Here is a 57,191-nt window from a genome sequence, read left to right as displayed (position 1 = left end):
TCTGCAGCCGCTTTATAGTTATTGTTATGTTCAATTGTCCATCGGACAATCTGCCTCTTTTCATCAAAGGTTACTTTTCGTCCCATTTTTCTGACTCGCTTTCTCGTTGTCTGATTAACTCAGAGTTTGTCATTATTGTAACTGATAACCCATTGATGTAGTTGAGAAATATTTCTAATTTGATACTGCTGGAGAATTGCTTGATTAGTATACTTGCCAGAAAGATAAGCTTTTACAGCAGTTAACTTAGTCTCTAATGAGTACTTCTGATTATGCTTAGGTCTAATTAATCCCGCCAATCCAGCGAGTAGGAATTGCTTAATCCACTTACTCATGTTTGCTGGTCGGACACCATGGTAATCGGAGTACACCGTTAAACCATAATCCGATTTCTGATAATCATGAAGTAATTTAAGCTTTTCAATAGTTGAATAACTTACAATGCAAAACACCCCCTAGGATTCACACTTTTATTATTTAAAGTGTCAACCCTAAGGGGTATTGTACGAATACATCTAGTTTAATTTTAATATAATTACTATCCAAATTCATCTTTAGAAATTAAAAAAGACACCTGCTAAATCATAACGACTTAGTAGGTGTCTGCTGTATTGGGCTAGCTGGATTCGAACCAGCGCATGACGGTACCAAAAACCGTTGCCTTACCGCTTGGCTATAGCCCAATAAAGTGACCCGTGCGGGATTTGAACCCACGATACCAGCGTGAAAGGCTGGTGTCTTAACCACTTGACTAACGGGTCATACTATAACACAGCACAAATAATAATATCAAGTCTTTCTCTAAATTACAAGCATCTTTTTAAATTTATTTGCTTTTCAAATAACTTAAGAAATAAGTAAGAGTTGTCACACAATAATCTTCATTTTTATGGGATATTCTTAGGTTAATCGAAAATAACATTTAACTAGGAGGTTATTATGAAAAAACAATCATTCAAGAAACAACTCACTCATTTGCTAGCAGTTACTGTCTTAACCGCCAGTTCTCTAGGTGGTATCACTCTCATTGCAAGCCCAACCGTTTCTGCCGCTACCGTCTCAACCAGTAAAATTAAACTTAACGAAAAGGATGCCGTGAAAAAGTTCCACAAACAGTTTAAAAATACCAAGGTTGATGAGATTCAATTAGAAACTAAGGGGAATAAGTTTGTCTACGAAATTTCAGGTACTGATAATCAAAAAGAATATTCTACCGATATTGACGCAAAGTCTGGTAAAGTTACCAATACCAAGTCAGAGACGTTAGAAAACGGTGAGCAAAAAACTAACCTTGATTTAGATAAGGCTATTAGTCGGAAGCAAGCCAATAAGATCGCTGAAAAGGCCGCTAAAAAAGGCCAAGGGCAAGCCTGGACTCTTGAAAACGACAACGGCACCCCAGTATGGGACGTTGAAGTTGTGAACGGTCAAAAGTCAACTGAAGTTAAGGTTAACGCCCAAAACAAGAAAGTGATTAGCGTCGAAGCTGATGACTAATAAGTTTGGGACTAACCTTATTATTCCACATCAAATACTCTCTCCTTAAAAGGATAAAGTAAAAGACGCTCAGAAAATCTTTGACATGTCTCCTTAAGTTGAGAAATTATTAAAATGATAACAATAATAATTTAACTGGCTAAAATTTTTACCTAAAGCATTCTAAAGAGGTTGGAAAATAATTGATTTTCGAGTTTAAACAATTTGATTATGGAAAGTTATGTGTCGTAATTGGAGTCTTAGAGGTTACCTAAGACCGATTATATTGACCTTATTATTCCAGACTAGTCTAATCAGCTGCCGACAATTGTAATTGGTAGTAATTAATAAAGGCTTGAACACTTGCGCTACAATTTTTTGGATAAGCTAGTCCTACTCGAAAGCATTGATTAATTGTTGAGGGTAAATTAATAATTTTTAATTTTTTTATTTTCGAATCTTGAAAATATGTTGAAGATGGTAAGAGCATATACGAATCGATAGTTTTTAAAGTCATTAAAGCTGCTTGAACACCATTGAATAGTAGTTTTTCCTTATATGGAAGGTATCGCTGAACTTTTTTGCGAGCAATCGAAAAAGGATTTGAAGGAGTTAACTTAACTTCTAGCAATGTCTTATCAATTAGATCTTCTGGACTAATTGTATTTTCATTTTTGTTACGAGTGTTACTAGATACATAAACATTAAAGTTTAACTTTTCTTGTGGGACCCAGTTAAAGTTCATTGCGTCTTGTTGGAGAATATTACCAATATCAATTTGATGGTTCTTTAATGCATCTAGCATTGAATTTTCTTGTCTGTAAGAATTAATTATGATGTTAATGTTAGGAAAAGCTAGATTGAATTGGTTAATACCTCGTTTTGCATGTACATGTAGGAGGTAGGCTGCCGACATTTCTTTTAATATATTTTTAGCAATAGGAATAAGTTGTTCCGCTTCGGGCGTTAGGATCAGTTGGTGATAATTACGAATAAATAACTTATATCCCAATTGCTCTTCTAAATTTTTGATGGTCTTACTAATAGCTGGTTGACTAATAAACAGTTCTCTACTTGCTTTAGTGAAGCTTCTATCCTTTGCAGTAACTAGAAAACACTTTAATTGATTATGGTCCATTTATATCCCACTATAACTCTTTGTTATAGTGTAACATGACAAAGTGCTAGTTTACTTCCAAATAAGGGAAATAGAAAATAATAAGTGTAAATATTACTAACTTAGGGGGTAACGAATATGTTAAGAAAATCCGTCTATTGGCCCAAAGCAAAAGTGGCAAGTTATCATGAAGAAGAATTTGATTCATCTCTAAATGATGATGAGGTTCTTATTGCCAACCATTATTCACTTATTAGCCAAAGTAGCGAAAAAGAATGGCTAGCAAGTGACCGTTCGCATAGTGTTTTAGGAACAACCTTCCCATTAATCCCAGGTTATAGCGTTGCCGGCTACGTTTTTAAAGTCGGAGGAAAAGTAACTAATGTTAAATTAGGGGATAAGGTTATTGCTTCTCCAGAAACTGGACTCGGTGGTCACGCAAATTGGGTCATAACCAAAAGTAGAAATGTGTTTAAAGTAGCCAATAAAGTTAATTTAGATGACGCCGTTTTCTTTAATTTAGATGCTACAGGAATCTATTCTATTCACCGTGCACAACTTCAGCTGGGACAATCAATTGCAATTATTGGAGTCGGCGTGGTTGGCAAGGCAGCCCTTCAAACAGCAAAAGCAAGTGGCGCCTATCCAATTATTGCAATTGACCCTCGAAAAGAAAATCGACAATTTGCGCTTAGTCATGGTGCTGACTATGCTTTTGCCCCAGATGATCAAGCAATTCGAGAATTACTTATAAACTTAGATGACCATGGAGTCGACGTTGCACTTGACTGCTCCGGAAGTTTAGCAGGCATTAATGCAAGCCTTGATTATGCGCGTCCATTTGGTAAGGCAGTCTGGTGTTCTGGTACTCAAAGCTCACAAATGATAGACTATGGTAAGGTTTTCGTTAAAGAGCTTACAGTACTTGGCGCATTTATTGGTGATCAAAAATTAATTCAGCAATGTTACAGGGAATTTTTATTAATGTTAGAGAATCATCAGCTAGCTATTCCTGAGCATAATCAAATGATTTATGAACCAACCGATGAAAATATTAAGAACCTATATGGCCGCGTTCTAGCAGGAGAAAATCTGGGAACACCGATTTTCAAGTGGCGCAAAGACAATGAAAAGTTCTAAATGGCCACTATGAATCCATTAAATAAAAGTCTAGAATTACGATAACTCACCGTTTCTCTAGACTTTTTTACTATATAAAGGCGAAATCATGTCTTAGTAGTTTGATATTCTAATTTTGCTTACCCTTTGCTTTATTCTCCAAATTAGCTAATCACTAGTTTGGAGTTTTTCTTATGCATTATTTTATCAAGTATTGAACGGAATACGCTCAAATAGTCTTTAATTAATAAATATCAGAAAGGGGAAAGTTAAATTTATGGATATTCCAACCCACCTACAGCGATTCAATGCTCTTGTTCAAGCACAAACGACTGTCATTTCGGCACTATCTTACTTATTAGGTTGTGCCTTTACCTATTTTTATTATGATCACTTTAATACTGGCGATGCTGTTCCCCTCTTTATTGCGGCCATCTGTTTCTACCTTGCCGTTAACGATCATAACCAATACACCGATTACAGGAGGTTCTATGACAGTAGCTCAGTTTCGGAGAATAATATTATTGCCAAATTTAAAATTAGTCTTTCTTGGACCCGATTAATTATATTGGCAGTCTTGTTCTCATTTCAGCAGTAATTGGGATTTAAATTTATAACAGTTTCCAATTCGATCCCTTCTTCTAGCTGAAGGACCTTATTGTTACTCTGCTAGCAATCCTTGTAATTAGTAATGTCATGCTTGGAAATACTATTTATGACCAAGGATGAAAATATTCAAATCAGCAAACATACCCTTGTCTACTACATCGGTCGTTCTACAGCCATGAATGTTCTAATCGACTGCTACGTTCTTAGTTATATTATGATTGTCGTTGGGGTTGTCCTTCATTACTTACCAGCACTAACCCTGTTAAGTCTCGTTACCCCCCCCATCGTTTATCAACGAATTAAAGTTTTCGTTCAACATCCCAATAAAATGACAACACTCTTTAACATTCTGATTAGCCTTCAATTAATCTCAGTTAGTGAAATTCTTTTCATAATTGTCGGCATTATCATTAAAGTCATATAAGGAATACTTAAAGGTCCCCTGATAAAAGTTTATCAGGAGACCTTATTCTTTTATAATAACTTCTTCAATTCAGCTAATGCTTGATCATAGTCGGGTTCATCAGTCAATTCTTTAACGATTTGACGGTATGCTACTTTGCCATCCTTATCCAGGATCCAAACGGAACGAGCCAGGACCCCTTCATCCGGGATCAGCAACTTAGATTCGTAACCAAAGGATTCCTCCCTGTCAGATACCAGCTGCATATTTTGTACACCCTCAGCCGCACACCACTTTTGTTGTTCTTCAATGGTATTAGTTGAGATCGTTAGGAAGTTAACATCCGGGAATTGATCCATTGTTGAGTTAAACTTCTTTGTTTGAATACTACATACTGGAGTATTGATGTTAGGAACAACACTTAATAACGTTACCTTCCCAAGTAATTGCCGAGTCTTGATCTTGTCATGGTTCTTATCAAAAACCTTAAAGTGTGGAAACTCATCACCAACTTCTGGGGGATTACCAACTAGTTGTCGCGGTTCACCATTAATTGTGATTTCCATTGTTCATCTACTCCTTACTTCTTTTAGTTGAACCTAGTATAACTAAATTCGGCTAAAGATTCATTTATTTTAGCTCTCCAATTTTCCCTGTCGCTTTCGAACTAAACGAATTCCAATCCCAATAATAAATCCAGCAACAGCAAACGGAATCCACGAGAAGCCCAGCGAAAATAGCGGAAAATATTGGTGAGCAAATGAAATCATTGTTTGAGCGATTGGTGTCTTTTTCAATCCCATTGGTAAATTATTTACCAAATCAAAAACAGCTGGAATAAAAGTTAACCCCGTCGTGACTCGATAAACAATTGGGTCAGTCTTAAATAGCGGTGACGTTATTCCCAAAATCGTTAACGTAATCGCCAAGGGATAAAGGAATACCAATACCGGAGCAGACCAGGCAATAATATTATCTAGCCCTAAGTTAGCTACTAGAAATGAGAAAAGGCAATTAAACAGCAAGAACACCCTGTATGAAATCCGCGGAAATAATCGGTGAAGGTCCTCCGAAAAGGCAGCTGCGAGTCCCATTGCCGTTGTTAGACACGTTACGGAGGTCAGGGTCGCCAAAAGTGCATCCCCGATAAAGCCCATATAGTAGTGGGCAACCTGCGCTAGTGTCGTTCCCCCGTTATCCGCAACTTTAAACTGATGAAGACTGGTTGCCCCAAGCCAAATTAGACAAATGTAGATTACGGCAATTCCCATAATCCCAATTGTCCCGCTCTTGGCCGTGATCCATGAAATTTTCTTCGTATCCGTAATCCCTAATTCCTTAATTGCACTAATTATTGCAACCCCAAATGCAAGGCATCCTAAAATATCCATTGTGTTATATCCTTGGAGAAAGCCGCTTGCGAATGCATGATTCGCATATTCTGCCATAACCGGTGTCGTCTGGGTGTTTCCCATCGGGCTGATAAAAGCAAGGAAGAAGATAATAAACAAAAGAACTAAGAAAACTGGGTTAAGAATTTTCCCAATCAAATCCGTAATTTTAGCCTCAGTAACGGTCAAGCCAAAAACAATTGCAAAAAAGATTCCCGTATAAATCAATAATCCAACAACATTACCACTTGCAGAAATGTGGGAAGCAAAACCAATTGTATACGGAACGGTAGCAGTCCGGGGCATCGCAAATAGCGGCCCTAGAGTTGCCTGAACTAGGATAAGAAAGATTAGCGCATAGTAGTGCCCATTAGGTCGTGCCAGGTCATAGATACCGTTAGAGCGGGTGATGCTAATCGCTAATAACGCCATTAACGGTAACAAAACACCAGAAATTAGGAAGCCACTACTCGCACCTAACCAGTGAGCCCCCGCTAATTGACCTAAATGGACCGGAAAGATTAAGTTTCCCGCACCGAATAAAACACCAAAAATTAAGGACGCAATGACGATTGTTTGCCGCCCCGTGATCTTCGTTTCTGTCATTTTTTATTTCCCCCAAAATAAATCACTCTTAATCATTAACGATTGAAAAAAGCGTCCTTTAAGCATTAATGCTTAAAGGACGCCAGAGCGTGTTACCACCTTTAATTTACAATTATTATCACTAATAATGTCTCATTCCGTACATAAATACGCTGACGCTGTAACGGGCGCTCCCGATCAGGACTTCACTTCGTCGCCCTGACCACTCATAGGTTACCTTCACCTAAAACCAGTCATCCCCGCTTGCACTCATTCAGGGTCGCTAATACTGACCAGTAAAAGGTTACTCTCCTACTCATTGTGTTTTTAACCGTTAACTACCGGTTATTAATATACAGAAGCCGTTCCTGTTCGTCAATCCTTTAGTTGAAAAATCCTTGAATCCAGTTCACAAAGCGTTCCCACCAAGATTGAGCCTGTTGCTGGGCAGCTTTACCATCCTTTGAATTTAAGAACTGCTTTGCTTTATTCATCATATCGCCCGTGGAATTCTTAACATTGTTGATCGTATCAGTAACGTGAGAACTATAATCCTTGCTTGAACTGATTGGTGCATTATTGAATTGGACCAACGCATTAATAATCGTGGTTGTGTGGTTCTTGGTTTCGTTGTAAATATTTTGCTTCTTTAGGTTTTGATTTAGGATATTTTCAATTTGAACCTGGGTTGGCTGCTCCCCTTGCCGCTTTTGCTTATTAATTTGTTTAGTTGTGTCACCAACCGCAGCCATTAACTTTCCCGGATAACTACTATCGTTCTTGTTGGCATCAATTGCATCATTAGTGGCACTTAACATCTGGTTGGCTGATTGGGTATTTTGATTGTTTAAGTTAATTCCATCCTCACTCAGCGCCTTGTATACTCCCGTAAGTGCTGATTCTCCAGATACCGGACGATTAGCCGAGACTGTAATTGTCACATCCGTTACTCCGGCCATTTGCGCTACCATCGCATATTGCTGAGCGGTCACCTTGGTAATATTACTCTGACCATTAAATTTCTTAACGTTCACTTTTACTCCAGATCCAGGATCGGTTGGCACAATTGATACTGAACTAACCATTGCTGCGTTAGTTGTCGAATCGTTAGCGTTAATATACTTTTGGTAATCGCTAGCGGTAGCTGTAAGCGTTGTGAAATCATTGTTAACACCCAGAATATTACTCAGCTCATCCTTATCCGCAGCCCCCGCACCATAAACAACATATGACTTATTCAATGTATGCGTTTGGGTAGAAGAAGTAGAACTGGTTCTTGTTGCTACCTGGCCATCCGCATGAACAATAACCTGGGAAACAGGAGTCGCTGCTAAGGCCATTGTTAACGTCGATGTTAATAGAATTGTTGATAATTTTTTTGAACGCATTGTTATTCTCCTATTAGGCAAAGCTAGGAATTAACTCGCCCTCTTTAATATTTCAAAGATAGTAGGTAGAACTAAACAAGCTAGTTCGATCCCCTTTTCTTACTTCAATTAGGATAAAAAAACTGTCCTAAAAATACTAGTCTTTCACCAGAATCTTTAGAACAGTTTATGAATTTTTACTTTTTCTAATTCAACTAGGTTGGTACTGCGCTTTAATTTGCCCAGTAATGCTTCCACTCCTGGTTGACGTTATACCGAGTTGTGGCAGTTCCAGTCCAAGAAGGCACCTTAACAACACCATCGATCTTGCTCTTTGGTACGAATCCCCAATAACGACCATCATTAGAAACGCTCCGGTGATCACCAAGAACAAAATATTGACCTTTTGGCACCTTTGTTGCACCACTATCTCGTAGCCAGTTATTTTGAACTGAGATACTCTTTAGTGTCCAATTACCGGTCCCAGAAGTCCGTTGGGTATTGTTAATGTAATTTTGGTTAACTTTTCGTCCGTTAACATAAATATTACCATTTGCGGAACGAACAGTATCACCAGGAACACCAATTACTCGCTTAACATAGTCTGTCTTGGTAGCTACTTGCGGATCTACTCCGTTAGCATCAAAGACAATGACACTCCCACGATGGATCTTTGCGGTTTTTAAACAGAAAACCCGTTCATTATTTTGTAAGTTAGGCAACATTGACGGCCCATCAACCCGCACAATTTGGAATAAGAATTGTTTGATCAGCAAGGCGATTAACAACCCAATCACAATTGGGATTACCCAGCTCATCGTTTGACGAAATGCTTTCATTACCTATTATCCCTCGATTTCAAAATCATTATCAAGCTAAGAAAAGTTTACCATAAAAGTAATTATCATACTCAACTATTTATCATACTCTTTCATTAGCTTTTGTGACAATTGATAATCGCCAACATAAGGAATATCTCGTCCCTTTTCGTGCATGAATTGTTCTCGACCCTTAGCAGCCATAAACATTGCATCGCCAGGTTTGGCCATCTCAAATGCCTGCTTAATTGCTGCCACCCGATCAACATTAATAATTACCTTAACGTTTGGGTTAGTAATATGCTCCTTGATCGCTTCATCAATGTGATGCGGATCTTCAAAGAAGTTATCTTCGCTCGTTAAAATTGCAACATCAGCATATTCAGAAAGTGCCCGACCAATATCTTTTCGGCGTGATTCTGCTTTACCACCAGCAGCACCGATCACAACGATCAACCGGCCATTAGGATACTCATGCTTCATAAACTTAAAGCTTTCGGATAAACTCAAGTAATTATGAGCGTAATCAACACAGGCAACCATTCCGGCATCATTCTTCAAAAATTCCATTCGACCTGGGACCTTAGTTTCCTTCAATCCCTGAGCAAAATCACTAGTATCATCCTTAAGTTGCGCACTCACCGTAATTGCGGCTAACGCGTTACTGTAGTTAAAGTGTCCCGGAATCATGACGCGGAATTCACCAGTAACTTCAGGCAAGTTATCATTATGCGTTGATACGTCAAAGTAACCATGGTCCTTGCCATGATAACGATAGTCTGCATCGCTTTCGTCACTACCGAATGTAATCAACTTTTTCCCTAATTCATGGGCTTTTTGAGCTAGTAATTCGTAATAGTCCATATCCCGATTCAAAATCACGGTATCACTATTCACGATAATCTGACTCTTGCACCACAAATAATCGTCAAAGGTTGGGTGTTCCACAGGACTAATGTGATCTGGAGAAATATTCAAGAAAACCCCGATATTAAAGTGAAGGCCATAAACCCGGGACTTCTTATATGCTTGGCTAGAAACTTCCATTGCCAAGTACTTCATCCCGTTATCAACAGCTTCTTTCATCATTCGAAAAAGATCCAATGATTCTGGCGTGGTTAGGTGAGCTTCAATAAAGTTTTTACCATCTACACATTCATCAATCGATGAGAATTGTCCCACTACCGGACCAAACTCGTGAGCCAAAATATGACGAGTAAAGTAAACCGAAGTGGTCTTCCCCTTAGTCCCCGTGAAGCCGATTAATTCAAGTTTTTCATCAGGACAACCATAGAAATGACGAGCAACCACTGCCATCGCCTTCTGAACATCAGTAACAATAATTTGTGGCGTTGATTGCGCTTCTTGATCTAACTTGTCAGTATAAACAAGCTCTGAGATCGCTACAGTTGCCCCTTCCTTAATGGCACTTGCCAAATATTCAGGATTAAACTTTAACCCCTTACAGAAAAACAGGGTGCCATCACTGACTTTCCGCGAGTCATAGGATAGGTCGGTAACTTCAGCGCGAGCCGCTTTTTCTGGCACGGTATAATACCAGTCACCGTCAATAATGATTTCCTTATAAAGACCATTTTCTTTGAGTAAATCAGTGATTTCCTTTAGTGTGAGCATTTATTCAGCCACCTCGTCAAGTTTCTTAACTTCTTCAGGGATAAAGTCGTCGATAAAGTATTGCTTGTACCATACCAAGAAGGTGTAAATAGTCCAGATCTTCCGTCGACCATCAATCTTGTCGTTAAAGTTATCATCAAGCAACTTCAAAATCTTATCTTGATCAAAGAATTCCTTAACAAAGTCTTGTTCAAAGAGTTCACGAACTTCTTCGTAGTACTTCTTTTCTCGTAACCATGCCCGAACCGGAACTGGGAAGCCCATCTTTGGCCGCGTTGCCCATTCTTCTGGAAGGTGACGGTTAGCGGCCATCCGGAAGGCCCACTTGGTTCCGTGACGGTTGAAGAGGTACTTGGTTGGTGTATGACCAGCAACCCGCATTACTTCACGATCCAGTAACGGTACCCGAAGTTCGAGTGAGTTAGCCATACTCATCTTATCCGCCTTCAAACAAATGTCACCAGGCATAAACTTGTGAATATCAAGGTATTGTTTCTTGGCAACTTCATCAATATCCTTGTCTTCAACATTCTTTAGAATTGGATCGATGATGTCATCAATCGTTGGTCCGCAATTATACTTCTCTTGAAGAACATCAGCTGCTTCTTCTGGCGAGAAAATGTAGGCTTGACCGATAAACTTGGATTCACGAACTGGAGCTAATGCCCGGAACATGTGTAATTGACCGTGGAAGTGCTTGCCATCAAGCCACTTAGCAATCTTGTACCGCTTTTCTTGAGGCAATTCACGAAGCTTGTCAGTAAACCACCGAATCAGCATTGAATTAGAGTTAAATCCGTAATCGATGTAACCCGCGAATAATTCATCAGCCCCTTCACCAGAAAGCATCGCCTTGTAGCCATTTTCCTTGGCAAGGCGAGTTAAGAAGTACAACGGAATAACTGATGGATTTGAATCAGGTTCATCCAGGTAGTACTGAATTAATGGGAATGTATGGAAAGCTTCCTCGTTTGTCAGCTTAGCATCGGTATTCTTTAAGTTAAGCTTAGCAGCTAATTCCCGCGCTTGCTTAGTTTCATCGTAGGTACTATCAAACCCAATTGAGAATGTATTATCTGGCCGCATCATTGCAGTCACGTAACTAGAATCAACCCCTGCCGAAAGGAATGAACCAACCTTGATCCCCTTATCAGCAAATGAGTGGGCCTTAACCGAATCCGTTACGATATCTTCAATGTTATCGACTGCCTTATCGAAGCCTTCATCTTTAGGATCAAAATCAGCATCCCAGTATTCCTTCATATTGAATTGGCCATCTTGATAGTGGAAGCAGTGTCCTTCTGGCAACTTGTAAATTCCCTTGAAGAATGTTTCCTGAGTTGCTGAATACTGGAACGTCATGTAAGGTTTTAAGGCGTTCTTATTTAGCTCCTTGTCAAAGTGCGGGTGATCAATAAATGCCTTAATTTCAGACCCAACAAAGAAAGTCCCGTTCATCTTCCCGTAGTAGAGTGGCTTAATCCCAAAATGATCCCGGGCACCAAACATATCCTTGTTTTTAAAGTCCCAAATTACGAAGGCAAACATTCCCCGAAGACGTTTTAGGACATCGTCACCCCATTGTTCATAACCATGCAAAATTACTTCGGTATCGGCATGGGTTTTAAAAGTGTGACCTAAGTCGATTAATTCTTCCCGTAATTCCTTAAAGTTATAAATTTCACCATTAAACTCAATAGCCATACTATTGTCTTCGTTAAAGATTGGTTGATTACCACTCTTAACGTCAATAAAACTTAACCGCCGAAATCCAAGGGCAACATTTTCATCTACGTATTGGCCCTCTGAGTCGGGTCCCCGGTGAATAATCCGGTTCTTCATTTTACGAATTAGGCTATCTTTAACCTTTGGATCTTCGTTATCAACGAATGCTACAATTCCACACATATTAAATACTCCTTTGCTTAACGTTGGACAAAGTATTTTTGATAATTTTTATTAATTAGCCAGAAAGAATAATGCATTAACAAACGTTGTTTTAAACTATCATTCTTGTCAAAGGCAGTCGTTCCCCACTGTCCTGCCTCCAGTAACTTCTTGGCCTTTTCCTTATACTCGTTTTCTTTAGCATACTGATAGAAAACTTTCTTCGGTGCATTCAACCATAACTTGTTTCCTTCAGCATAATCGGTACCAGTGAACGGCTTATGATCAATTACATCATCAACCACATACTTAGCCAGATTATAGCCATTTAAAGTACAGTAGTAACTACTCCGGCCTTGGCGAAGATTGATTTCAAAAATCTTAAATTGCTTATCCCGCCGATCGTATTTCATATCAAAATCAGCAAAACCAACGTACTTTACTTCTTCCAAGAACTTTTGAATCGTCTTGTAAATTGCCATGTCTTTTTCTGGCAAGATTACCATGTAGTTACCAACCGCAACTGGCGATGGATCTTCTAATAACGGGTGTGCAAGACTAATCATCCGAACATTATGGTTAGAATCAACGTAGGCATTGACAGTCCGCATGTTAGAGTCATCACCAGGGATAAAGTCCTGCGCAATCATCTTCCCGGTATAACCAGCCTTGTAAATCTTAGGCATCAGTTCATCAAACTGCTCACGACTATCTAAAACATAGGCTTTCTTCCGTCCCTCGAACTGAACGTCAAGCCATTCCACACTATCAGAAGGCTTTAGGGCAATTGGAAAATCAAATGGTAATTCAATCGCCTTACCAGATTCAACTTCTTCTTTAGTAATAATCTTCGTCTTGGGGTATGGTAAACCGTACTTTTCAGCCGCTTCATAGAACGTTTCCTTCGTCCCCAGCTTATTAAACAAGTCTGCATCAACATACGGACAAATAAAGTGTTCCTTTAATTCATCCAAGTGTTTAGCAATTAATTCAGTATAACCATCCCCACAAGAAAGAAGCAGGTATTTCTTCTTCGGATCAAGGTTAACTGCAATTTTACGCATTGTTTCAATGAAGACCGGATCTTCATTGAACCCTTCAATAACATGAACATCCACTAACTTGGTATAGCGGGTTGGCGCCATATGCATTACCCCATAGGCAATACTCTTAATACCATATTGTTGATAGAATGACCGTGCCATTCCGTAACAATTAAAATCTGTCCCTAAAAGGATTGGTTGAAAATCCTGACGGGTCTGATTAACTTTTTCACTCATCTCTACTTGCCTCGTTTGCTTTTTAAATCAATCTTCAGTATAGCGATTCTCAGAATGTTTGTAAATGGAATAAAGTGAGGCGTAAGTCAAATTTAACTTTAACTTCGTCTCACTTCATTTTCTGTAATTTAATTTCCCGGGAAATAATCTTATTTCCGAATATAAACACTTAAAATCGCTAAGTCGGCAGGATTGACCCCACTAATTCGTGAAGCTTGAGCGAGCGTTTCTGGGCGAATTTTCTCAAGCTTTTGCCGTCCCTCAGTTGCCAAGCCATCGATCTTTTCATAATCAATATTGGCAGGAATCCGCTTTGCTTCCATTCGCTTTAACCGGGCAACCTTTTCTTCTTCCTTCTTAATATAACCGGCATACTTTAATTGAATTTCTACTTGTTCAATTACATGACGATCGAGCTTTTCAGCTGGAGCCGGGATAAACTTCATTAACGTTTCATAATCAACATATGGACGTTTAATAAAGTCAGCCGCTGTAATCGCATCCTTCAACCGATTATCACCGTGTGCTTCAATAAATTGGTTAACTTCATCGTTATTTGGCTTAAGCTTTTCATTCTTTAACCGAGCAATTTCATTTTGAACCTGCTCTTCCTTCTTTTGCATCTTAGCGTAGCGTTCATCACTTACTAAGCCAATTTCGTGGCCTTTTCCCATCAACCGGAAGTCGGCATTATCATGACGAAGAATTAAGCGATATTCCGCCCGACTAGTTAATAGCCGATATGGTTCCTTAGTCCCCTTAGTTACTAGGTCATCAATCATTACCCCAATGTAAGCATCTGACCGCTTAAGGATAAATGGTTTTTTGCCAAGAGCTCGTAATCCAGCATTGATTCCGGCAATCAGCCCCTGACCAGCAGCTTCTTCATAACCTGAAGTTCCGTTAGTTTGTCCAGCTGTATAAAGGTTCTTAACCAGCTTTGTTTCTAGGGTTGGATGAAGTTGGTATGGGGCAACGACATCATATTCAATTGCGTATCCAGGACGCATTAATTGAGCATCTTCAAGTCCCTTCACAGAATGCAAAATCTTTTGTTGAATTTCTTCTGGCATGGAAGTTGATAATCCGTCAACATACCATTCATCAGTATCCCGGCCTTCTGGTTCAAGAAAGATTTGGTGACGACTCTTATCCGCAAACCGAACAATCTTATCTTCAATTGATGGACAATACCGTGGACCAACACCTTTAATTACCCCAGAGAACATTGGGGCCCGATCAAGATTATCCCGAATTAATTTATGCGTGCCTGGATTAGTATATGTCAACCAGCAAGAAATTTGCTCACTTAATGGTAGGTAGTGATCATCTGGTGTATCAAAACTGAAGTGATGAACTGTCTTATCACCAGGTTGTTCCTCAGTTTCGTCATAGTGAATCGTATTTCCGTTAATCCGTGGCGGTGTCCCGGTCTTAAATCGCTCAAGATCAAGACCTAATGATTCCAGGTTTTCAGAAAGTTTTACTGCTGACTTAGAATTATTTGGTCCTGATTCGTACTGGAGTTCACCGATGATAATCTTTCCTCGTGCTGCTGTTCCCACGGTTAGAACAACTGTCTTAGCGTGGTAACGAGCACCAGTGTTAGTAATTACTCCTTTACAAACGCCATCCTCAACAATTAATTGATCAACAGTTGCTTGTCGAAGATCTAGGTTTGGTTGCTTCTCAATTGTTTCCTTCATTGAACGGTGGTAAGCGTGCTTGTCAGCTTGTGCCCGTAATGCTCGCACGGCAGGTCCCTTCCCGGTGTTAAGCATTCGCATTTGAACATATGTCTTATCAATGTTATGTCCCATTTCGCCACCAAGAGCATCAATTTCTCGGACCACGATTCCCTTAGCTGGTCCCCCCACGGAAGGGTTACATGGCATAAATGCGACCATGTCAAGATTAATAGTGACTAAAAGGGTTTTATTCCCCATGCGCGCAGCAGCAAGGGCAGCCTCACTTCCCGCGTGACCAGCACCAACGACAATTACATCATAGTTGTCGCTATCGTACTGAATTGCTTCGCTTGTTTGCATTTTCTTCCTCCTACTTTCCTAAACAGAATTGACTAAAGAGTTGATCTAGTAGTTCATCTTGGTAGCTATCGCCAGTAATCTCACCAAGCAAGTCCCAGCAACGCGTCATGTCAATCTGGACTAAATCAACGGGCATCCCCGCAGCAATCCCTTTCAGCACATCGCCAAGAGCATCATCTACTTGGTGTAATAGCCCAATGTGACGAGCGTTCGTTACCATTACACTGTTTTGATTATTTTCAATTCCTTCTTCAAAGAACATCTTGCTAATGGTCTCACCTAGCTGACTCATTCCCTCGTTCTTAACGATTGATGTTTCAATCAGCTTATCGCTTCCAACTAACTTCTGCAATTCATTTCGATCAACCTTATTCGGCAAATCGGTTTTATTTAGAATTACAATCCGTTGCTTATCCTTAGTTGCTTCCAAAAGTTCCCGATCCTCAGCGGTTAACTCTGTCGAATTATCAATTAGCAGTAAGATTAAATCCGCAGCGTCCAGGGCTTTTCGGCTTCGTTCAACCCCGATCTTCTCAACCTGATCATTAGTATCCCGAATTCCAGCAGTATCAATTAACTTCAGCGGTACCCCATCAACGTTAACGTATTCTTCAATTACATCACGAGTAGTTCCAGCAACGTTAGTAACAATCGCCTTATCTTCGTGCAATAGTGAATTTAGCAAACTAGACTTACCAACATTTGGTCGTCCAATAATCGCAGTAGCAAGTCCTTCACGAAGAACCTTTCCCTGCTTTGCCGTTTTCAGCAACCCTTCAATCCGTTGACGAATTTCCGTAGCCTTCTCTTTCAGCATTTTCGTTGTCATTTCTTCAACGGCATCATATTCAGGGTAATCAATATTAACTTCTACCTGAGCTAAAACATCCAGAATATCTTTCCGTAACTTTCGAATTAAGTGGGAAAGATTCCCATCAAGCTGATTCAAGGCAACCTTCATTGATTTATCTGTTTTGGCCCGAATTAAATCCATAACGGCTTCTGACTGCGATAGGTCAAGCCGTCCATTTAAGAATGCCCGCTTAGTAAATTCACCTGGTTCGGCCATTCGTGCACCATAGCTCAATACCAACTGAAGGATCCGGTTCGTTGCAAGCAGCCCACCATGGCAATTAATTTCAACTACATCTTCACAAGTGTAGGTATGAGGGGCCCGCATTACCGAAACCATTACTTCATCAACTTCTTCATCACTATCGGGATCAATAACGTGTCCGTAGTTAATAGTATTAGTCTGTACCTTACTCAGATCCTTACCCCGATAAATTTTCTGTGCAACAGGGATTGCATCATCACCGCTAATTCGAATAATCGAGATTCCTCCTTCACCAACTGGGGTCGAAATTGCCGCGATTGTATCATTATCAGTATTGGCCACCGTCCAGACTCCTTTCTAATAAAAAAAGTGCCCCCACGTCATCCACCAATAAGCTTGGTAATCACATGGTCAAAGCACTTTCACTACTTTAACAAGTATCTTAAATTGTATAACCGCAATTATTTTAATTTCATCACGTTAAAATGTCAAATAAGAAATTTCACCCTTTGATAAGCCTGCAAGCAGCCTAGTTTTTCGGTGCAATTACAACGCTCCGGTATGGCTCGCGTCCATGAGAATAAGTCTTAACATGATCATTTTCCTGCAGTTCTTGATGGAGCTGTTTTCGTTCTCAAGCAGGCATTGGATCCAAAAAGACTGCCTGACCAGTTGAAACAACTTCCATTACAGAACGTTCTGCCAGCTGGCGCAATGATTCTTCACGTCGTTGTCGGTAATTCGCTGTATCTAAAATCACCATTGTCTTCTCCGCACCATGATAATTCATAAAGGCGTTACTTAACTGTTCCATTGCATTAATCCGCCGACCATGATGACCAATAATGCGCCCAGACTGCTCACTTTGCAAATCAATTTTTACCTCATGAGAACGAACGTCGCTCACAACTGGTTTAACTTCAATCCCCAAGTTTGCAAAGACGTTCTTTAAGTAATCCGCAAGCTCCTGACTAACTTTTTCCACCCGCTTAACGTTTTCTTCGTGGCGGCGTTTCATTTCAGCAGGATCAACTTCACGGTCTGATGTTGATTTATGATGAATTTTTGATTGCTGCTGAGCCTTAATTTGCTGCTTTGCTTTTTGGTGACCGTGATTTTCTTTATCGTTATCTTTCTTTTGGGCCTTTTTTATAGATACTTCAATGATCGCTTCTCGACGACCAATTCCTAAGAAACCATGACGCGGTTGTTGGATAGTTTTTACTTCTAACTGATCTACTGCTACCCCAAGTTTCTTACTAGCAGAGGCAACTGCTTCCTCAACAGTTTCTCCTGTATAACGTCCCATTCAATTTCATCTCCCAAAAATAAATACTCGTTTTATTTTACAACAGAACTATAAGTCGCGACAAATCTACTCTAAAAAGAAAATGACTGAGACATAAGTACTTTTACCAAGTTCAAATACGAACAGCGCGGTACGCAAATGGGTTCCAGTGTCCGGTATAACCGAACTCTGGAACCCTATTTGCGCTCGCGGGGGCGTGAAAACGAAGTCATAAATGACTTCTGTCACGCTCCCTCTTTCGTTAATGTTTTCTAAACTTAAATTAAGTCTAATCGTGGAAAATACTACTTCCGACGACTGCTGTATGCACGGCGTTTTGCTTTTTCAAGTTTGCGCTTTTTTGCCTTTTCTTGTTTCTCCTTCGCTTCTCGTTCACGGCGAATCTTAAATGGATTTTGCAACAAGAGAGTTTGAACTACCTGGAAGGCGTTTGAAACTACCCAATACAAAGTAATCGCGGAAGAGAATCCTAATGCCATGAAGAATACCATAATTGGCATAAACCATGTCATTGCGGAAGTCATTGCATTTCGCTCAGGCATTGAGGCCATTGATAACCATGAACTTAAGAAAGTAAATAGGGCCGCCAGAATTGGCAAAATATAGTATGGATCTGTGTGTCCTAATTGAAGCCACAGAAATGTCCCATGCCGTAATTCTGGTGTCCGCCAAATAGCTTGATAAAGAGCCCACATGATTGGTAATTGGATAATCATTGGTAACATCGAAGCCCAAGGATTAATTCCCGCTTCCTTATAAAGCTTACTGGTTTCTTCCTGCATCTTCACCATGGATTCACGATCCCGTGATGAGTACTTCTTTTGGATTGCCTTCAGCTTAGGAGCTAACTCCTGAGTTTTCAGCATTGACTTCGTCTGGTAGAACATCAATGGCAAGAGGAGGACCCGAATAATGATAGTAAAAATAATGATCCCCATACCATAGCCACCACAATTATTTGATAGCCAAATGATAAACCGAGAGAAGTTATAAACTATGTAGTGATCCCACAAGCCAGTACTATGACTTGTAACTGGCTTATTTGAGCAAGCTGCAAGAAAAAGCGTCAAACTTCCAATTGCAGCAAGACTTAGGACACGCTTTACCTTTTTCATTGATTAACGATCCTCACTTTTCTCTTCTAATAGATGTGCCCTTTTAAGAGCATGGACAAGGTTTTTCTTTGTTTCCGCCATTTCCAGTCCATCTGCAGCTGGACGAGCAATTACTAAGAAATCCACGTCTTGCCGTAGATAAGGTTTTACTTCAAGAAGTGTTTGGCGAATCCGACGTTTAACCCAGTTTCGGTGAACTGCATTTCCAATCCTTTTCCCTACGGAAATACCAACTCGAAAATGCTTTTGACCTGGTTTTGCCATTTGATAGATGACAAATTTATGGTTGGCAACAGAATTATGAGTTTCAAATACCCGTTGAAACTCACTTTCCTTTTTTACCCGATATGATTTTCTCATAATAATGTAGATCTCCAGCCTTAACTAAATATAAAAAGGGCCGGACATTGCAGCTCCAACGAAACGATAGCTCGTCAAGCTGACTGCCCTGCCCTTGCAATAAAAAAAGCCACTATAAAAGTGGCCGTAATTATGCAGATAATACTTTTCTGCCCTTTTGACGCCGACGTGCTAATACCTTACGGCCGTTACTGGTGCTCATACGCTTACGGAAGCCATGGACACGTGCATGGTGACGCTTCTTTGGTTGAAACGTGCGCTTCATACGATGCACCTCCTATTCAATCTGAATGGTTTGGTTTTTATAGTCTAAAAAGACGATCTCTTCAAACATACTCTGGAAGTATAACATACTTTTCTCAAATATTAAACGTGAAATTTTTTTAGATTTTTTTGTTTATCCACAGAAGCGTAAAAATAATCCACAGCGTTGTGTATTTCTCATTCCTGTGGATAAGTTATTAACCGTGATTTCACAGCATTTTTCAACAATTCACATCCTGTTATTAAAGTTATCCACAGCCCTGTACAAAACTGTTTATAAGTCGTTTAAATCCCTTTGTTATAGTAATTAGTTATCCACAGGACACGTGGAAAACTATTATTTTTTTATTTTATCCCCAATCTTCACATTACTTTTTTGAATTTACACACAGTGTTGTGTAAATATTTTTTGATTATCCACTAACCTGTGGAAAACTTTTTTTCATAATGATAAAATGTCGTTTGTAATTTAATATCTATTAGGAGGGGAACTATTTTGACTGAGCTCGATTCTCTATGGGAAGCGATCCAAAATTCATTTCGTCAAAGCAAAAGTCAGGTTACCTTTGACACATTAATTGCTCCGGCAAAACCACTCTCTCTCTCTCAAAACCAATTAGAAGTTGAAGTACCCACAAAAGTTCATCGTGATTTTTGGGAAAAAAACTTAAAGGCTGAATTAAAGCAGTACGCCAAAACGGTTACTAATCAAGAGATTGAACCGCACTTTGTTCTTGAGGGAGAATTCGATCCTTATCAAAATGATCGACCAGCAGAATCAAATAATTTTGAAATGGATACGCCACTTAATCCTCACTACAACTTCAAAACTTTTGTCGTTGGTGAAGGAAACAAAATGGCTCATGCTGCTGCCTTCGCAGTTGCCGAAAGTCCCGGTGGTCTCTATAACCCGCTTTTCATTTATGGGGGTGTGGGACTAGGAAAGACCCACTTGATGGAAGCAATCGGTAACCATATGCTTCAACTCAATCCAACAGCAAAAGTAAAATACGTTACTAGCGAAGAATTTACTAATGATTTTATCCATTCTATCCAAAGTAACTCTACGGAGAAATTCCGTGAAGAGTACCGTAATCTGGACTTATTATTAATTGACGATATTCAGTTTCTTGCTAACAAGGAAGGAACTCAGCTTGAATTCTTTAATACATTCAATGCTCTTCACGATAATAAAAAGCAAATTGTCATGACTTCTGATCGAATTCCAAATGAAATTCCAGAACTGCAGGATCGTCTCGTTTCACGATTCCGTTGGGGGTTAACGGTTGAGATTACCCCGCCAGATCTGGAGACCCGAATTGCTATTTTGCGGAGTAAAGTTGAGGAAGATCACATTAATATTGGAAATGATACCTTGAACTATATTGCAGGACAGATTGATACCAATATTCGTGAACTTGAGGGAGCACTAACCAAGGTTCAGGCATTCGCTAACTTAAGCCAAGAACCAATTACGCCGCACCTTGCATCACAAGCTCTCCGTGGACTGCAAAGGACTACTAAAACAACAATTACGATCACGTCAATTCAAAAAAATGTTGCTGATTTTTACAATATTACCCAAAGTGACATTGTTGGAAAAAAGCGGGTCAAGCAAATTGTTGTTCCGCGTCAGATCGCGATGTACCTTTCTCGTGAACTAACTGATTACTCATTGCCAAAAATCGGTAAAGAATTTGGCGGGAAGGATCACACAACCGTTCTTCACGCAATTGATAAAATTGAAGAAGAGCTCCAAACTGATAACGAACTTCAAGAACAGCTAAATACATTAAAAGCGAAATTAAAAGCATAGTTGTGGAAAACTTGAAAGTTATTCCCAATTTCATCCACAACTTATCCACAAGCGAATACGTTGATTTTTCTTAGTCGAACTAAGTTATCCACAATATTAACAGGCTCTACTACTTCGACTATATTTTAAAGTATTAATATAAGTATATATAACCTACTAAAGGAGCATTGATAATGAAATTTACCATCAATCGTTCAGCATTTATTAGTCAATTAAATAATGTTCTTAGAGCAATCTCATCTAAAACTACTATTCCAATTCTAACTGGGTTAAAAATGGTAGTAGCTAACGATAGCATTACACTAACTGGTAGTAATTCAGATATTACAATTGAAAGTGTAATGTCAGCTAGCAATGAAGATTATGAATTAAAAATTGATGAACCTGGTTCAATTGTTTTACCAGCTCGATTCTTCAGTGAAATTGTTAAGAAGCTTCCAGACAAGCATGTAACTATTGAAATTACTAGTAGTTTTCAAGCTGATATTACTTCAGGTAATGCCAAATTCCAAATTAATGGACAAGATGCAGAAAACTTTCCTCATTTACCAGAAGTTGAAGCAAATAATACTGTGGTTCTTGCCAATGACATGCTTAAAGAAGTCATTCGGCAAACGGTCATTGCTGTTTCTAAACAAGAAAGTCGGCCAATCCTTGCTGGGATCCACGTAACGTTGCATGATGGATTGCTTACAGCAGTTGCTACTGATAGTCATCGACTAGCACAACGGAAAGTGCAATTAGATGGTGTTGGCGATGTTAATTACGATGTTATTATTCCTGGGAAGAGTTTAGATGAACTTTCTGGAATGATTAGTGACGTTGATGATGAAGTAAAGATGCAAGTTACCGATAACCAAGTATTATTTATTTTTGGTAATACGCACTTCTATTCCAGACTGTTAGAAGGAAATTATCCGGAAACGAGTCAGTTGATTCCAGACACATCAGATACGACAGTAGAATTAGATGCGGGAACGTTCCTATCCTCAATTGACCGGGCTTCGTTACTTTCGCATGAGAGTCGGAATGATGTTGTTAAATTAACCATTAAGCCTGGCGAAAAATTGGTTCGAATTAGCGGTGATTCACCAGATATCGGAATGGTGGAAGAAGATGTTGCCACATCAGCGGTTGAGGGAAATGACTTAGAAATCTCCTTCAATCCAAATTACATGAAAGATGCATTGCGATCCTTTGGTCAATCAACGGTTAAGATTTCATTTACTTCTCCATTACGGCCGTTTACGTTAGTCCCAACGGAAGATACAGAAAACTTTGTTCACTTAATTACGCCAGTTCGAACATTCTAATGACATGTAAGAGGATTATGATAACTAGTTTGTCATAACCCTTTTTTATTTTAAAAATTTGCTGAAATCGTGTTTTAAGCAAATTAAGCGTTTTTAACTCGATTTTGACAAAAAAGGCTAATAACTACTAAGAAGCCTAAAAAGGCTATCTGCGCGTTTTTAACCTCTTAAATGTGGTATAATAGTATTTGTGAAAAGTAGGTGATTAAGTGTGGAAACCAAGACCATAAAAATAGATCGGCCGTTCATCACCCTGGGACAATTACTCAAGGAAGAAGGAATTATCCCAACTGGTGGTGCAGCCAAGTGGTTTTTGAAGGAGCATGATGTTCGGATTAATGACGAACTTGAGAATCGTCGTGGTCGGAAATTATATCCAGAAGATGTTGTTATCATTCCTGAACATGAACCAATTATGATTAAGAGTAAGTAGGAAATTGCATGATTCTTTCAGAATTGCACTTACATAACTTTCGTAATTACGAAGATCTGACAGTTCATTTTGCTCCTGGAGTTAATGTCTTGATTGGTCACAATGCCCAGGGAAAAACGAATATGTTAGAGGCAATTTATGCATTGTCATTAACACGGAGTCACCGGACCCATAACAACCGAGAACTAATTAATTGGCAGCATAAATCAGCAACCATTAGCGGAATTGTTCAAAAGACGAGTGGACGCGTTCCGTTAGAATTAGAATTTACTTCTAAGGGAAAACGAGCCAAGGTCAATCATCTTGAGCAGGCTCGATTATCTACATATGTTGGTCAACTAAATGCCATTTTATTTGCGCCGGAGGACTTGTCCCTAGTCAAGGGAGCACCAGCACTGCGGCGTCATTTTATGGATATGGAATTTAGTCAGATGAGTAGTAAGTATCTTTATAATGCTGGGCAGTATCGAACTTTACTGCGCCAAAGAAATAAGTATTTAAAGCAGTTAAAATACGGTCAACAGCACGATAAGGTTTTACTTGGGGTGCTTTCTGATCAGTTAGCTGCATACGGTGCAGAGGTTATTATTGCGCGTTATCAATTCTTACAGCATTTGGAAAAGTGGGCTTCGCAGCTTCATGAAAAAATATCGTTAAATGCTGAGCAGTTACGGTTAGACTATGTTACTCAGTTAAAGCTGAGTGAAAAAACCACCGTTGAACAAGCATATCAAGATTTGTTAGAGCTTTATCAGTCCCATGTAGATTGGGAAATTGAAAAGGGAACCACAATGTACGGACCGCAACGGGATGACATTCACTTTATGGTTAACGGGAAAAACGTTCAGTCGTTTGGCTCACAAGGCCAGCAGCGAACAACGGCATTATCTGTTAAGTTGGCGGAGATCGACTTGATGAAGGAGCAGACCGGGGAATATCCGTTACTGCTTTTAGATGATGTCCTATCTGAATTAGATACTATTCGTCAGACACACTTATTAACTGCCTTTCAAGATAAGGTACAAACCTTTCTGACAACAACAAGCTTAAATGATGTTGCACGGCAGTTAATTCATCAACCGAAAATCTTTGAAATTGAACATGGTACTTTGAGCAGGGGGGAAACACAGTGAGCGACGAGCAAAAAGAAACAAAAGCTGAGTTAGCGAGCGAGTATGATGCCAGTCAAATTCAGGTTCTTAAGGGGCTTGATGCAGTACGAAAACGGCCAGGGATGTATATTGGTTCGACCTCGGCTCAAGGGCTACACCATTTAGTTTGGGAAATTGTCGATAACGGAATTGATGAGGCCCTAGCTGGATTCTGTGATGAAATTAACGTGGTTGTTGAACCAGATAATAGTATTTCTGTTACTGATAATGGACGGGGAATTCCTGTTGATACTCAAAAAGAGACCGGGAAACCAGCACTTGAAACAGTATTTACTGTTCTTCACGCCGGTGGTAAGTTCGGCGGTGGCGGATACAAGGTCTCTGGTGGATTACACGGTGTTGGTGCTTCAGTTGTAAACGCCCTTTCTACAGAACTTGATGTTAAGGTTTCACGTCAGGGTAAGCGTTACTACATGGACTTTGATCATGGTCACGTTAAGACCTCAATGAAGGTAATTGATGAAAATGTGCCGGAAGATGTTCATGGGACAACTGTTCATTTTAAGCCGGATCCGGAAATTTTCCGTGAAACAACTACATACAACATTAAGACCTTAACAAACCGTCTTCGTGAATTAGCATTCCTGAACAAGGGATTAAAAATCACAATTGAAGATAAGCGTGATAAGGAGTCAGAACGGCAAGAATTCCATTACGAAGGTGGAATTCGGCACTATGTAGACTTCTTGAATGAAGGGAAAACCACTCTCTTTGAACCACCAATTTACGTTGAAGGAAAAGAAAATGGCATTACTGTGGAAGTTTCTCTTCAATATACTGATTCTTACAGAAGTGATTTACTGACGTTTACCAACAACATCCATACTTATGAAGGTGGAACGCACGAAACTGGGTTTAAGATGGCCTTAACTCGGGTAATAAATGATTATGGACATAAGTCAGGAGTCTTAAAGGGAAACGAGACGCTTTCCGGGGATGATGTACGTGAAGGATTGACCGCGGTTGTTTCTATCAAGCACCCAGATCCGCAATTTGAAGGACAGACTAAGACAAAACTTGGAAACTCTGATGCACGAACAGCAACTGATCATGTTTTTGCAGCGACATTTAACCGATTCTTACTTGAACACCCTGACGAAGCACGGCAAATTATCGAAAAGGGACAACTAGCTTCTAAAGCTCGGGTAGCGGCAAAACGAGCACGTGAAGTTACCCGAAAAAAGAGTGGCCTGGAAATTAGCAACTTACCAGGTAAGCTAGCTGATAACACCAGTAAGGATCCAAATATATCTGAACTATTTATTGTCGAGGGGGACTCAGCTGGAGGTTCTGCTAAACAGGGACGTTCTCGGTTGACTCAAGCAATTTTGCCAATTCGGGGAAAGATTTTAAACGTTGAAAAGGCGACCCTTGACAGAATCTTAGCAAACGATGAAATTCGGTCCCTGTTTACAGCATTGGGAACAGGCTTTGGTGAAGACTTTGATATTACCAAGGCTAATTACCATAAGCTGATTATTATGACCGATGCCGATGTTGATGGTGCCCATATTCGGACGTTGCTGTTGACTCTCTTCTATCGGTTCATGAAGCCAATGATCACACATGGTTATGTCTACATTGCCCAACCACCGCTATATCAAGTTCGTCAAGGAAAATTTGTAAAGTACATTGAATCAGATGAAGAGCTTGATCGGGTTGTTAACTCGCTTCAACCAAGTCCGAAACCTGTTATTCAACGTTATAAGGGGCTTGGTGAAATGGATGCTGAACAGCTTTGGGAAACAACGATGGATCCTGAAAAGCGCCACCTGCTCCGGGTAAACCTTGATGATGCCAAGGCAGCAGAAGAAATCTTCCCGATGTTGATGGGGAATAAGGTTACACCGCGGCGTGACTTTATTGAGAAGAATGCTAAGTTTGTAGAAAATCTTGATTTATAAGATTGGTGTGTGAACCGGAATAAAAGCTTGGTAACTACTGGAGTTTTTTTCAGGCATCACACTCAAATTTAAAGGAGGAACAACGATAGTGGCTGAAAACGATCTATCAAATAACCGGATCACGGACGTTAACCTGACTAGTCAGATGAAAAATTCATTCTTAGACTACGCCATGAGTGTTATTGTTTCTCGGGCGCTCCCGGATGTGCGTGATGGGTTGAAACCAGTACAACGACGGATCCTATACGGGATGAATGAATTAGGGGTTACTCCGGATAAGCCATATAAGAAGTCTGCCCGGATTGTTGGGGATGTTATGGGAAAATTCCACCCTCATGGTGATTCTTCAATCTATGAAGGGTTAGTACGGATGGCACAGGACTTTAGTTACCGGTACATGTTGGTTGATGGTCACGGTAACTTTGGTTCAATTGATGGTGATAGTGCCGCTGCTATGCGGTATACCGAAGCCAAAATGAGTAAAATTGCCGTTGAAATGTTACGGGATATTAACAAGAATACTGTTGATTTTCAAGATAACTATGATGGAACCGAAAAGGAACCAACTGTGCTACCAGCGCGGTTCCCTAACTTACTTGTTAATGGTGCTTCAGGGATTGCTGTCGGAATGGCAACGAATATTCCAACCCATAATTTAGGAGAGGTTATTAGTGCGATCCACGTACTGATGGATAATCCAGACGCTACAACTGAAGATTTAATGAAAGTCTTGCCAGGACCAGATTTCCCAACTGGTGGCGTTGTCATGGGCAAGTCTGGAATTCGGAAAGCCTATGAGACAGGTCGAGGGACAATTGTTGTTCGGGCTAAAGTCGATATTGAAGAACGAAAGAACGGTAGACAACAAATTGTTGTTCACGAAATTCCTTACATGGTTAATAAGGCAAAGCTGATTGAACGGATTGCTGATTTAGCCCGGAATAAGGAAATTGAAGGAATTACTGACGTTAATGATGAAACCGATCGTGAAGGAATGCGGATCGTAATTGATGTTCGTCGTGATGCTAGTGCTGAAGTGATCTTGAATAATTTATACAAGATGACCTTGATGCAGACGACTTTCAATTTCAATATGTTAGCAATTGTTAATGGCGCACCAAAGATTCTTAGCTTGAAGGAAATCCTTAAGTATTACCTAGAACACCAAGAAAATGTTGTTCGACGGCGGACAGAATTTGATCTAAAAAAAGCTGAAAATCGTGCTCATATTGTTGCTGGGTTACGAATTGCTTTAGATCATATTGATGAAATCATTAATATTATTCGGAACTCTCAGACAAGTGAAATTGCGAAAAACCAATTGATGGAAAACTATGGACTATCGGATCGTCAAGCTCAAGCAATTCTTGATATGCGGTTAGTTCGGTTAACTGGTTTGGAACGAGAAAAAATTGAGGCCGAATACAAGAAGCTAATGGCAGCAATTGCCGATTATAAAGACATTCTTGCTCACCAAGAACGGATCAACCAAATTATTTACGATGAATTGTTAGAAATTCAAAAGAAGTTTGGTGATAAGCGACGGACAGAACTTCAAGTCGGTGATATTACTAACATTGAAGATGAAGATTTGATTGAGGAAGAATCAATCATCGTCACCTTAACGCATAATGGTTACATTAAGCGGTTGCCAGTAGATGAATTTAAGTCTCAACACCGTGGTGGTCGTGGTGTTAAGGGAATGGGAGTTCACAAGGATGACTTCATTGAACAATTAATTTCTAGTGATACTCATGACTTGCTCCTTTTCTTTACTAATTCAGGAAAGGTTTACTCCATGAAGGGGTACGAAATTCCAGAGTACGGTCGGTCTGCTCAAGGAATTCCAATCATTAACTTACTTGGAATTGATAATAAAGAGAAGATTAGTGCTGTGATTAACGTTTCACATGAAACCAACGATGATGATAAGTTCCTCTTCTTTACCACTAAGCAGGGAACCGTAAAGCGAACACCAGTTACCGAATTTAAGAATATTCGAAGTAATGGGTTGAAGGCGATTAACCTTCACGATAATGATGAGCTGATCCATGTTGATATAGTTAAGGATCAACAAAACATGATTATCGGAACGCACCATGGTTACGCCCTAAGTTTTAACTCATCTGTTGTCCGGTCAATGGGCCGTTCAGCAGCAGGGGTTCGCGGAATTCGCTTGCGGGATGACGATTATGTCATCGGTACTGCACCGCTTGATGATGATAGCAATGTCCTAGTAATTAGTGAGTTGGGTTACGGTAAACAAACGCCTGCTAGCGAGTACCCGATTAAGGGTCGTGGCGGTTTAGGTGTTAAGACCGTTAACGTAACGAAGAAGAATGGACCTCTTGTTGGCCTAACAACTGTTAAGGGAGACGAAGATATTATGCTGGTCACGGACCATGGTGTGATTATTCGTTTCGGTGTTGAAACAGTATCGCAGACTGGACGTTCAGCATTAGGTGTTCATCTAATTAAGATGGATGATGGAACACATGTTGCAACGATTGCGAAGGTTGAAAAAGAAAGTGATGAAGATAGCGAAGACGATTCTTCATCAAATGAAAATCCAACTGAAGAAGTAACTACTGAAGAAAAAACTGAATAAATAAAATAGAAATCCTGATTTGTTACGTCTTTATTAATTAGACCGCAAATTCAGGATTTTCTTGTTACCTGTTCCTTGTTTTAAACCAATGTCTGTGGTATATTTTATTCTTGTGAGTATACGTAACAGACGTCTACTCTCCTTGTTCTTCTTAATCTTTACGGGAAGAGCCAGAGTCCATAAGGAGGTGTAACATTCATGGAAACACGTAAATATGAAATTACTTACATCATTCGTCCTGATATGGAAGAATCTGCAAAGAGCGACCTTGTAGCTCGCTTTGACAAGATTCTCGAAGACAATGGTGCAACCATCGCTGATTCCAAGGATTGGTCAACACGCCGGTTTGCTTACCCAATTGACAAGTACACTGAAGGTACTTACCACGTGGTAAACCTTACTACCGACACTGACGAAGCCTTAAACGAATTCGATCGTTTAGCTAAGTTCAACGATGATATCCTACGTCACATGATCATCAAGCGTGAAGCTTAATTTGATCTTCAATTAATAGAGAGGAGACGAGATCTAATGATTAATCGTGCAGTACTTACTGGACGCTTAACAAGAGATCCTGAGTTGCGGTACACAACCAGTGGAACAGCTGTTGTATCATTTACTTTAGCTGTTGATCGTCAATTCCGAAACCAAAATGGGGATCGGGATGCTGACTTTATCAATTGCGTCATTTGGCGTAAGTCTGCTGAAAACTTTAGTAACTTTACTCATAAGGGATCCTTAGTTGGTATCGAAGGACGGATTCAAACCCGGAATTACGAAAATCAACAAGGAAACCGAGTTTATGTTACCGAAATTGTTGTCGATAATTTTGCACTGCTTGAACCACGCCAAAATGGTGGTAGTCAACAATATGGCAATCAACAACCATTTGGTGGTCAAGGTCAACCACAGTACAATAATAATCAACCGCAACCTGGAAATAATGCTCCTCAATCTAATTCGTCTAATGGCTTTGGTGGTAATAGTAACCAACCAAGTCAACCAGATAATCAATTCCCTAATGATGGGGATGATGGTCAATCCATTGATTTATCTGATGACGAATTACCATTCTAAAGAATTCTTTAACCAGATAGGAGGGTAATTTCATGGCACAACAACGTCGTGGCGGCCGTCGTCGTCGTAAAGTCGACTTTATCGCCGCAAACCACATCGACTACATCGATTACAAAGACACTGATTTATTACGTCGGTTTATTTCTGAACGGGGTAAGATTTTACCACGTCGGGTTACTGGTACTAGCGCCAAGAACCAACGGAAGTTAACTATCGCTATTAAGCGTGCACGGATTATGGGTCTTTTGCCATTCGTTGCTGAAGATTAATTCCGTAAAATAAAGAATCGTAACAATTATTTGTTGCGATTCTTTATTTTTAAAAGATTTTTCATTCCGTAAGTGTTGAGATGCAGTCAAATAGACCAATGTGATATTATAGATACTGATTTGTTTAACAAAAATTAATAATTAACAAAAAACGTTAAAATCGGGAGGACCAGTATGAGAGATCTTATTAGTCGAGAATACTGGCGAGAGCTGTTTAAACAGCCAGCAGTTCGATGGAATTTTATTTACATTTTAATTTTAACGATTCTTAGTCTAGTACTGGGATTCTATATTAATTGGCTTCTTGGGATTGCGATTCTGGTGGTAGCTCTTTTTGGTAGTCAGCTTAGTATCAGTCGTTTACGAACGATTGTTGTTGATGCTCATGAGTACTTAGCAGATCTAACTTATCGGGTTGAGCAGGGACAACAAGAAGCGCTGCTTGAAATGCCTTTAGGAATGATCTTGATGAATAAGCAGGGCGAAATTCAATGGATTAACCCCTATATGGCTAAGTACTTTGATCTAAAAATTGTTGTTGGGAAGAAACTTAAAGAAGTTGATAACGAGCTTGCCAAACTAGAGAATGAGCATCGGAATGATAAGCAGCCGACAATCGTTACTTGGCAGGATCGCCAATTTGAATTCTTGGTTCAGAAGGATAATCATGTTATCTACATGATGGACGTGACAAGCTATGAAGAAATCAATAAGCGTTATAAACAACAGCAAATCTTTCTGGGAAACATATATTTAGATAACTATGTTGAACTAACTCAGGGGATGAGCGATTCAGATGTTTCCAATTTACATAACTATGTAACGTCAGAAATTAGTAAGTGGGCGGCAGAGAATCACTTATTAATGAAGGTAATTGATGATGATAATTATTTGATTATTGGACATCAAATTTCATTAAAACGATTGGAAGAAAAGAAGTTTAAGATTCTCGATATTATTCGGGAAAACACTTCAAAACAGAACTCACCAGTAACGTTAAGCGTTGGGATTGCTTATGGTGAAAATGATCTGGTAAAATTAGCTGATACTGCTCAAAATAACCTTGATCTTGCGCTAGGACGAGGTGGCGATCAGGTTGTTGTTCGCGCTCAGGATTCTGAAGCACGGTTCTACGGCGGGAAAACTAATCCAATGGAAAAGCGGACACGAGTTCGAGCGCGAATGATTAGTCAGGCCCTTCAAGAGCTAATGGCCCAGGCAGATCAAATCTTTGTAATGGGACATAAGAACCCTGATATGGATTCACTAGGTGCTTGTTTAGGAATTCGCCGAATTGCGGAAATGAATAACTGTGAATGTTGGATTGTTGTTGATGATGAGCAGGCGCACTCTGATGTTCAGCGTCTTTTGAAGCAAATGGATAACTTCCAGGAAATTAAGGAGCATATTATTACCCCTGAAGAGGCGCTTGAGAAGGCTACTCCTAATAGTCTTTTGGTAATGGTTGACCATGCTAAGAAGGGAATTACGATTGCTCCAGAACTTTATGAACGCTTGCAGAACCGCCTTGTGATTATTGATCACCACCGACGCGGTGAAGAGTTCCCTGAAAATCCACTATTGGTTTACATCGAACCATACGCGTCATCAACCTGTGAGTTAATTACTGAAATGTTTGAATACCAGCCACGGGAAGGTAAGGGGTTGAATAAACTAGAAGCGACTGCAATGCTGACGGGAATTCAAATTGATACTAAATCCTTTACCAAAAGTGCGGGAACCCGGACATTTGATGCAGCAAGTTACTTACGATCTGCTGGAGCTGACGGGATGATGATCCAAATGTTCATGAAAGAAAATGCAGATAGTTTCATGAAACGTAATCACTTAATTTCATTAGCAGAGTTGAATGATTCAATTGCAATCTGTGCTGGAGAGGAAGATCAGTTCTATGATCCTGTAACGGCTGCTCAAGCGGCAGATATGCTTCTTCAGGTTAACGGGATAGAGGCTTCGTTTGTTATTACTAAACGAGCTGATAGAATGGTCTGCATCTCTGCACGTTCAATGGGTGATGTGAATGTTCAATTAATCATGGAAAAAATGGGTGGCGGTGGTCACCTAGCTAATGCTGCAACCCAAATTAAGGGCAAAACAATTGCGGAAGTTAAGCAAACTCTGATTGACCAATTGGCTAAAACAGAGGATGATGGAAATAAAGAATCAACTGAGGAGTGACTAAGATGAAAGTTATTTTTATTCAAGACGTTCGTGGTCGCGGAAAGCGTGGACAAGTAAAAGATGTTCCTTATGGCTATGCCCAAAATTACCTCATTAAGCGGGGCTTAGCAAAGCAGGCAACCCATGCTGCAATGAGTCAGTTAGCGGGGCAACAACGTGCAGAAGAAAAGCACGCTGCTGAAGAACTAGCTGAGGCTAAAGAGTTGAAGAAGGTTCTTGAAAATGATAAGACCGTTGTTGAATTGAGTGGAAAGGCCGGAACTGATGGCCGGATGTTTGGTTCGATTTCAACGAAGCAAATTGCGACTGCATTACAGAAGCAATTCAACGTCAAAATTGATAAGCGGAAGATTGAGCTTGCAGCACCAATTAAGGCGTTGGGTTATGTTAACGTGCCAATTAAATTGCACCCACAAGTAATGGCTGAAATTCGAGTTCACATTGCTGAAAAGTAAGCTCATTGATTAAAGGAGCGTATCGTCATGGATAATGCACCAGTGCAAGAAGAGCCACGTGACATCGATGCGGAAAAGGCAGTTCTTGGAGCTGTCTTTTTAAGTAAAGATGCCCTGGCTGATGCAATGGAATATTTAGAACCACGCGATTTTTACCGTAAAGCTCACCAAATCATCTTTCAGAAGATGGTTGATTTGAATGATGAAGACCAGCCAATTGATGTGGTGACGATCCGGAGTGCCCTGGACAAGGATAATCAGACCGAAAATATTGGTGGAGTTGCTTATATTGCTGAAATTGCTACGGCAGTGCCGACAGCAGCCAACGTCGCCTATTATGCCAAAATTGTTCATGATAAGGCAACGAGACGACGGTTAATTAATACAGCAACGAAGATTATTAATAATAGTTATGCTGATAATGATAGTGTGTCGGAGCTGCTTGATAATGCTGAACAGCAAATTATGCAGGTTTCTCAAGATAATACCCAGAATGGTTTTCAAAACATTAAGGATGTCCTAGAAGCTTCTTTAAAACACGTTAATGACTTATCGAAAAACGATAGTGAAGTTACAGGATTATCAACTGGTTATCAGCAACTGGATGAAATGACAACGGGGCTGCATAAGGATGAGTTAGTAATTATTGCTGCGCGACCTGCTGTTGGGAAAACTGCATTCGCACTAAATATTGCCCAAAATGTTGCAACTAGTTCGGATACCGCAGTGGCAATCTTTAGCCTGGAAATGGGAGCAGAGTCTCTCGTTAACCGGATGATCTGTGCTGAAGGAAACATTAATGCTAACCACTTGCGGACGGGGCAGTTAACTCAAGATGAGTGGAATAGTCTTTTTATCGCAACTGGCTCCCTTTCTAAGGCTAATATTTATATTGATGATACTGCTGGAATTAAGGTTGCAGAAATTCGTGCACGGTGTCGTCGACTAGCAAAAGAAAAGGGAAAGCTTGGACTAATTGTGATTGATTACCTTCAGCTAATTGAAGGGACAAATCCCGATAACCGACAACAAGAAGTTTCTGAGATTTCGCGGCAATTAAAGAAGCTCGCCAAGGAATTAGAGGTGCCAGTTATTGCCCTCTCTCAGCTTTCTCGTGGAGTTGAACAACGGCAAGATAAACGACCAGTACTTTCAGATATTCGGGAATCCGGGTCGATTGAACAGGATGCGGATATTGTTAGTTTCCTGTATCGTGATGATTACTATGATCACGATGAAGATGGTGACGGTGAAGATAATCAAAATAATTCTCAGCAGGATAATGATGATGGATCAAACGTGAGTGAAGTTGAAGTCATTATCGAAAAAAATCGTAGTGGTCCGCGGGGAACGGTAAAGCTGTTATTTGCGAAGTCATATAACAAATTTGCTTCTGTTTCGTATATTCCAGAAGATAATAATTAATCGAATAATAAGGGCATCTAAGAGAGATCGTAGGGGCCCTTTTGTGCGTTTTTAAAAGAATGGCAGGTTCTATCCCAACCATTTGATAATAAAAAGAGTTATAGTCAAGATGATAGATCCGTTTTATTAAAAAGGTGATTAAGAAAAGAGGAGGCGTAAGATGAACCGTCAAGGAATTGAATTAAAATGGTTGCTATTGGGAATGTTTTTAGGGAGTATCGGTAATAGTTTTGTTTGGCCGTTAACTACCATTTACATGCATCAACAGCTTCATGAATCATTAACTGTTTCAGGGATTGTCCTGCTTTTGTATTCCGGTGCTAATGTTGTGGGGAGTTATATCGCCGGGACATTATTTGATAAGAAAAATCCGCGGCAATTAATGCTTGGCGGGACAGTTACGGCAACTGTAATCATGGGATTATTGATTGCATTTAATGGCTGGCCGGTTTATGGAATCCTATTGACTGGCGTTGGCTTTATGAATGGTTGGATAATTACCATGGTGAACTCTTACGGAACTCAGTCTGGACAAGATGGACGATATGTTTTTAACATGTTGTACTTTGCTAATAATTTAGGAATGGTGATTGGAACAACAATTGTCGGTCCGCTTTACCAGTATGCTCATGGTAATATTTCACCAATGTTCTCGATTACGACAGTCCTTTATGTTCTTTTTAGTGCCGTTGTCTTTTTCTTTTTTAAGGATAATAAGAGCAGTCGAAGGAGTAATCGGGAAGTAGATGTGGAAGTTGAAAATAGTGAGAAGCAAGTGAAGATGCCGGTTAGTAACCTGGTCATTAGCTGGACCTTCTTTGCGGCACTTATGATTATCTGGACGATGTATGAACAATGGGCAAGTAACCTTTCCGTCTTTATGACAGATCAGGGAATTTCAATGACCAAGTATAGTCTGTTATGGACGCTTAACGGAGTCTTAATTGTGATTATTCAGTTAATTATTACTTGGATTAATCGGTACCGTTCAAACTTATATTTGCAGGTATTTCTTGGACTCTTCACAGTTGGTTTCTCCTTTGTTCTATTGTTATTTGCTAAGTCCTACATTTGGTTTGTCTTAGCGATGACAGTGCTAACGATCGGAGAAGCAACCGCATTTCCAACTATGCCGGCAATCGTTAATGAACTATCACCGGTTAACATTAAAGGCAAGTATCAGGGAATTCTGAATGCCTTTTCTTCATTGGGAAAAGCAATCGGACCGTTATTTGGTGGAATTTTAATTGAACTTTCCAGTTATCGGATCCTGTTCGTTGTTTGCGCGGTAGCTGTTTTCGTTACCTTGGCAATTGTCTTTATTGTAGTTAAGGCAAACCAATCACGAACAGTTCATTATTAAAAATATTACCCGGGAAATATAATGGAAGTATGAGGCAAGTTTCTTAGTAACTGCCAAATACTTCCTTTTTCTGTAGAATGAAATTATGTTGTATAATCAACGTTAAATAAGACGATGGAGCAAGAATAAATGAAAAAGATACTATTGCTTTCAACGGGAGGAACCATTGCATCAGTTGCTTCAGATTCAGGATTAGTTCCTCGAGAATCTGGTGAAGGGTTAATTCAGATGCTCGGTCAACTCCCGTATGAAATTGAAGTTCGCGATATTTTACAGCTAGACTCATCAAATATTCAGCCTGAAGAATGGGAATTTATCGCTAAGAAGATTTACGAATATCGAAATGATTATGACGGCATTGTTGTTTCACACGGGACTGATACAATGGCCTATACAGCATCAATGCTCTCATTTATGTTACAGGGAATTAACTTGCCAGTAGTCCTTACGGGAAGTCAGGTACCGATTAACGTGATCTTGAGTGATGCTCCGGATAATTTACGATTGGCATTTGCGGCAGCTGCAACATGTCGGCCGGGCATTTATTTAGCCTTTAGCGAGAAGGTAATGTTGGGTTGTCGAAGCGTGAAGGTGCGGACAACGAACTTTAATGCTTTTGAAAGTGTTAATGTCCCACCAGTTGCGACAGTAACATCGGATGGCTTAGTTTTTAATCCGCAACAAGTTAACTTTCCCCATGCTGATCACTGTACATTAAACACGAAGATTGATCCTCATGTATCCCTAGTTAAGTTATTCCCTGGATTTGACCCACAACTTTTGTTTGCGATGGTTGAAAATGGTTGTAAGGGAATTGTAATTGAAGGCTATGGACTTGGTGGAATGAATTTCATTCGCCGAAACATGGTTGGTGCGATCGGTGAATTAATTAAAAATGGGATTCCCGTAATTGCGACAAGTCAGTGCTTATACGAGCGGAGTGACTTAACTAAGTACGAAGTTGGTCGTGAAGCCTTACTAAAGGGAGCAATTAGTGCTCATGACATGACCTCCGAAAGTACTATTACCAAGTTAATGTGGGCTTTGGGACAGAAAATGGATGTTCATCAGGTTGCCAAATTCCTTGATCGGAATGTTGTTGGTGAGGTTAGTCTTTGATAAAAAGGACCTAGTTATTTGAAAGATGCTTGAAATCAATTTTCAAGCACTTAGATAGAAACAACCTAAGGTTAGTTCAAAATGAAAATAATCTTAGGTTGTTTTCTTCTTTGCTTTATATAAAGAGAAAAATAGAACCCGTAATAAATACCACAAGATCTACTTTAGTTTGGCTTGAATAAAGATGAGTGAAAGCAAAAATTTATTGCAATGCTGATAACTATGTTTTGAGAAGTAATTAAGTATAACAAAAAAGGCCACCGAATAATCGGTGACCTTTTTAATGATGGGCAGTCAGGGGATCGAACCCTGGACCCACGGATTAAGAGTCCGTTGCTCTGCCAGCTGAGCTAACTGCCCATGTCTTTGACAACAGGTATTATAATATCAATCTTTAATTGAATTTGCAAGACCTTTTTTGAAGAAAGTGAGGTTAAAATGAGAACGAGGAGAGATAGAAATTGATTGAAGATTCCGACTTGTATCTGTAAAGTAGGAGTTAAGAATAATTAATTGATAAAGGGATGAAAAATAATGAAGGGTGCAATTTTAAGCCTCAATCAAATTATCTTGGATACCGATGAATTACAATTCGAAGCATGGCGTAATTTAGCGATGTACGAATTTGGCATGGGGCTACCTGGAAAGATGGCTCATCAATTAGCTGGACTAGATCGACACCAAGCGTTAGAAGCGGTTCTAAGTCACTTTAACCAAACGGACGCCGACAAGGATGAACTGTTAAATGAGCAATATGAAATGTACACTAAGGTTATTGAAGGAATCGGCGAAGATAAACTTTACCCAAATGCTAAGCGATTACTAAATAACTTCTACGATCATTATGTTGATATGGCTATTAACGATGTTGACGGGCATGCAAAAGAGATTCTCCAGAAATTAAAGGTCGATGATTTCTTTGATGCCTTTGTTTCTCCAGTAGACAGCGATAACCCATACCTAAAGGCAAGCCAAGAGTTAAATGTTCAACCAGCTGCATGTATTGGGATTGGGTCTAATGCTAAGCAAGTTGCACTAATGAACGATACGGGTGTTGTTTCAATTGGTGTTGGTGATGCTGACGAGCTTAAAGCTGCTAAGTACCAAGTAAGTCAAGTTGGCGATCTGAAGTACCCAATGATTCGTAAAGTCTGGGAAGACAATGAATTAGATGAATAAATAATAAATCCCCGAATGTCAGTTTTAGGGCATTCGGGGGTTGTTTTATCGGTACTCTTCAATGCAGAAGTTCTTTTGTTGGTAATGAGAACAGGTTAGTTTGCTTATCAATTAACGATCCTTCTAAATAGTTTTATCTTACCTAATGACGTTGGGTAACAATCAAGGAAAAAATTTAAAAAAAGAAAAGACTACCAAAATGGTGATCTTGTAAACCTCTGATGGGCAGTCAGGGGATCGAACCCTGGACCCACGGATTAAGAGTCCGTTGCTCTGCCAGCTGAGCTAACTGCCCATATATCTTGTTCAATCAGAACATATATAAATGTATCATCATTCTTTAACACTGTCAATAATTTATTGGAATTTAAATTGATCTTTTACTGATGTGGTATAATGTTAAAAGAGTAATTGGGCGATCTATTAGTGATTTTTCGCCCTTTTAGTGGATTAATTAAAATCATAAACAAAGCTGAAAATTACTAGATTTTCAGTCCTTAATAACAATAATAATCAACTGTACCTATGTGGAGGTAAGTATTGATATGGCAAAAAAAATCTTAGTTGTTGATGATGAAAAGCCAATTTCAGATATCATCAAATTTAATCTTGAAAAAGAAGGCTATGAAGTCGTTGTTGCCTTTGATGGGGAAGAAGCCCTAGAAAAAGTTGAAGGTGAAAAACCTGATCTAATTATTTTGGATTTAATGTTGCCTAAGATTGATGGTCTTGAAGTAGCTAAGCGAGTACGGGCAAAAAACACTACCCCAATTATTATGGTTACTGCTAAGGACTCTGAATTAGATAAGGTCCTTGGCCTAGAACTTGGTGCTGATGATTATGTTACCAAGCCATTTTCTAATCGTGAATTAGTTGCTCGGGTAAAGGCAAATCTTCGTCGTCAAGCGGCAGTTAAGGCACCAGCTGAAGAGGATAATAACACTGACATTCAAGTTGGTGACTTAGTAATTCACCCAGAGGCATATACAGTTTCTAAGCGTGGTGAAAACATTAATTTAACTCACCGTGAATTTGAACTCCTCCACTACCTTGCAGAACATATTGGACAGGTAATTAACCGTGAGCACCTCTTGCAAACGGTTTGGGGCTATGACTACTTTGGTGATGTACGGACCGTCGATGTTACTGTTCGTCGGCTTCGGGAAAAAATTGAAGACAATCCAAGTCATCCTCAATGGTTAATTACTCGTCGTGGTGTTGGTTACTACTTAGCAAATCCTGATCAAAATTAGAGGCTAGCCAGTTGTGAACAGCAAATTAAAATTTTATCAGTCAATTAAATTTAAAATCGCCCTCGTTTTCGCGTTAATGTTAATGTTAACGTTGGAATGCGTTGGGGCGGTTTTTGTGCGTCAATTGGAACATCAGAATTTAAATACGTTTAAGCAAACAATTGAGCTTCCTTCTTACGTGGATAATTCGTTAAGTGAACAGTTAGTAAATACTAACCATAAGAAGGCTAATCAAAATATCCGGAAAATTTTGGCTGAGGTTAACAACAACAATATTTCAGAGATTCGGGTAATTGATAGTCAAGGCGTTGTTCGTGGAACCAGTAACTTCGATAATCGAAATATGATTGGTCAAAAAACTACCGAGCAAATGGTCAAGGCAACGTTGGTTAATAACCGTTCTCATACCGAAAACATCTATGATAATAGCAATCATACACGCTACTACGTTAATATTATTCCGTTAGTGGACAATAGTAATAATAACGTGGTGGGGGTTGTCTACCTTCGTGCCAGCTTAGAGAGTGTTTACTCTAACATTAACAGCATCACTTTAATTTACCTTTCTGCTGCCTTAATCACGATTGTAATTGGATTATTGCTAGCAATTATTATTTCCCAGGAAATAACTCGACCGATTGAAGAAATGCGGAAACAAACTCTTCGGATTGCCCGTGGTGATTTTTTCGGTCAAGTTCGGGTAATGGGAAATGATGAGTTAGGTCAATTAGCCGGGGCCGTTAACAACCTCTCAGTTCGGGTTGAAGAGGCGCAGGAGTCGAGTGATTCTGAGCGACGGCGGTTGGATAGTGTCTTATCACACATGTCTGATGGAGTCTTGGCAACGGACCGGCGTGGCAACGTAACAATCGTTAATAACATGGCACTCCAGTTGTTGGGGGTAGAACATGAAGATGAGCTAATTGGAAAATCAATCATTGATGTCCTTGATATTCGTCATGACTATACTGTTCGGCAACTTGTCAATAGTGAACAGAAAGAAATGATTCTCGATATGTCGAATTCGGGAAGTAATTTGATATTGAATGCTTACTTCTCACCAATTCAGCGAGAATCCGGATTTGTTAGTGGGTTAGTTTGTGTTCTTCATGACGTTACTAGTCAGCAAAAGGAGGAGCAGGAACGAAAAGAATTCGTTTCTAATGTTTCCCATGAATTGCGGACGCCATTGACCAGTGTTAAGAGCTATGTTGAAGCATTAAGTGATGGTGCATGGCAAGATAAAGAAATTGCACCCCAATTTCTAAAGGTTGTTCAGGATGAAACTGAACGAATGATCCGGATGATTAATGACCTACTGAGTCTTTCACGGATGGATGCTGGTACCACAAAATTAAACCTTGAGTACGTTAATATTAACGAGCTTTTTAACTATATTCTGAATCGGTTTGATATGATTATTAAGAAAGAAGAAGATCCGAAAAAGAAAAAGTACACGATCGAGCGCTTCTTTACCAAGAAGGATTTATGGGTTGAAATTGATACCGATAAGTTTACTCAAGTTATTGACAATATCATGAATAATGCGATTAAGTATTCGCCAGATGGTGGTGTAATTACTGCTCGGTTATTAGAAACGCACAATCATGTTATTATGAGTATCTCTGACCAGGGACTTGGAATTCCACGAAAGGATTTAAGCCATATTTTTGACCGCTTCTTCCGGGTTGATAAGGCGCGAAGTCGAAAACAGGGAGGTACAGGACTTGGTCTTGCCATCTCCAAAGAGGTTGTAAACATGCTTGGTGGTCAAATTTGGGTTGATAGTGTTGAAGGAAAGGGTTCAACTTTCTACATTTCCTTACCATACGTACCATATGAAGAGGGGGACGAGTGGGATGATCAAAAAGATCAAAACTAATTGGTTAGCCATTGCGTTAACCATTGTAGTGGTAATCAGTTTGTTCTTAACTGCTGCAATTTGGTCCAACCCTATACAATATGAACGAACGAGAGATAGTTCGAATTCACGAAACCTCAATACAACCCAGTCAATCGGTGATTTATATTTGCCGACCCAGGTGGTACATGTTGATGCTAATCAACAACAATTCTTACTGTATAGCTCACGGAAAAATTTGATTACGACTATTCGGCACCAATTACGCAGTTATCAGTTAGGACGCGCTAGTCTGGTAAAAAGTGATAATAGCGACGTTTACCTTAGCTATCTTCACCAGCCTAATTCGCTAATGGTAAGTTATCCGGACAGTATTACGGGAACAATCTTTAATGAGACTTTTTCGCAGTCGATTGATACTAGTCGGGTTAAGCAGATTGACCATATTTTAATTCCGTTAAATAATCCACGGAATATTTATTTATTAAATGATCGCGGCTATAAAGTCTACCGGACACGAATTAACCAGGCAAAGGGTAATAGTAGCTTAAATTCCTTGATTAAGGGGACAGCAAAAGTAGAAGTTGATCATAAAATTATTCACGGTCAAACGATGCTCCTTTACCCAAAGAGCTTTACATTACCGGTTTTTGGCTACCAGGTAACAGCACAAAATATTGATACCTTAAGCCAAAACCTTATTAGTACAAATAAGCAGTCTTCAATTACAACCGAACGTAAGGGAGACACAACGGTTTATCGTGATGGTGAAAATAAGCGGGTAATTTATAATCACCAAAACGGTACCGTCCGTTATGAGAATTATGTAAGTCATGATGATGTGCCTAAATCTAGTCAGCTATATAGTTACTTCTTTAATCGAATCGCTAAAACTGGAATTCCAATGGATAATCTCCGCTATGATGGGATTAGTGATCATCAGCGGACCATTAATTACCGAAGCTATGTCGAAGGATTTCCAATTTTTAACTCTGTTGGGTATGGCGATATTCGGATGTCATCAAAGGTTAACGGAATGAGTAAAACGTGGTTGAGCTTATATAGTATTCAAGTTCCATTGCCGATCAATCATAAGCCGGTTCGTCTTCCTTCAACGACCACGGTCTTTAAGCAGCTTCGGGCAAGTAACCGACTTAAGGATATTAAAGGGATCAGAGTTGGTTACCTTTGGAAAGAAAATACAAGTGATAACAGTACTGTTAAGTTAACGCCAACCTACTTTGTTGACTATCATGGACAGTGGGTTGACTACACCGAATTACAGAAGTAAGGGGGCATTGGAAAATGGACTTTAAACGAATTCAATGGATCTTTTTCTTTGCTTTCTTACTCTTTGATGTAATTATTGCGAGTTCATTATTGGTCGAAAACCGCTTTATCGTAACGAATAACCAAAGCAGTCGCTCATCCGTAATTTTGAAAGAAATGAAAGATGATTCGATTAGTTATGGAAAAATAAATGGTGGTCAGCAAAAAGGATACTATCTTTCAGGTTACCGTTCTACTGAAGATGGTGCGTTAGATAATGCATCAACCCGGCTTCATAATCAAGAAACACACTTTTCGAGCAATACCTTAACGAGTGAATTTAACGATCCGATTAACGTTAATATCGAAACGCCTAATGTGCGACTAAATGAACTAGTTCATAACAGCCATCAGATAGCATTAGGGAAGCATTACCAATACAACCCAAACCTTTCAACGAAACGTGTAATTGTTTATACACAAATGGTTGAAGGACGGCCGGTAATGAACAATGATGGGCAGATTCGTTTTCGGGTAAATTCTAACCATGAAGTAACGAGCTATACGCAGACCTTTTTAGAGGGCGTACGAATTCTTCGTCCAGAAACGGCCACGATTAGTCAAAAACGGGCTGTTGTTTGGCTGTACAAACATAATCAGATTCCAAACAATTCACGAATTCGGTGGGTTCAGTTAGGGTATTCAAGATTATTAAGTACAAATACTAATAACCGGAATGTTTATATTCCAACCTGGGTTGCGGAGATTAAAACTAAGAACTCAGGAGCGGTTGAACGAATCTCAATTAATGCTTTTAACAGTACCATAATGAAAAATACAACTACTAGTGTTAATACTGAAGCACTAAATCAGAAGTAAAGGAGTAATCTGAGGTGACAGAACAGGACCCATTACGTTACAGTATTTTGGCGAGTGGGAGTACAGGGAATGTAACTTACTTGGAAACCAATGAGCATCGAATCTTGATTGATGCTGGATTAAGTGGCAAACGGATCGAAAATTTAATGGCGAAGATTGACCGGTCACTAACAGATGTTGATGCAATTTTTGTAACGCACGAACATACTGATCACTGCCATGGAGTAGGCGTGCTCGCCCGACGCTATGGAATGGATATCTATGCAAATCAGGGAACTTGGGATGCAATGGCCAGTAAAATTGGTAAAGTTCCGTTAGAGCAAAAGCATATTATCGCACCAAACAGTGTTAAGGATTTGGGAGACATTGACGTTGAAAGTTTTGCCGTTTCCCATGATGCAGCGGAACCGCAATTCTATCAGGTTCACCATAATAACAAGACCTTTTGTATAATTACGGATACTGGTTATGTTTCTGACCGGGTTGAAGGGACAATTCGAAATGCAGACGCCTACCTAATGGAATGTAATCATGATACGGAGATGTTACGGATGGGGCCATATTCTTGGCCATTAAAGCAACGGATCTTAAGCGATACGGGACACCTTTCTAATGAAGAGGGAGCAGATGCATTGATGGACGTTCTTGGTTCGCGGACCAAGCGAATTTTCTTAGGTCACCGGAGTCAGCACAATAATATGCGTTCATTAGCTCACCTGACCGTGGCAACGATGATGGAGAGGCATGATTTTGGTGTTAACCATGATTTCCAACTTGTGGACGCGGAGCCAGATAAGCCAAGCAAACTTTTAACAGTGTAATAGTCATCAAAAGACAGATGAAATTTCAAGCTTTTTTCATAATTTAACGATATATTGAACTTGATAATTATGAGATTGGGGGAGTTATTTGATGAGTGACCAAAACCAAAAACAGCGGAATACCAAAAATAAATTTTGGCTAAAAGTGGCTGGAGTGGGTCTTGTCGCTGGTCTAATCGGTGGCGGCCTTTCGCTAGGAATTGGTAATGTGATTGAAAATCATGTTCAAACCGCTAGCACGAACGTTCCTGCAGGCTCAAGCAAGTCTGGAGGAACTAAAGTAAATAAAAATAAGGCGAACTTAAGCAATCAAGCAACCAAGGCTTATGATTCTACAAAGGATGCCGTTGTTAGTGTTATTAATAAGCAGGAAGTTCAGTCATCCAATCAAGGAATTATGGGAATGTTTGGTGGTCAAACTAGCGGTGACTCTTCTAGTTCAGATGGTTCACAAAACTCTGGTAAACTTCAGACAGCCAGCGAAGGTTCTGGAGTAATTTATAAAAAGAGCGGTAATTCTGCCTATATCGTTACTAATAACCATGTTGTTAAGGGTTCAAATGCGTTGCAAGTAATTCTAAGTAATGGCCGCAAGGTGGATGCTAGTCTTGTTGGTTCAGATTCTGCGACTGATTTAGCAGTTTTAAAGATAAACTCAGCTAACGTTAAAACGGTTGCCGAATTTGGGAACTCAAACTCAATTGCGGCTGGTCAAGACGTTTTAGCAATCGGTTCACCAATGGGTAGTGAGTATGCTAATACCGTGACTAAGGGGATTATCTCTGCAAAGAGTCGGACGCTAAAGAGTGGGACAGACGGAACATTAACTTCTGTTATCCAAACTGATGCAGCAATTAATTCAGGTAATTCTGGTGGTCCATTAATTAACATGGCTGGTCAAGTAATTGGAATTAACTCAATGAAGTTAGCCGGGAGTAGTGATGGCTCTTCCGTTGAGGGGATGGGCTTTGCTATTCCAAGTAACGAAGTGGTTAAGATTATCAACCAGTTAATTAAGAATGGTAAGATTTCTCGGCCTTCACTGGGAATTAGTATGATTGACTTAAGTCGAGTAACAACCGATCAGCAACAGTCTGTTCTCAAATTACCATCAAGTATTACTAAGGGTGTCGTTATCATGGATGTTCAGAGTGGCTCAAATGCGCAAACAGCAGGTCTTGAACAGTATGATGTTATTACAAAACTTGGCGATACTAAGATTACGAATACTAGCTCGCTAAAATCAGCATTGTATAAGTACAAAGTAGGCGACACGACTAAGGTAACTTATTACCGTGATGGTCAGTCTCATACAGCAACATTGAAGCTGGCAAAATAAATTAAGTATGAAGAAGCTGGGAATTAACTCATTTAAGAGCCTGCCAGCCAGCTACTGTGCTGTTGCAGTATTATCTTTAAAACAGTGAAGAGGTCGGGTTATTTCCTGGCCTCCTTTTTTTGAAAATTGAAGTAGGTTGTCCTTAGTATTATTTGCATTATAATAAAATCATTAATAGAAGTGGGGAGAAATGAAGATGAATAATCCTAAATTTAAGTATCCTGATACTAAGGCCTATGATTTTGTGGTAGACCGGCTTGCAAAGCGTGGAGTAACTCAATCAGATTTGGCAAAGATTGTTTATGAAACCCAGCGTCAGTATGAACCTGATGTTACTCTGAAAGAGTGTGAAGATGCCGTTGTTGACGTTATGCATAAGCGAGAACTAATGAATAACGCAATGGTTATGTTGGAATTGGATCGGTTAACAGAAGAAGGACAAGTTGAGGAGCCGCTTGCTTCAATTATTAAAAATGATGCTGGAGTGTTTGGAGTAGATGAAACAATTGCTCTTCAAATTGCAACGATTTATGGAACAATTGGAACAACAAACTTTGGCTATTTTGACCGGGTTAAGTCCGGAATCATGAAGAAGTTCGATACCTCAGACTTGCACGTTAATACTTTTATTGATGATCTGCTTTCAGCAATCGTAGCAGCGGTTTGTGGAAAGATTGCTCATAAGTATGCTTAACCTCGAGAAATAACGAATGATTGAACTGTTCGGTTAGTTAAATATTCAGCAATCCACGGATCGTGATTTTGGGACCACAATCCGTGTTATTTTTTAACCAAAATTGGCTGTGAATTAGCTTGTGGAAAAGTTAGTGGAAAAATCAGCAAAATTATTTTACTATTGTAAAAGTGCCTTGATAACAGTCATTATCGATGTGTAAAACTTATCCACAAGTTAAAAATTATACTGTGGATAAGTGGATTATCTTAAAAGTGGTAAGAGAAAATCCTTGTCATATCAAGCAATTCAAGCGTTACTGACGAACGGTTGTTTTTGTTGATAACTGTGGATAAGTAAAAAGGTAGTAAGCGCATTCAATTTGTTTTTCCTGCCGAACATTCGGGAAAAAAGGAATTATAATTAATTACTTGTGGATAACCCTGTGGATAAAATGTTGAAAGTGGTGGATAAGTTGAATATTAAAATTATTGGTGTTGGCAAATTAAAAGAAAAGTATTTTAAAGCAGGAATTGCGGAATATTCAAAGCGGCTTGGTCGTTTTTGCAAATTCCAAATTGTTGAAGTTCCAGACGAAAAGGCGCCAGAGTCACTAAGTCAGGCTGAAATGAATGAGGTAATGGCGAAGGAAGGAGAGCGGATTCTGGAGAAGATTAAGGATAAGGAGTATGTTTATGCTTTAGCGATTAAGGGAAAAGAGCGGACTTCGGAAGAATTTGCTAAGGAGATTAACCAGTTAACCACGTATGGCCATAGTGATATTACCTTTGTGATTGGTGGGTCTTTAGGTCTTAGTCCAGAAGTTTTAAAACGTGCTGATACCCAAATCTCATTTGGTCGCTTTACTTTGCCTCACCAGTTAATGCGGTTGGTATTAACTGAGCAGATTTATCGGGCATTTACCATCATTAATGGATTGCCTTACCATAAGTAATAAAAAGTTCACAAATGCTCAATCTTTCATTTGTGAACTTTTTTTGATCAAATCCTTAAGAAATATTGTGATCCAACTTAATAATATTTTCCTTGTGATGGCGTTATAGTAATATATTACATATAGATTACAAGGATATTACAATGATGTATCTAAAAGCGGATAAAGATAGGTTTAACCCCCTATGAAATAGTGCGGATAGATAGGAAGTAACTTTGTAATAATGCTACTTTTTATTACTAACTCACAGGAGGATTAACACATGTTATCAAAGAAAAACATACAAATGATGATTCGCAAAGGTCAACCGCAAAAACAGCGGTTTGGTCTTCGAAAATTAAGCATTGGTGTAGCATCCGTACTTTTAGGATTAACTTTCCTTGGTGCGAGTAGTGCTTCAGCCGACGAAACAGTTAATCAAGGAGAACAAGCAGTTCAAACAGAATTAGCAACACCCCAACCGGTAGAAATTACCGGGAGTGAAAGTGCGAGGCAACCAGACAATGATGAGGTAGCGAGTAGTAGTACAGCAGAAGCGACACCAGTTTCGAGTGAAGTTACTTCGCAAGTGGTGGCAAACTCAGCAAGTGCAGTACAAGATCAGACGCCACCTAGTACACAACCAGTAACCAGCGCTACTCCAGAAATTGTGTGTGGGGGGGACGGTAGGCTCGACTAGTGACCCTGCTTCAGGTGTCCCACAACAGAATGGGGTAGAAATTAAGTTCCATGATCAAGATGACTACAATAGTGTCCTTCCTGACTATGTTTATATCCCTGGAAAAAATCCGGGCGATAAAATCACGATGGATGAAATTCTTAATTACCTGCCTGAAGGATTGGAAATTGTGGGTAACCAGCCTCAAGAATTTGAAGTGACTGGTGAACCTTTACAAAGTATCTCAGTCTACGTAAGGCACATTATTGAAGAAAAGACGGAAAGTAAAGATGTTGAGCAGATTATCTATGGTCACTATGGGACTAATAAGGAGATCCTCAACCACCAAGTAGTGACGTTTACTAGGGTTGTAAGGTATGATAAGTACACCAACCAACTAGTTGTTGTTCAAGACTGGCAACCAAGTTTAACGTTCCAAGACTACACAGTTGTTCCTAAAGATGGTTTTTTAGCTAACCAATCAGTGGTTAAGGGGACAACGGTGAATAGTGATTCTAATACGGTAACGATTGATGTCATGATGAAGAAAAATGAAGTCAGGACAGAAACAAACACGGTCACTCGGACGATTATCCTGTACTTACCAGATGGAACAACGAGAGAAATTGTACAGACGGTAGTGTTTACTCGTGATATTATTACTAACCCGTGGACAAATGAGACAACATATGGAGAGTGGACCACGGATAAAGATTCATTTGATAGTTACCAGGCAGGAGAAATTGACGGAGTAATGCCAGACCGAACAGAGATCAGTCAAGTTACGGTTAAGCCAGGAACTAATAGTTGGATTGAGGAAATTAAGTATCCTCAAAATGAAGTAACAACGGAAACTCGTGATGTCACCCGGACAATCAAACTGATCTTACCGAATGGCAGTATCAAATATGTTCACCAAACAGTAACGTTTACTCGTCAAGTGACTAAAAAGGCAAATGGTGAAATCGTTTATGGCGAATGGGATGAACCTGGAAAGATGCTTAGTGGCTATTCACCGGAAGAAATTGATGGTTACAAACCGGGTGTAGAATACATTCCGAATGTAGTAGTTAATCCTGAAACTAAAAACTTTGAAGTTGAAGTTCGTTATGAGGCAGCGTACTCAATTACAACTGAAGAAAAGGTAATTAATCGGGTAATCTACCTCCATCACCCGAACGGAACGGTTGAACCAGTTAAACACTCAGTAACGATAACCCGCGAAGTAAGGACGAATTTACAAACCGGTGAAAAGGAATATGGTGAGTGGACAAGGGCTCATTTTGCAGAATTTGTTGTGCCACCTGTTGAAGGACACGCTCCAGACACTGAAAGATTCGATTCCGTAGAAGTGGATGGTGAGACAGGAGATCTAGAACACCATGTTAACTACCTTGCCCCATGAAGTTAATAGTGAAACTAAAACAGTTAACCGAATAATTAAAATCGCAATGCCAGACGGAACTTTGCAGACGATTATTCAAACAGTAACATTTGTTAAGCATGTTACTAAGCACCCAGTAAATGGTGAAATTATCAGTGAAACTGAATGGGTAGTCGATGGTGATTCCGTATGGGATGAATTCACAACTCCGGCACTTGATGGTTATACACCAGATATTACAAAGCTGGATGCAGTAACTCCTGATGCTGATACTGAAGATAAGCACATTTACATTAGTTACCGAGAAAATAAGGTTGAGACTAGTGACAAGACGATTAACCGAGTAATTAAATTAATCTTGCCTGATGGTACGGTAAAGGAAATTCCACAGACGGTTACGTTCACATACGAAAAGGTTATCAACCCATGGACTGGGGAGATCATTTCTGAAGGCTGGCGCCAAAGTGAATTGTCATTTAATGAACAGGAAATTCCTGAAATTGACGGCAAGAAACCCTCAGTAAGTGTCGTTCCAGAATTAACAGTAACTCCAGATACTGAAGATTCAGTAGTAGAAGTTCGCTATGAAGCGGCATATTCAACTGCAACTGAGGAAAAGACAGTTAACCGGGTAATTCACCTTCACCACCCAAACGGCAAGGTCGAAAAGGTTAACCACACCGTAACGTTAATTCGTGAAGTAAAGACGAATTTACAAACCGGTGAAAAGGAATATGGCGAATGGTCGACTGGGCAGTTTGCAGAGTTTATTGTGCCAACGGTTGAGGGACATGTTCCAAATATTGAAAAGATTGAGCTGATGGAAGTTAATGGGGAAACAGAGGATCAGATCCACCACGTTAACTACCTGGCCCACCAAGTTGATGCTAATACTAAGACGGTTAACCGGGTGATTAAGGTTACGATGCCGGATGGAACCGTAAAGACGATTACCCAAACCGTAACGTTTGTTAAGCACACTACTAAGCATCCAATAAATGGTGAAATTATTAGTGAAACTGAATGGCAAGTTGATGGGAATGGAACATGGGCTGAATTTATCCCAGAAAAGGTTGATGGTTACACACCAAGTCAGGAAAAGGTAGAAGCCGTAACGCCGGATGTTAATACTGAGAATGTGTTGGTAGAAATTAGCTACAAGCAAAATGAAAAGCCAACAGATCCGGACACCCCAGATAAACCAATCACCCCAGATACACCTGATAAGCCGGTAAGTCCTGAACAACCAGGAAATTCAAATGGACCAATAGACGCAGATAAACCAGCAGGCTCAGATACGCCGGCTAATTCAGGCAACTCCGGTCAACAGGGGAATGAAAATTCAGCTTCTGCAACTACTAGTACAGTAAATGCCGCGGCTCCGGCAACTGTTCAGCTGACTTCTGCAGCAATTTCTGAACAAGTTAATGTAAAAGAAGTTGATAATAACGTTAAGAAGACGAGTCAGGATAACCAGCAATTACCACAAACTGGTGAAAAACAGAGCCCAGGATTAATTACTGGAACAATGCTCGTCCTGGTAACCCTCCTTCTCCAATTACTAACATTTAGTTTAGTGAAAAAGAAGGGAAAGACTGAATAGTAAATGAATGGGAGCGTGACAGAAGTCATTTATGACTTCGTTTTCACGCCCCCGCGAGCGCAAATAGGGTTCCAGAGTTCGGTTATACCGGACACTGGAACCCATTTGCGTACCGCGCTGTTCGTATTTGAACTTGGTAAAAGTACTTATGTCACAATCCTATTCTTTTGTTTTAAAGGCTAAATATGGTTATGATGAAGGCAAAGACAATTGATGGGAGTGATTTCAATGAAAAAGGTTGGAATAGTTGTTGGTAGTACACGTCCTGGTCGGCGGAGCAAGCAAGTTGCTGATTGGTTACAGAAACAATTAGCGGTAAGCACAAAACTAGAATTTAATGAAATTGACTTAAGAGCAATCGACTTACCATTTTTAGATGAAAGTAAAATACCAGCACTCGGCCAGTACGAACATAGCTATACACGTGAATGGAGCAGCCTAATCTCAAGCTATGATGGCTTGATCTTTGTTTTCCCGCAATATAATTGGGGCTACCCGGCAGTACTCAAGAATGCACTTGACTATTTGGCAAACGAGTGGAAGGATAAGCCAGTCAGTTTAGTAACGTTTGGCGCTCACGGTGGAGCTCAAGCACAGATAGCAATGCGACTAGTGATTACCGGGTTTCACATGAAACAATTGGCAATTAACCCGCAATTAAAGATTAGTCCATCCGATTCAGTTGCAGAAGTTGATCGGATTCTCCATACTTATGATCCAGTTGCTCAATTACTACGAGCAGAATTTGAAAAAGATTTAACAAAAAAGGCGGAATAAATAATCTAAAAAATCTTGTAATGAAACAAATAAGTTAATATGTCTATATTCTAATGGTTATTAGGCAATTATAATTTGCAATGCTCTTCACAATGATTCGTAATGTAAGTGCATACAAGTAATCCAAGGAGGCTATTGCAATGAATAGACAATTTGACTTTCTGATGCCTAGTGTTAATTTCTTTGGCCCAGGTGTAATTGAAAAGATTGGTGATCGTGCTAAGATGCTGGGAATGCACAAGGTACTGGTTGTTACCCAAGATAACTTGGCTGCGATCGACAATGGACCAGTTAAGCAAACCCTTGCATCATTGGAAAAGGCTGGTGTTGACTACGCTGTCTTCACTGGTGTAGAACCTAACCCAAAGATTCGGAACATCAAGGCTGGTAAGAAGATGTACGAAGATGAAGGTTGTGACTCAATCATCACTGTTGGTGGTGGATCAGCTCACGACTGTGGTAAGGGAATCGGAATTATTTTGACTAATGGTGACGATATTACTAAGTTAGCCGGAATTGAGACTTTAAAGAACCCACTACCACCATTGATGGCTGTTAATACTACTGCCGGAACTGGTTCAGAATTAACCCGTCACGCAGTTATTACTAACGAAAAGGACCACTTGAAGTTTGTTGTTGTTTCATGGCGTAACATTCCATTGGTATCATTTAACGATCCAATGCTGATGTTAGATGTTCCTCAATCAGTTACTGCTGCTACTGGTTGTGATGCCTTTGTTCAAGCAATTGAACCATACGTTTCAGTTGACCACAACCCAATCACTGACAGTCAATGTAAGGAAGCTATTCAATTAATCCAAACTGCATTGCCTGAAGCAGTTGCTAATGGTCACAATATTGAAGCACGGACAAAGATGGTTGAAGCAGAAATGCTTGCCGGAATGGCATTTAACAATGCTAACTTAGGTTATGTTCACGCAATGGCTCACCAACTTGGTGGTCAATATGATGCTCCACACGGTGTTTGCTGTGCATTATTGCTTACTACCGTTGAAGAATATAACATTATTGCTTGCCCAGAACGGTTTGCAGAATTAGCTGAAATTATGGGTTACGACACTACTGGTTTAACTACCATGCAAGCTGCACAAAAGTCAATTGACGGAATGAAAGAAATGTGCAAGGCTGTTGGTATTCCAGCATCAATCAAGGAAATTGGTGCTAAGCCAGAAGACTTCCCATTGATGGCTGAAAACGCATTGAAGGATGGTAATGCATTCTCCAACCCACGGAAGGGTACTAAGCAAGAAATAATTGACCTTTACCAAAAGGCTTATGATGGTATCTACTAATAAATAGGTAAGATAACACAACTAAAAACTTAAACAACTCCTAAAAAGAGCTTCAAAGTTCGAAAAAAACGAATTTTGAAGCTCTTTTACTATTTGTTTCATGTGAAACGTTACTTAATAGTGTTATCGCCACTAACGTTCTTGAGGTAGATGACGTTTGGCTCAGTGGTATTTCGTTCGAGCGAACCACCGCTACGATGTTTCCGCCTTAAATTGTTATTACCGCTTTTAGTTGTGAGTTTAGCACCGTCAATGGTCGATTTAGTAATCGAATTATCCCCGCTTTGGTTAGTAACTGAATAATGACCGATAATAGTTAATCGCTGACCGTTAAAGTTACCAGATGTTAACGAAGAACATCCCTTGGTTAATGAAACCTTATTTAAATTAATATCACCACTAGTTGAAGAAAGTTTTGTCTGGATAAGGGACGAGTTACGAATGGTAATATCTCCGCTGGTAGTAATAATTTTTCCTTGATCAAACTCGCTGTTAAGGACATTAATGTCGCCACTATTACTCTCTAAATTAACCTTTTTGGCAAGAATTCGATTAAGCAGAAGTTCATTATTGACGTGACCTTCTATCTTAGTAAGACTTGCCTTTTGGGGAACAGTAACGATACAACGCTCTTTATCGGCATTGTTAAGTAACTGAAATTTAGCTAGTTTCGAATTGGTAACGGGTGTCTGCGTAATTTTTAGGACACCATCTTTAACCTGAGCATGAACTGCATGATTTTTATTTCCGTAATAGGAAACGGTAAAGTGGTTTCCTTGCTTAATAATTACATCAGCTGAACTAGCAGTAACTTTAATTTTATTAAATGACTTTCGGGTAAGAACATCACGATTAGCTGTTGATTCTTCAATTGGGGTCATTGGATCAAATGGTTGTTTATGACCTAAATAGGCGATTCCAGAAATGATTAATCCGCAAACAATAATAATGCTTCCCCATTTAAATGCGCGCTTCATTGTTTATTATTGCCTCCCAATCGCTTTTTAATAGCACTGATCACCCATTTTACTGCTTTGATTAGCCATTTAATGACCCAGACAAGAATAGGAATAATGATAACCAGAAGGCCAATTTCTATAACTAATAACCCAAAATAGAAGAAACTTGTCCAGATATTACTTGACCATTGCCTCATCATTTCAACAAGTGCAATGTTAGCAAACGAAAAGCCGGTAATAAGGATAGAAAGAATAGTCATGATAGCGATAAAAATTGCTGGAAGAATTGCTAGTACACCAACGATTATTAAAATTGCAATCAGAACATCTTTAATGCGCTTGGCATTTTCCGTGTTCATTTTAATTCCTCCCGTAAATTAGAAAATTGGTGCTAGAAGGTGAGAGAATTGCTGCTTAAACTTTAGCCACCGTGATTGATTTTCAAAATACTCTTCTGTCATTGGTGTGCAGTTGATCAGGTCATCCTCAAAAATCTTTTTAAGTTCACTAGAGAGCTGTGAATTATAGGTAAATGCATTTACTTCAAAATTAAGCTTATAGCTTCGGTAGTCCTGGTTAGCTGAGCCGACAGATGCAATGTTGGAACCACTAACCATTGTCTTAGCGTGGATAAAGCCATTATCATAGCGGTAAACCTTAACACCATTTTGAACAAGATACTTAGCATAGTATTCGGTCATTCGGTAAACAAAGGGATGATCAGGCATGCATGGAACCATTATTCGAACATCAACACCGCTTTTGGCAGCAATGATTAATGCTTCAAGAATTGAATCTTCAGGAATTAAGTAAGGGGATTGGATATAAACATATTTCCGTGCAGTAGCGATAATTCCCTCATACCCTCGTCGAATTGCGTAATTTTGGTTATCCGGACCAGAGGAGACGATTTGCATGGGAACTTCATTCGGATCGGCTGATTGGGGATGCTCAATCATAAAGTTCTTTAGTTCATCATCAATAGAAAACTTTGGCTTATGGGTTTTGCGGAAGGTGGTATTCCAATCCATTGCAAAACGAATCTCCATCATGACTGAAGCTTGACCAACCACTCTTAGATGAGTATCACGTCAGTAACCAAATTTAGGACTATCACCAAGATACTGATCGCCGATATTAAAACCGCCAATGTAGCCGATCTTGTGATCAATAATCACTAATTTTCGGTGGAGGTGGTAATTAAGTCGTGGTGAGGTATACCACTTAGATGAACTTGAAATAAATGCTTGAGCCTCACCACCAAGAGCTTCTAGTGATTCAAAGAACGATGGCTTGGTTCCACGAGAGCCACTAGCATCATAAAGAACACGAACTTTGACCCCTCGTTTAGCAGCACGAATTAATGCGGCAAGAATTCGTTTGCCAAGGTGATCAGCGTAAAAAGTATAGTACTCAACGTCAACTATTTTTTTGGCGTGGTTGATATCGTCAATTAGCTGTTCAAACTTAGCATGACCGTCAGTAAAGACTTCGACACGATTATCAAAGGTTAAGAGTGCCTCGTCATTATTAAGGTTTAAATTAGCAAGCATTCGTGCCCGGGGTTTCTGATTGCTTTGCGGTAGTAATTCGTGTTTTTCTAATAGTTGATGTTGTTTCTTGAGGAAAGTATTTTGATATTTAGCTTGTTCTTCTTGAATTGTAAAAATATCATCATGTGATAATTGACGACCAACGAACATATAGAGAATAAAGCCGACTACGGGAAATACTGATAGGACGAGCAGCCATGCCCAAGTAGCGGCAATATCCCGTCTGCTCCGAAAAACGGTCCAAATAGCAAATCCAATGTTAATTAGCCATAGTACTTCAATGATGCGCCGGATAACGTCCCAGGTCCAAATCATAATTTCTCTCCTTAATCGCTCTTACTACATAATAAAACTATTCTAGCATAATTAACGAAGAGGGTAAGTTAATGAGATAGGCAGCAAAACGAAGAAAAAGAAATCATCCTCACATTCTGAATTAAACAGAGTATGGGGATGATTTATCTAGTAATTTCTATAATTGTTCGACATAATTTTTAATCAGCTGCCACATTTCAGCATGTTGGTCATTGAAGAACTTTGGTGGTTCTTTTGCAAGATCAAAGTACTGGACTTTAACAGTTTCATCGGGCTTAGTATTAAAGTGCTTTTGCGTAGCCAATTTAACGAGGTAGAAGGCATTAACTGGTTGAACTTGATCACCGTTTGGATAAGTATAAAAATCTTGATCCTGAAGTTTCAACAACTTCACGGGAGTAATTTCAAAACCAGCATCTTCTTTGAATTCTCGTTTGACAGTGTCACTAAACGACTCACCGTATTCCATATAACCACCGGGGAATCCCCAATCACCAGTATCAGCACGTGCTTGAAGAAGAACTTGCTGATCGTGGTTAAGCAATGCTCCTGAAGCACTAGTCATGATTAAGGGCTCGTGGCCAACCATGCTCCGGATCTTTTTAATGTATGGCATTCTCATAGCACCTTATTCCCGTACAAAATTATTGGCAACAAATTTTGTACCAAATTCAAGGGTATTCCTTACTGGACACTTCTTTTCGACATCGGCAAGAAACTGTTTAATATCTTCGTCAGATTCGTCTGAACGAAGGTGGGGTGTAAAGCGGATTTCAGTAAATTTCCGTCGACTTTCTCCAGTAGCGACATCTTCGCGGTCGAGATCACCGTCAATATCGATCCAGAAAGCTTGTAAGTCGAAATTCCGCTTGTCCGCTAAGGCTTGGGCTGTAATTGCAGTACAAGCACCAAAAGAAGTTAAGAGAATTTCTACCGGATTCATCCCTGTATTAGTACTATTTGGTTCATCAAAGGTAATTTCAAATCCTCGTGTTCCAGCAGCAACCTGCATTCCAGTAGTAGTTTTTGTGGCTTTTACCTTAAATGTACTCATTTGCTTATCCTCCCTTTATTTGGTAGCAATGGATCTAAACTTTTATCTAACTGTTTCAAGTATGCCTGAATCGATGATGGTAAGCAATAAAAATGCTTGTTCAAATTAATGGCTGTTCCTTAGCAAATTCTCATAAAAGAGAGTAGGACAGAACTATCTTTAAAATAGTAAAGAGACTGGGGTAATTCCCAGCCTCTTTACTGAATTGGAATGAGTAAAGTAGTAATTTCCAGACGCTTGGGGAACATCTGGGAATGGAATGTTAGCACACAAAAGAAAAGGGATTACAAGGATACTAAATTATTCATTCCTCAATTGATTAAAAGATTACTAATATTCTAATTCATTTT

The 57,191-nt window shown here is 39.6% G+C and carries 50 protein-coding genes, 4 tRNA genes and 3 pseudogenes; 32 read left to right on the top strand and 25 right to left on the bottom strand.

What is annotated here, in order from left to right; genetic code table 11:
- From HUK49_RS02310 to HUK49_RS02300, 3 genes and pseudogenes are all read right to left on the bottom strand, one after another.
- Positions 1-335: pseudogene (locus tag HUK49_RS02310) on the bottom strand (transposase); the annotation flags it as partial.
- 276 nt (positions 336-611) lie between these two features.
- Positions 612-683, bottom strand: a tRNA-Gln gene (locus HUK49_RS02305).
- Between the two features lie 6 nt (positions 684-689).
- Positions 690-761, bottom strand: a tRNA-Glu gene (locus HUK49_RS02300).
- Positions 762-939: 178 nt separating this feature from the next.
- Here HUK49_RS02300 and HUK49_RS02295 point away from each other — a divergent pair.
- Positions 940-1,497 carry a PepSY domain-containing protein gene (locus HUK49_RS02295; protein ID WP_191912494.1) on the top strand — a complete coding sequence of 186 codons (558 nt, stop codon included), beginning with the start codon at positions 940-942 and terminating at the stop codon, positions 1,495-1,497.
- Between the two features lie 289 nt (positions 1,498-1,786).
- Here HUK49_RS02295 and HUK49_RS02290 read toward each other — a convergent pair whose 3' ends face one another.
- Positions 1,787-2,614: a LysR family transcriptional regulator gene (locus HUK49_RS02290; protein ID WP_191912493.1), complete on the bottom strand. Its 828-nt coding sequence runs from the start codon at positions 2,612-2,614 to the stop codon at positions 1,787-1,789.
- A 117-nt stretch (positions 2,615-2,731) separates the two neighbouring features.
- Between HUK49_RS02290 and HUK49_RS02285 the strand changes: the two genes are divergently transcribed.
- The 3 genes from HUK49_RS02285 to HUK49_RS11145 all read left to right on the top strand — a co-directional run bounded on the left by HUK49_RS02285 (position 2,732) and on the right by HUK49_RS11145 (position 4,745).
- The gene (locus HUK49_RS02285; protein ID WP_191912492.1) at positions 2,732-3,733 is read left to right on the top strand and encodes an MDR/zinc-dependent alcohol dehydrogenase-like family protein; all 1,002 of its coding nucleotides are present in this window, start codon (positions 2,732-2,734) and stop codon (positions 3,731-3,733) included.
- Positions 3,734-3,989: 256 nt separating this feature from the next.
- Entirely contained in the window at positions 3,990-4,310 is a 321-nt protein-coding gene (locus HUK49_RS11150; protein WP_235980929.1) for a UbiA prenyltransferase family protein, read from the top strand.
- A gap of 117 nt (positions 4,311-4,427) precedes the next feature.
- A complete protein-coding gene (locus HUK49_RS11145; protein WP_235980928.1) occupies positions 4,428-4,745 on the top strand; it encodes a UbiA prenyltransferase family protein in 318 nt (105 codons plus the stop codon).
- A gap of 50 nt (positions 4,746-4,795) precedes the next feature.
- On the opposite strand, the gene tpx is transcribed toward HUK49_RS11145, so the two are convergent.
- The 14 genes and pseudogenes from tpx to rpmH all read right to left on the bottom strand — a co-directional run bounded on the left by tpx (position 4,796) and on the right by rpmH (position 19,841).
- Positions 4,796-5,290, bottom strand: a complete 495-nt coding sequence (tpx, locus tag HUK49_RS02275; protein WP_191912491.1) for a thiol peroxidase — start codon at positions 5,288-5,290, stop codon at positions 4,796-4,798.
- 69 nt (positions 5,291-5,359) lie between these two features.
- Positions 5,360-6,721, bottom strand: coding sequence for a branched-chain amino acid transport system II carrier protein (gene brnQ / locus HUK49_RS02270; RefSeq protein WP_191912490.1), 1,362 nt, complete (start codon positions 6,719-6,721; stop codon positions 5,360-5,362).
- A gap of 362 nt (positions 6,722-7,083) precedes the next feature.
- The gene (locus tag HUK49_RS02265) at positions 7,084-8,088 is read right to left on the bottom strand and encodes a DUF1002 domain-containing protein (protein ID WP_191912489.1); all 1,005 of its coding nucleotides are present in this window, start codon (positions 8,086-8,088) and stop codon (positions 7,084-7,086) included.
- 212 nt (positions 8,089-8,300) lie between these two features.
- Complete coding sequence (gene lepB, locus HUK49_RS02260; RefSeq protein WP_102168006.1) at positions 8,301-8,906, bottom strand: signal peptidase I; 606 nt, start codon at positions 8,904-8,906, stop codon at positions 8,301-8,303.
- A gap of 75 nt (positions 8,907-8,981) precedes the next feature.
- Complete coding sequence (gene murE / locus HUK49_RS02255) at positions 8,982-10,520, bottom strand: UDP-N-acetylmuramyl-tripeptide synthetase (protein WP_191912488.1); 1,539 nt, start codon at positions 10,518-10,520, stop codon at positions 8,982-8,984.
- Positions 10,521-12,428 (bottom strand): asparagine synthase (glutamine-hydrolyzing), encoded by a 1,908-nt coding sequence (gene asnB, locus HUK49_RS02250; RefSeq protein ID WP_191912487.1) that lies wholly within the window; start codon positions 12,426-12,428, stop codon positions 10,521-10,523. It lies immediately after the preceding gene.
- 17 nt (positions 12,429-12,445) lie between these two features.
- Positions 12,446-13,687, bottom strand: coding sequence for a carboxylate--amine ligase (locus HUK49_RS02245; protein ID WP_191912486.1), 1,242 nt, complete (start codon positions 13,685-13,687; stop codon positions 12,446-12,448).
- Between the two features lie 149 nt (positions 13,688-13,836).
- The gene (mnmG, locus tag HUK49_RS02240) at positions 13,837-15,735 is read right to left on the bottom strand and encodes a tRNA uridine-5-carboxymethylaminomethyl(34) synthesis enzyme MnmG (protein ID WP_206705590.1); all 1,899 of its coding nucleotides are present in this window, start codon (positions 15,733-15,735) and stop codon (positions 13,837-13,839) included.
- Between the two features lie 10 nt (positions 15,736-15,745).
- Positions 15,746-17,134, bottom strand: coding sequence for a tRNA uridine-5-carboxymethylaminomethyl(34) synthesis GTPase MnmE (gene mnmE / locus HUK49_RS02235; protein ID WP_191912485.1), 1,389 nt, complete (start codon positions 17,132-17,134; stop codon positions 15,746-15,748).
- Between the two features lie 187 nt (positions 17,135-17,321).
- A pseudogene (locus tag HUK49_RS11140) lies at positions 17,322-17,414 on the bottom strand (R3H domain-containing nucleic acid-binding protein); the annotation flags it as partial.
- A 12-nt stretch (positions 17,415-17,426) separates the two neighbouring features.
- A complete protein-coding gene (locus HUK49_RS02230; protein WP_235980926.1) occupies positions 17,427-18,101 on the bottom strand; it encodes a Jag N-terminal domain-containing protein in 675 nt (224 codons plus the stop codon).
- Between the two features lie 284 nt (positions 18,102-18,385).
- The gene (locus HUK49_RS02225; protein ID WP_191912484.1) at positions 18,386-19,216 is read right to left on the bottom strand and encodes a YidC/Oxa1 family membrane protein insertase; all 831 of its coding nucleotides are present in this window, start codon (positions 19,214-19,216) and stop codon (positions 18,386-18,388) included.
- Positions 19,217-19,219: 3 nt separating this feature from the next.
- Positions 19,220-19,576: a ribonuclease P protein component gene (gene rnpA / locus HUK49_RS02220; RefSeq protein WP_098044945.1), complete on the bottom strand. Its 357-nt coding sequence runs from the start codon at positions 19,574-19,576 to the stop codon at positions 19,220-19,222.
- A gap of 130 nt (positions 19,577-19,706) precedes the next feature.
- The gene (rpmH, locus tag HUK49_RS02215) at positions 19,707-19,841 is read right to left on the bottom strand and encodes a 50S ribosomal protein L34 (RefSeq protein WP_191912483.1); all 135 of its coding nucleotides are present in this window, start codon (positions 19,839-19,841) and stop codon (positions 19,707-19,709) included.
- Positions 19,842-20,336: 495 nt separating this feature from the next.
- Here rpmH and dnaA point away from each other — a divergent pair, with 495 nt between their 5' ends.
- The 14 genes from dnaA (at position 20,337) to HUK49_RS02145 (ending at position 36,996) form a co-directional block, all read left to right on the top strand.
- Positions 20,337-21,656 (top strand): chromosomal replication initiator protein DnaA, encoded by a 1,320-nt coding sequence (gene dnaA / locus HUK49_RS02210; protein ID WP_191912482.1) that lies wholly within the window; start codon positions 20,337-20,339, stop codon positions 21,654-21,656.
- Positions 21,657-21,829: 173 nt separating this feature from the next.
- Positions 21,830-22,969 carry a DNA polymerase III subunit beta gene (gene dnaN, locus HUK49_RS02205; protein ID WP_191912481.1) on the top strand — a complete coding sequence of 380 codons (1,140 nt, stop codon included), beginning with the start codon at positions 21,830-21,832 and terminating at the stop codon, positions 22,967-22,969.
- A gap of 211 nt (positions 22,970-23,180) precedes the next feature.
- A complete protein-coding gene (gene yaaA / locus HUK49_RS02200; protein ID WP_102168016.1) occupies positions 23,181-23,402 on the top strand; it encodes a S4 domain-containing protein YaaA in 222 nt (73 codons plus the stop codon).
- An 8-nt stretch (positions 23,403-23,410) separates the two neighbouring features.
- Positions 23,411-24,535: a DNA replication/repair protein RecF gene (recF, locus tag HUK49_RS02195; RefSeq protein ID WP_191912480.1), complete on the top strand. Its 1,125-nt coding sequence runs from the start codon at positions 23,411-23,413 to the stop codon at positions 24,533-24,535.
- Entirely contained in the window at positions 24,532-26,478 is a 1,947-nt protein-coding gene (gene gyrB / locus HUK49_RS02190; protein WP_191912479.1) for a DNA topoisomerase (ATP-hydrolyzing) subunit B, read from the top strand. The genes recF and gyrB overlap by 4 nt, the downstream gene beginning before the upstream one ends.
- An 88-nt stretch (positions 26,479-26,566) precedes the next feature.
- Positions 26,567-29,086, top strand: coding sequence for a DNA gyrase subunit A (gene gyrA / locus HUK49_RS02185; RefSeq protein WP_191912478.1), 2,520 nt, complete (start codon positions 26,567-26,569; stop codon positions 29,084-29,086).
- A 198-nt stretch (positions 29,087-29,284) separates the two neighbouring features.
- Positions 29,285-29,581 (top strand): 30S ribosomal protein S6, encoded by a 297-nt coding sequence (rpsF, locus tag HUK49_RS02180; RefSeq protein ID WP_003716304.1) that lies wholly within the window; start codon positions 29,285-29,287, stop codon positions 29,579-29,581.
- A 36-nt stretch (positions 29,582-29,617) separates the two neighbouring features.
- On the top strand, positions 29,618-30,163 hold the full coding sequence (ssb, locus tag HUK49_RS02175) for a single-stranded DNA-binding protein (protein WP_102168020.1): 546 nt from the start codon (positions 29,618-29,620) through the stop codon (positions 30,161-30,163).
- Positions 30,164-30,195: 32 nt separating this feature from the next.
- Positions 30,196-30,432: a 30S ribosomal protein S18 gene (gene rpsR / locus HUK49_RS02170; protein WP_003716302.1), complete on the top strand. Its 237-nt coding sequence runs from the start codon at positions 30,196-30,198 to the stop codon at positions 30,430-30,432.
- 174 nt (positions 30,433-30,606) lie between these two features.
- Positions 30,607-32,631, top strand: coding sequence for a DHH family phosphoesterase (locus tag HUK49_RS02165; protein ID WP_191912477.1), 2,025 nt, complete (start codon positions 30,607-30,609; stop codon positions 32,629-32,631).
- 5 nt (positions 32,632-32,636) lie between these two features.
- Positions 32,637-33,089, top strand: a complete 453-nt coding sequence (rplI, locus tag HUK49_RS02160) for a 50S ribosomal protein L9 (RefSeq protein WP_191912476.1) — start codon at positions 32,637-32,639, stop codon at positions 33,087-33,089.
- A 27-nt stretch (positions 33,090-33,116) separates the two neighbouring features.
- Complete coding sequence (gene dnaB, locus HUK49_RS02155; RefSeq protein WP_191912475.1) at positions 33,117-34,514, top strand: replicative DNA helicase; 1,398 nt, start codon at positions 33,117-33,119, stop codon at positions 34,512-34,514.
- Positions 34,515-34,674: 160 nt separating this feature from the next.
- Positions 34,675-35,877, top strand: coding sequence for an MDR family MFS transporter (locus tag HUK49_RS02150; protein WP_178695949.1), 1,203 nt, complete (start codon positions 34,675-34,677; stop codon positions 35,875-35,877).
- 129 nt (positions 35,878-36,006) lie between these two features.
- The gene (locus HUK49_RS02145) at positions 36,007-36,996 is read left to right on the top strand and encodes an asparaginase (protein ID WP_191912474.1); all 990 of its coding nucleotides are present in this window, start codon (positions 36,007-36,009) and stop codon (positions 36,994-36,996) included.
- 287 nt (positions 36,997-37,283) lie between these two features.
- Here HUK49_RS02145 and HUK49_RS02140 read toward each other — a convergent pair.
- Positions 37,284-37,356, bottom strand: a tRNA-Lys gene (locus HUK49_RS02140).
- Between the two features lie 174 nt (positions 37,357-37,530).
- Between HUK49_RS02140 and HUK49_RS02135 the strand changes: the two genes are divergently transcribed.
- Positions 37,531-38,175: an HAD family hydrolase gene (locus tag HUK49_RS02135; protein WP_191912473.1), complete on the top strand. Its 645-nt coding sequence runs from the start codon at positions 37,531-37,533 to the stop codon at positions 38,173-38,175.
- A gap of 222 nt (positions 38,176-38,397) precedes the next feature.
- On the opposite strand, the gene HUK49_RS02130 is transcribed toward HUK49_RS02135, so the two are convergent.
- Positions 38,398-38,470 (bottom strand) — tRNA-Lys (locus tag HUK49_RS02130).
- A gap of 250 nt (positions 38,471-38,720) precedes the next feature.
- Between HUK49_RS02130 and yycF the strand changes: the two genes are divergently transcribed.
- From yycF to HUK49_RS02065, 13 genes are all read left to right on the top strand, one after another.
- Positions 38,721-39,428 (top strand): response regulator YycF, encoded by a 708-nt coding sequence (gene yycF / locus HUK49_RS02125; protein WP_191912472.1) that lies wholly within the window; start codon positions 38,721-38,723, stop codon positions 39,426-39,428.
- Between the two features lie 13 nt (positions 39,429-39,441).
- Positions 39,442-41,310 carry a cell wall metabolism sensor histidine kinase WalK gene (walK, locus tag HUK49_RS02120; protein WP_191912471.1) on the top strand — a complete coding sequence of 623 codons (1,869 nt, stop codon included), beginning with the start codon at positions 39,442-39,444 and terminating at the stop codon, positions 41,308-41,310.
- Positions 41,288-42,580: a YycH family regulatory protein gene (locus HUK49_RS02115; RefSeq protein ID WP_191912470.1), complete on the top strand. Its 1,293-nt coding sequence runs from the start codon at positions 41,288-41,290 to the stop codon at positions 42,578-42,580. Before walK ends, HUK49_RS02115 begins: the two co-directional genes overlap by 23 nt.
- Before the next feature lie 14 nt (positions 42,581-42,594).
- The gene (locus HUK49_RS02110; RefSeq protein ID WP_102168504.1) at positions 42,595-43,437 is read left to right on the top strand and encodes a two-component system regulatory protein YycI; all 843 of its coding nucleotides are present in this window, start codon (positions 42,595-42,597) and stop codon (positions 43,435-43,437) included.
- 14 nt (positions 43,438-43,451) lie between these two features.
- A complete protein-coding gene (locus tag HUK49_RS02105) occupies positions 43,452-44,258 on the top strand; it encodes an MBL fold metallo-hydrolase (protein WP_102168505.1) in 807 nt (268 codons plus the stop codon).
- Positions 44,259-44,349: 91 nt separating this feature from the next.
- Positions 44,350-45,597 carry a S1C family serine protease gene (locus HUK49_RS02100; RefSeq protein WP_191912469.1) on the top strand — a complete coding sequence of 416 codons (1,248 nt, stop codon included), beginning with the start codon at positions 44,350-44,352 and terminating at the stop codon, positions 45,595-45,597.
- 196 nt (positions 45,598-45,793) lie between these two features.
- Positions 45,794-46,291, top strand: a complete 498-nt coding sequence (locus HUK49_RS02095; protein WP_413230860.1) for a phosphatidylglycerophosphatase A family protein — start codon at positions 45,794-45,796, stop codon at positions 46,289-46,291.
- Positions 46,292-46,745: 454 nt separating this feature from the next.
- Positions 46,746-47,225, top strand: a complete 480-nt coding sequence (gene rlmH / locus HUK49_RS02090; protein ID WP_102168508.1) for a 23S rRNA (pseudouridine(1915)-N(3))-methyltransferase RlmH — start codon at positions 46,746-46,748, stop codon at positions 47,223-47,225.
- A 262-nt stretch (positions 47,226-47,487) separates the two neighbouring features.
- Positions 47,488-47,904 carry a YSIRK-type signal peptide-containing protein gene (locus HUK49_RS11135; RefSeq protein WP_235980924.1) on the top strand — a complete coding sequence of 139 codons (417 nt, stop codon included), beginning with the start codon at positions 47,488-47,490 and terminating at the stop codon, positions 47,902-47,904.
- Positions 47,879-49,288 carry a mucin-binding protein gene (locus HUK49_RS11535; RefSeq protein ID WP_191912467.1) on the top strand — a complete coding sequence of 470 codons (1,410 nt, stop codon included), beginning with the start codon at positions 47,879-47,881 and terminating at the stop codon, positions 49,286-49,288. The genes HUK49_RS11135 and HUK49_RS11535 overlap by 26 nt, the downstream gene beginning before the upstream one ends.
- Complete coding sequence (locus tag HUK49_RS02075) at positions 49,266-50,870, top strand: mucin-binding protein (protein ID WP_191912466.1); 1,605 nt, start codon at positions 49,266-49,268, stop codon at positions 50,868-50,870. Before HUK49_RS11535 ends, HUK49_RS02075 begins: the two co-directional genes overlap by 23 nt.
- Positions 50,871-51,098: 228 nt before the next feature.
- Positions 51,099-51,647 (top strand): NADPH-dependent FMN reductase, encoded by a 549-nt coding sequence (locus tag HUK49_RS02070; RefSeq protein ID WP_102168511.1) that lies wholly within the window; start codon positions 51,099-51,101, stop codon positions 51,645-51,647.
- A gap of 140 nt (positions 51,648-51,787) precedes the next feature.
- Positions 51,788-52,960 carry an iron-containing alcohol dehydrogenase gene (locus HUK49_RS02065; protein WP_191910972.1) on the top strand — a complete coding sequence of 391 codons (1,173 nt, stop codon included), beginning with the start codon at positions 51,788-51,790 and terminating at the stop codon, positions 52,958-52,960.
- Between the two features lie 110 nt (positions 52,961-53,070).
- Here HUK49_RS02065 and HUK49_RS02060 read toward each other — a convergent pair whose 3' ends face one another.
- From HUK49_RS02060 to HUK49_RS02040, 5 genes and pseudogenes are all read right to left on the bottom strand, one after another.
- Positions 53,071-53,937: a DUF4097 family beta strand repeat-containing protein gene (locus HUK49_RS02060; RefSeq protein ID WP_191912465.1), complete on the bottom strand. Its 867-nt coding sequence runs from the start codon at positions 53,935-53,937 to the stop codon at positions 53,071-53,073.
- Positions 53,934-54,278 carry a hypothetical protein gene (locus tag HUK49_RS02055; RefSeq protein WP_102168514.1) on the bottom strand — a complete coding sequence of 115 codons (345 nt, stop codon included), beginning with the start codon at positions 54,276-54,278 and terminating at the stop codon, positions 53,934-53,936. Before HUK49_RS02055 ends, HUK49_RS02060 begins: the two co-directional genes overlap by 4 nt.
- Before the next feature lie 18 nt (positions 54,279-54,296).
- Positions 54,297-55,787: pseudogene (cls, locus tag HUK49_RS02050) on the bottom strand (cardiolipin synthase).
- 157 nt (positions 55,788-55,944) lie between these two features.
- Positions 55,945-56,403 carry an NUDIX hydrolase gene (locus HUK49_RS02045; protein WP_191912464.1) on the bottom strand — a complete coding sequence of 153 codons (459 nt, stop codon included), beginning with the start codon at positions 56,401-56,403 and terminating at the stop codon, positions 55,945-55,947.
- Positions 56,404-56,415: 12 nt separating this feature from the next.
- Entirely contained in the window at positions 56,416-56,841 is a 426-nt protein-coding gene (locus tag HUK49_RS02040; protein ID WP_102168517.1) for an OsmC family protein, read from the bottom strand.
- Positions 56,842-57,191 lie beyond the last annotated feature (350 nt).

The sequence above is a fragment of the Limosilactobacillus portuensis genome (genome assembly GCF_014838735.1).
Lineage (GTDB): Bacteria > Bacillota > Bacilli > Lactobacillales > Lactobacillaceae > Limosilactobacillus > Limosilactobacillus portuensis.
Note: the sequence above shows the minus strand (reverse complement) of the source record. Positions and strands in the feature narration are given on the sequence as shown.

Excerpts from the sequence above, each read along its gene's own strand:
- HUK49_RS02295 (WP_191912494.1), top strand. The coding sequence starts at position 940 with ATGAAAAAACAATCATTCAAGAAACAACTCACTCATTTGCTAGCAGTT.
- HUK49_RS02290 (WP_191912493.1), bottom strand. The coding sequence starts at position 2,614 with ATGGACCATAATCAATTAAAGTGTTTTCTAGTTACTGCAAAGGATAGA.
- HUK49_RS02285 (WP_191912492.1), top strand. The coding sequence starts at position 2,732 with ATGTTAAGAAAATCCGTCTATTGGCCCAAAGCAAAAGTGGCAAGTTAT.
- HUK49_RS11150 (WP_235980929.1), top strand. The coding sequence starts at position 3,990 with ATGGATATTCCAACCCACCTACAGCGATTCAATGCTCTTGTTCAAGCA.
- HUK49_RS11145 (WP_235980928.1), top strand. The coding sequence starts at position 4,428 with ATGACCAAGGATGAAAATATTCAAATCAGCAAACATACCCTTGTCTAC.
- tpx (WP_191912491.1), bottom strand. The coding sequence starts at position 5,290 with ATGGAAATCACAATTAATGGTGAACCGCGACAACTAGTTGGTAATCCC.
- brnQ (WP_191912490.1), bottom strand. The coding sequence starts at position 6,721 with ATGACAGAAACGAAGATCACGGGGCGGCAAACAATCGTCATTGCGTCC.
- HUK49_RS02265 (WP_191912489.1), bottom strand. The coding sequence starts at position 8,088 with ATGCGTTCAAAAAAATTATCAACAATTCTATTAACATCGACGTTAACA.
- lepB (WP_102168006.1), bottom strand. The coding sequence starts at position 8,906 with ATGAAAGCATTTCGTCAAACGATGAGCTGGGTAATCCCAATTGTGATT.
- murE (WP_191912488.1), bottom strand. The coding sequence starts at position 10,520 with ATGCTCACACTAAAGGAAATCACTGATTTACTCAAAGAAAATGGTCTT.
- asnB (WP_191912487.1), bottom strand. The coding sequence starts at position 12,428 with ATGTGTGGAATTGTAGCATTCGTTGATAACGAAGATCCAAAGGTTAAA.
- HUK49_RS02245 (WP_191912486.1), bottom strand. The coding sequence starts at position 13,687 with ATGAGTGAAAAAGTTAATCAGACCCGTCAGGATTTTCAACCAATCCTT.
- mnmG (WP_206705590.1), bottom strand. The coding sequence starts at position 15,735 with ATGCAAACAAGCGAAGCAATTCAGTACGATAGCGACAACTATGATGTA.
- HUK49_RS02230 (WP_235980926.1), bottom strand. The coding sequence starts at position 18,101 with ATGGGACGTTATACAGGAGAAACTGTTGAGGAAGCAGTTGCCTCTGCT.
- HUK49_RS02225 (WP_191912484.1), bottom strand. The coding sequence starts at position 19,216 with ATGAAAAAGGTAAAGCGTGTCCTAAGTCTTGCTGCAATTGGAAGTTTG.
- rnpA (WP_098044945.1), bottom strand. The coding sequence starts at position 19,576 with ATGAGAAAATCATATCGGGTAAAAAAGGAAAGTGAGTTTCAACGGGTA.
- rpmH (WP_191912483.1), bottom strand. The coding sequence starts at position 19,841 with ATGAAGCGCACGTTTCAACCAAAGAAGCGTCACCATGCACGTGTCCAT.
- dnaN (WP_191912481.1), top strand. The coding sequence starts at position 21,830 with ATGAAATTTACCATCAATCGTTCAGCATTTATTAGTCAATTAAATAAT.
- recF (WP_191912480.1), top strand. The coding sequence starts at position 23,411 with ATGATTCTTTCAGAATTGCACTTACATAACTTTCGTAATTACGAAGAT.
- rpsF (WP_003716304.1), top strand. The coding sequence starts at position 29,285 with ATGGAAACACGTAAATATGAAATTACTTACATCATTCGTCCTGATATG.
- ssb (WP_102168020.1), top strand. The coding sequence starts at position 29,618 with ATGATTAATCGTGCAGTACTTACTGGACGCTTAACAAGAGATCCTGAG.
- rpsR (WP_003716302.1), top strand. The coding sequence starts at position 30,196 with ATGGCACAACAACGTCGTGGCGGCCGTCGTCGTCGTAAAGTCGACTTT.
- HUK49_RS02165 (WP_191912477.1), top strand. The coding sequence starts at position 30,607 with ATGAGAGATCTTATTAGTCGAGAATACTGGCGAGAGCTGTTTAAACAG.
- rplI (WP_191912476.1), top strand. The coding sequence starts at position 32,637 with ATGAAAGTTATTTTTATTCAAGACGTTCGTGGTCGCGGAAAGCGTGGA.
- dnaB (WP_191912475.1), top strand. The coding sequence starts at position 33,117 with ATGGATAATGCACCAGTGCAAGAAGAGCCACGTGACATCGATGCGGAA.
- HUK49_RS02150 (WP_178695949.1), top strand. The coding sequence starts at position 34,675 with ATGAACCGTCAAGGAATTGAATTAAAATGGTTGCTATTGGGAATGTTT.
- HUK49_RS02145 (WP_191912474.1), top strand. The coding sequence starts at position 36,007 with ATGAAAAAGATACTATTGCTTTCAACGGGAGGAACCATTGCATCAGTT.
- HUK49_RS02135 (WP_191912473.1), top strand. The coding sequence starts at position 37,531 with ATGAAGGGTGCAATTTTAAGCCTCAATCAAATTATCTTGGATACCGAT.
- yycF (WP_191912472.1), top strand. The coding sequence starts at position 38,721 with ATGGCAAAAAAAATCTTAGTTGTTGATGATGAAAAGCCAATTTCAGAT.
- HUK49_RS02115 (WP_191912470.1), top strand. The coding sequence starts at position 41,288 with ATGATCAAAAAGATCAAAACTAATTGGTTAGCCATTGCGTTAACCATT.
- HUK49_RS02110 (WP_102168504.1), top strand. The coding sequence starts at position 42,595 with ATGGACTTTAAACGAATTCAATGGATCTTTTTCTTTGCTTTCTTACTC.
- HUK49_RS02100 (WP_191912469.1), top strand. The coding sequence starts at position 44,350 with ATGAGTGACCAAAACCAAAAACAGCGGAATACCAAAAATAAATTTTGG.
- HUK49_RS02095 (WP_413230860.1), top strand. The coding sequence starts at position 45,794 with ATGAATAATCCTAAATTTAAGTATCCTGATACTAAGGCCTATGATTTT.
- HUK49_RS11135 (WP_235980924.1), top strand. The coding sequence starts at position 47,488 with ATGTTATCAAAGAAAAACATACAAATGATGATTCGCAAAGGTCAACCG.
- HUK49_RS02075 (WP_191912466.1), top strand. The coding sequence starts at position 49,266 with ATGTTAACTACCTTGCCCCATGAAGTTAATAGTGAAACTAAAACAGTT.
- HUK49_RS02070 (WP_102168511.1), top strand. The coding sequence starts at position 51,099 with ATGAAAAAGGTTGGAATAGTTGTTGGTAGTACACGTCCTGGTCGGCGG.
- HUK49_RS02065 (WP_191910972.1), top strand. The coding sequence starts at position 51,788 with ATGAATAGACAATTTGACTTTCTGATGCCTAGTGTTAATTTCTTTGGC.
- HUK49_RS02060 (WP_191912465.1), bottom strand. The coding sequence starts at position 53,937 with ATGAAGCGCGCATTTAAATGGGGAAGCATTATTATTGTTTGCGGATTA.
- HUK49_RS02055 (WP_102168514.1), bottom strand. The coding sequence starts at position 54,278 with ATGAACACGGAAAATGCCAAGCGCATTAAAGATGTTCTGATTGCAATT.
- HUK49_RS02045 (WP_191912464.1), bottom strand. The coding sequence starts at position 56,403 with ATGCCATACATTAAAAAGATCCGGAGCATGGTTGGCCACGAGCCCTTA.
- HUK49_RS02040 (WP_102168517.1), bottom strand. The coding sequence starts at position 56,841 with ATGAGTACATTTAAGGTAAAAGCCACAAAAACTACTACTGGAATGCAG.